Here is a 57,671-nt window from a genome sequence, read left to right on the forward strand (position 1 = left end):
GGGGCCGCGCCTGGTATCAGCGCCAGCAGCAGGCACGCGGTCATGCCGGCCGCGCAGACGGTGAGGATGCGCTCGGGCGAGTACCGCAGCGTGATCGGGACGACGACGAAGCGGCCGACGGTCATCATCAGCCAGTACACGGAGGTGGCCGAGGCCGCGACCGCGGATGAGAAGCCGACGGTCTCCAGGTGGGTGGGCTCCCACCCGCCGACGCCCGCCTCGACGCCCACGTTGAGGACGTAGAGGACGAGGAAGCCGACGAGGATCCGGGAGAGGCCCAGCGAGCTCTTCGGCGTAACCGGCGATTCGCCGGAAACCTGAGGCTCGGTGCGTACACCCCCAGTGCACAGGATCAGCACCGCCGACAGCACGGCACACGCCCCGAAGGCGTACGCGTACCCGTCCGCGCCCGTCCACGCGATCAGCGCCGGGCCGAGCACCGCCCCGATGCCGAAGTGGGCGTTGAGGACGTTGAGCATGGCCGTCGAGCGGTCGCCGAAGCCGACCGCGAACAGCTGGTTGAGGCCGTAGTCGATACCGCCGAAGCCCAGGCCGCCGAGGAAGGCGGCGGCGAGTGCGAGCGGCCAGTTCGGGGCGAGCGCGAAGCCCGCGCCGCCTGCCGCCATCAGTGCGTAACTGGCTGCCAGCAGCGACCGGTTGCTGATCCGGGAGTGGATCGCGTTGAACGCCAGGACGCCGGCGACCCCGCCCGTGAAGTGCAGGCTGAGGCCGAGTCCGGCTTCCGAGGGGGACAGGGCGTACTCCTCGCGCAGGCCAGGCACCGCCGGACCGTAGAGCGCCTGAAGCATGCCGATGAGGACGAATCCGACGCAGGACGCGGCCGCGGCCGGACGACTGAAGAGCCGTCCGGCCGCGGATTGCGTGACAGTGCTAGTCATCGATCTCCACGAAGGTGAACGAGAACTCGGCGGGCCCGGCCTGCAGCAGGTACTGCGGCAGCGGGCCCGGACCGCACGACTGGGAGCCGATGCCGCCCTGGCCGTTGTCGAGGTTGACCCAGACCTTGTCGCCCGGCACCAGATCCGTGCGGTGATCTGCAGCGTCGAGCTGCTCGGTGGTCCAGCGGCGGGCCGTGAACCAGAACTCCGGGTCGCCCTCGATCCGCAAGCCCCCGATCTCCGCCCAGCGGATGTCGGCGCGCGCGCCGTTCTCCTGCGGGCGGACGTACGGGGTCTGCAGGTCGTCGACGGAGGACTGCCAGCGGCCGAGCTTCGATGCGGCCCGTGTGTCCGGGTACGCCTCGCCCGGGCCGCCGCCGAACCACTTCACGTGGTCCGCGGAGGACAGCCCGAAGCGGATGCCGAGCCGGGGCAGCGGCACCTTCCACTCGCCCTCGGGCGTGACCGAGACGGTCAGCCGCAGCCGGGTGCCGTCGGACGTCCAGCGGTACACCGTGCGCAGGCCCAGCTCCCAGGCGGCGGGCGCCACCCGGGTGCGTACGGTCAGCGCGTCGTCGGCCAGGTCCACCGCGTCCAGGCGGTGCCGCATCCGGTGCAGGCCCAGCTTCCGCCACAGCAGCCCGTAGCGGATGTCGTCCTGCCAGCTCGCGCCGTTGTCGTTGTCGGTGGTCGCCCGCCACACGTCCAGGCGGAGACCGGTGACGTCGACCGCCCCGATGGTGAGCAGCTCGCCGGTGCGGGCGTCGAAGGACGCCGGGCCCAGGTTGATCAGCCGGTCACTCGCCGTCGGCCGGTCACCGATCGCCACCGGTGCCGGGGTGCGCTCGGTGACGGGCAGCTGGGCCCAGGCGACCTCGTGGCCCTTCGTGCCCCACGCCGTGTCCTCGGCCAGCAGTGCCCGTACGGTCCACTGGGTCTCCGCGCCCCGGCTGTCGGCGGACGGCTCCGGCAGCTTGACCTCGGCGGACTCGCCCGCGGCAAGTCCCGGTACGGCCAGCGATCCGGCCTCGACCGTCTCGCCGTCGACCTGGTACGACCACTCGAACGAGAGGTGCGACAGGTCGGCGAAGTCGTGCCCGTTGGTGATCCGCACCGTGCCCGCGGGGCCTTCGCCCTCGATTCGGACCGGCTCGATCACCTTCTTGTACTCGACGAGCCCCGGCGACGGCGCCCGGTCCGGGAAGATCAGCCCGTCACAGACGAAGTTGCCGTCGTGCAGTTCCTCGCCGAAGTCGCCGCCGTACGCGTAGCCGAGCTCGCCGTGCCTGATGCCGTGGTCGATCCACTCCCAGACGAAGCCACCCTGGTTGCGCTCGTACTTCTCGAACAGCCGCTGGTAGTCGCTGAGCCCGCCAGGGCCGTTGCCCATCGCGTGCGCGTACTCGCAGAGGATGAAGGGCAGGGTGCGGCGCTTTTCGGTGCCGCCGTCCAGGCCCCGGCCGATCTGCTCGACCTCCGCGTGCGAGGCGTACATCCGCGAGTACATGTCCGTGTCGCGGCAGTTGATGTCGCCCTCGTAGTGAACCAGGCGGCTCGCGTCCCGGTCGTGGATCCACTCCGCCATCGCGGTCAGGCCGCGACCGGTGCCGGCCTCGTTGCCCAGCGACCAGATGACGACCGACGGGTGGTTCTTGTCGCGCTCGACCATGCGCGCGGCGCGGTCGAGGAGGGCCGAGGTCCAGCGGTCGTCGTCGACCGGGTTGTCGCGCCAGGCCTGCTCGACGAAGCCGTGCGTCTCGAGGTCGCACTCGTCGATGACCCACAGGCCCAGCTCGTCGCAGGCGTCGAGGAAGGCCGGGTGGGGCGGGTAGTGGCTGGTGCGGACGGCGTTGATGTTGTGCTGCTTCATCAGGACCAGGTCCCGGCGCATGGTGTCCAGGTCCAGGGTCCGGCCGGTCTCCGGGTGGAACTCGTGCCGGTTCACGCCCCGGAACAGGATCCGCTTGCCGTTGACCTTGATGACGCCGTCCTCGACGACGACCGTGCGGAACCCGATGCGCAGCGGGATGCGCTCACCGGCCGTGGCCAGCACACCGTCGTACAGCCGAGGCGTCTCGGCCGTCCACGGCTCGACGGGCACGGTCAGCGGCTCGCCCGTGGCCACGTCGATGCCGAGCTCCGGGACCGTGACCCTGCCGTCCACCAGGGAGTCCACGCGCAGTGTTCCATCGCCGCTGCGGTGGTCGTACGACGCGTGGACGAAGAAGTCCGCGGCCGCGCCCTCGGGGCGGTGCAGCAGGGTCACGTCCCGGAAGATGCCGGGCATCCACCACTGGTCCTGGTCCTCCAGGTACGACCCGGAGGACCACTGGTGGACGCGCACCGCCAGCACGTTGCCGGTGCGCTTCAGCAGACGGGCGACCGCGAACTCGTGCGGCAGGCGGCTGCCCTTGAACTCGCCGATGTCCTCGCCGTTCAGCCACACCCGCGCACACGACTCCACACCGTCGAAGCGCAGCACGGCGTCGCCGTCCTCCGGCCAGCCGTCGGGCAGGTCGAAGGTGTGGATGTGGTCACCGGTCGGGTTCTCGGTCGGCACGCGCGGCGGGTCGACCGGGAACGGGTACAGGTGGTTGGTGTAGATCGGCGCGCCAAAAGCCCCGTCGCCCTGGAGGACCCAGTGGCCGGGCACGGCGACCTCGTCCCAGCCCGAGGCGTCGTACGTCGGCTCGGCGAACGACTCGTCCTCCGCGCCGGCCGTCGCGGACAGGCGGAAGCGCCACCTGCCGTTCAGCGACAGGGAAGCGGCGTCCGAAGTGGCGTACCAGGCGCGCGGCGGCAGCCCGCCGCGGCCGGGCGACACGTCCTCTACGTAGTCGGTGGAATCGGTGGTGCGGAAGGACATGGTTCTGGGTCTCCGTAGGTTGCTCGGTCAGCCCTTGATGCCGGTCTGTGCGACTCCCTGCACCAGCCAGCGCTGGAGGAACAGGAAGACGAGCACCAGAGGCAGGATGGATACGGCCGTGGCCATGAAGATCAGGTGGAAGTTGACGGTCTGGTTGGTCATGTACGACGACAGGGCCACCTGTACCGTCCACGCCTCCTGGTCCTGGCCGATCACCAGCGGCCACAGGAACGCGTTCCAGCCGCTGATGAAGGTGATGGTCGCGATGGCGGCGAAGAAGTTCAGCGAGTTGGGCACGACGACGCGCCAGTACGCGCCCCAGTAGCTGAGCCCGTCCACACGGGCCGCCTCCTCCAGCTCCTTGGGGAATCCGAGGAAGTACTGGCGGAAGAGGAAGCACGTGAAACCGCTGAACAGCCCCGGGATGATGAGCCCGCGAAAGCTCGACACCCAGCCGAGCGACGAGACCAGCACGAAGCTCGGGACGAAGGTCACGGCGGCCGGGACCATGAGGGTCACCAGCACCACGTAGAAGATCTTGTCGGCGTGCCTGTACGGGATGCGTGCCAGGCCGTACCCGGCGAGGGAACACACGAGCAGGGTGCCGACCGTGTGCAGCACGCCGACGACCGCGGAGTTCCACAAGGACGTGGCGTACGGGACCGTCGGGTCGTCGAACAGCTCGCTGAAGTTGCCCCACTGGATGTCGGTGGGGAAGAACTTCCAGTTCTCGCCGGTGATCTCCGCGTCCGTGGACAGGGCGTTGCGGACGATCAGGTAGAAGGGGACGAGGAAGAGAAAGGCCGCGATGCCGGTGGCGAAGTAGAGCCCGGCGGAACTGACGACGCTGCCGCGCCTCACCTTGCGGGCCTTCGGGATGGGGGAACCGGTGTCCTTGATCGGAGGTGCCGTGGTGGTCATTTCGACTCCTCACCCCTTCCGAAGCCCATGATCTTGCCCTGGAGCAGGGTGACGACGCAGATCAGCAGGGTCAGGATCATCGCGCCCGCGCTGCCGGCGCCGTAGTCCTGGTTCTCGCCGAGGGCCGTGTAGTACAGCTCGACCAGTGGCGGACGGCCCCAGGTGGTCTTGGCGAGAAGGTTGAAGAACTCGTCGAAGGCCTGGTAGGCGGCGACGAGCAGCAGCAGGATCACGGCGGTCGAGGTGGCGCGCAGTTGCGGCAGCGTGACGAACCGGAGAGTCTGCCAGCCCGGCTTGGCGCCGTCGATGGCGGCCGCCTCGTACAGCTCCTGCGGGATGTTCTGCAGGGCCGCCAGGAACAGGATCATGTAGAAACCGGCCTGCAGCCACAGGCGTACGGTCAGGATGACCAGCCAGTACCAGGGTGGGTCGGGGTTGGCCAGCCACGCGATGTTGTCGATGCCGAACCAGCTGAGCACGGTGTTGGCGAGGCCGAAGCGGACCCCGCTGAAGATGGACATCTTCCAGATCAGCGAGGCGGCCACGAAGCTGACCGCTGTCGGCAGGAAGAACACCGACCGGAAGAACGCCTTCATGAAGCGGATCCGGTGCACCATCAGCGCCAGGCCCAGCGACAGCGCCCAGGTGATGGGCACGACGATGGCCGCGAAGACGGTGAAGGTGACGAGGGCGTCGGTGAACTTGTCGTTCGTCAGCATGTACGCGTAGTTGTCGAAGCCGACGAACGTGCTGGGTGTGACCGTGTAGCGCGCCTCGAAGAAGGACAGGTACGCGCTCCAGCCGATCGGGATGTAGACGAAGACCGCCAGCCCGATCAGGAAGGGGCCGGTGAACAGCCAGAAGTTGAGGGTGCGCCCGCGGACACCGCGCCGCCGGGGGACCGCGGGGGTCTCCTCGGCGGCACGGCCCTTGGCGACACCGCGTGTGGTGGTGGTCGACATGTCGTTGAGTCCGCCCGTCGACCTATCCGAACAGCTTCTTGAGCTCGCGGTTCACCGTCTTGTCGGCCTTGTCGAGCGCGGCCTCCGGGTCACCGCCCTTGCGCACGGAGTCGGCGATGACACCCTCGAGGGCGACGATCATGGCCTGCGTCCAGGCCGGGTTGTCGAAGTTGCCGTACTCGTTGAAGAGCTTGACGCCCTCGGCGGCCAGACCCGACTTCAGCTTGTCGGCGGACTCGGCGAGCGAGGTGCGCGGCGGGATGTGGAAGCCGTAGGAGAGCGACCAGTCCTCCTGGTACTCCTTCTGGTCGATCCAGAGCCACTTCACGTACTCCTTGGCCTCGTCGAGGTGCTTCGACTTGGCGTTGACGAACATCGACCAGCCGCCGTTGGTCACCGCGGGCTTGCCACCGTCCGCGGAGGTGGGGAACGGGAAGATGCCCACGTCGTCGCCGAGCGCCTTCTGGATCACCGGCATGGCCCACATGCCGCACCACTGGATGGCGACCAGGCCCTGCGTGATCGCGGACGGGTCCCACCAGTCGGCGGGGGCGTCCAGCAGCAGGTGGCCCTCCTTGAACATGGCGCGCAGTTTCTTCAGGCCCGCGGCGACGTCGTCGGTGTGGTACGCGATCTGGTTCTTGTCGTCGAGGGTGTTGGCGCCGGTCGACCAGATCAGGGGGTTCATGACCGGGGTGACCGAGTTGCCGAGGAAGACGCCCTTGACCTTGTCGGTGGTGAGCTTGTCGGCGGCCTCGACCAGCTCGTCCAGCGTGGTGGGCGGCTCGATGCCCGCCTTCTCCAGCATGGACTTGCGGTAGTAGAAGAACTGCGGGTCGTCGATCATGCGGACGCCCCATATCTTCCCGTCGATGGTGTGCGAGGCGATGTCGGCCTGGTTGAAGTCGTCCTTGACCGGCTCGATGAGGTCGGTGAGGTCCGCCACCTGACCGCTCTTGATGAGCTGGATCTGCGGGTGGAACTCGAACACGTCGGGCGCGTTGTCGGTGAGCAGGGCGGAGAACAGCTTGCTCTCGAAGTTGGTGCCCGTGATCCACTGGGTGGTCACCTTCGCCTTGTCGTAGGCGGCCGCGTACTTCTTGATGGCCTGCTCGGTGCCGGCCTCGCCGTACGCGTGGAAGTACTGCACCAGGTTGACACCCGAACCGGAACCACCACCGCGACCGGTGTTGCTGCCGCACGCGGCCAGCCCGCCGGTGGCGGCCAGGCCCATGGCGGCCCGGAGTACTGATCGGCGGTTCAAGTTGCTGCTCATTGCCGACATGGCTGACGTCCTTGTCTCGAAGGCGGCTCAGATGGCGTTGCGGTGCGGGACGTTAACCTTCGGCTAAGGCTTCGGCAAGGGGTTGAACGAAGTCTGCTCGAAGCGTTGTTTCGGGTTCGGGATACCGAACGGCGGGTGGGGCGGGCCGCCGCACCAGCGGCCCGCCCTACGGCGTCAGCTCTGCCTTGACCAGGCCTGGTTGGCCCCGCCGTTGCAGGTGTAGACGACGACTTTGCTGCCCTCGGCGGTCGCCTGACCGCTGACGTCCAGGCACTTGCCGGAGCTCTCGCTCACGATCTGGCCGTTGGCATTGAGGAGCCACCGCTGTTGAGCGCTGCCCGTGCAGTCGGCGGTGGCAAGGCCTGAGCCGGCCGCCGTCAGGCAGCCGCCCGCGCCCTTCAGCGTGCCGGCGGAGTCGTACGACCAGGACTGCGCCGCATCACCCGTGCAGGTGGCTATGGCGGCTCCCGAGGCGTTCGCCGTGAGGCACTTGCCGGACTGCTTGCCCTGCCAGGCGCCCGTGACCGCGGTGGTCGCGCCGCCGCTCTGGTCGAAGACGTACGTGGTGATGGAGCGGGCGGCGAGTGTGGTGGAGGCCGTCGCGTCGGTCACGGAGGGCAGTGCGGTGGGCGCCCAGTTCTCGGTGGCCGAGGTCCGGGCGCCCTGCGTGGCCTTCAGCGGGGTGTCGCTGTTGAAGTGCAGGTCCAGCGGTGTGTCCGTCGTGTTGTGGTTGTTGACCACCACGACCCACTTGCCCTTCTGGTCGTACGCGCTGACCTCGACGCCGCTCGGCACGCCCGTCACGTTGTGCGCGACGGAGCCCGGCTTCACGAACTTGCTGTACTGGCCGAGGGCGTAGTAACGCTTCGTCATGTACAGCGTCTGGTTGCCGTTCGTCGCGTAGTCGGGGTCGTAGTAGATCAGCCCGTCGTTCCAGCCCTGGTCGTTCTTCGCGTACGGGTCGCTGCCGATCATCTCGGAGAGCGCGACCCACCACTGGAACGCCGAGTCGTGTGCGGTCGCGAAGTCCTTGTAGACGATCCGCGAGATGTTCAGGCCGCCGTCGATGGTGGGGTCGTACTCCTGCGCCCAGCCGGTACCGCCCTTGCCGAAGCAGCAGATCTCGGTGGACCAGGACTCGATGCCCGCCGCCTGGGACGTCTCGTAGACCTTCGCCCGGTTGGCGTCACTGGGGTTGTCGTACGTGTGGTGGGCCAGCTTGTCGACGTACTGGGCCGTGCCCGGCTGCGAGATCCATTGCGGGACCTCTTCGTTGAACTTGACCGTGCTGGTGGACTCGTCGGCGATGATGCCGGTCTTCTGGGCGCGCGCCTGCCGCTCGGCGCCCAGCGCGCGCACGATGTCGTCGCGCTGGTCGACCGGGACCAGCATGCCCTCCTGGCCGCAGGAGTCGAAGCTGTTGGTCGGCTCGTTGAAGGGGCTGATGTAGTCGAACTTCTGGCCGAGCTCGGCGAAGTGGTCGGTCACATCCGCGATGTACTTGGCGAAGTCCTCGGTGTTCTCCGCCTTCAGATAGCCGCCGCAGCTCTTGCCGTTGGTCTTCCATTCGGCCGGCGCGGAGTTCACGAAGGCGATCAGGTCCTGGACGCCGTACCTGGCCGCGTAGTTCAGGAACGTGCGGCCGCCCTTGTCCCTGCTCCAGTCGTACGAACCGTCGTCGTTCCGGAAGTCCTCCGGGGCGCGCGACGGCGTGGTCACCGCCGTGCCGCCACCGCCGATGTTGTAGCGGTAGGAGCTGAGGTCCAGGCCGTCCTCGGAGAACAGGAGCCCCGCGACCCGGGCCTGTACGGCGGGCGAGAAGTGCTGCAGGTCGTTGACCCACCAGGCGCCCGATGCGCCGATGTTGTCGATGGTCTGCGCGGCATGGGGGGAGACTTCAGCGGGGGCGGAGTCCGCGGCTCCCGCGGACGGTGCCGAGGCCAGGGCCCCGGCGGCGGTGAGTGCGGCGGCCAGGGCCACCGCCAGGAGCGGGCGTCTGCTGCCCGGGTGTATGCGGCTCTGGGTTCGGGGGGTGGTGCGCGACATGTGCATCCCTTCCGTCGTCACGAAGGCGGTGCTGTACGGCTCCTTGCGGGGGTGGCGCGACGGGCGGGCCTGCCGCCCGTGGACTTCGACTGGGGCTGGCTCCCGGGCTTCTGGCCCACGGAGGACAGCGCCCCTTCCAGCGCGAAGGTGGCCGCGCCGAGGCACACCGGGTCGGTGGGAATGGGGGAGAGGACGATCTCGGTGACGGCCAGCGGTCGCTTCAACGCGTGCCGGGCGACCGCCTCGCGCACCTCGGCGAGCAGCGGCTCGCCGAGTGCGGACGCGACCCAGCTGCTGAGGACGATCACTTCCGGATTGAGCAGGTTGACCAGGTCGGAGATGCCCGCCCCGAGATAACGGGCGGTGTTCTGCACGGCCTTGACCGCCACCGGGTCCTGCTCGGCGACCGCGCGCGCCAGGGCGTTGATCGTCTCCGTCTGGTCCTCGGGGTGCAGCAGCGGACTTCCCGGGCTCAGCTCCCGCAGATTGAGCATGATGCCGGGCGCCCCGACATATGTCTCCACACAGCCGCTGTTGCCGCAGTGGCACAGCCGGCCGTCCAGCACCAGTGTGGTGTGGCCCCACTCTCCGGCGCTGTTGCTGGTGCCCCGGTGCAGCTCGCCCCCCAGCGCGAGACCGGCGCCCACACCCGTACCGAGGTTGACCACCACCGCGTCGCCGCGCCCGCGTGCGGCGCCGAACCACAGCTCGGCCACGGTGCACGCGTGCAGCGGATTGTCCAGATGCAGGGGATACGCGACGTGGGCGGCCAGCATGTCCAGGAGTGGCACGTCGTGCCAGTCCCAGTTCGGTGCGTAGGCCGAGACGCCGCCCTCGCGGTCCACCTGGCCGGGCACGCTGATGCCGACGCCGAGGACCCTGGCGCCCGCCACACCCGCCTGCGCGACCACCGAGCCGACGGCGGCGGCGACATGGCCGACCACCTGCTCGGGGCGGTTCTCACCGGGGCGCAGGTCCTCGTCCGCGCGCGCCAGCACGTTCAGCGCCAGATCGAACAGCTCGACCCTGACGTACGTCTCGGCGATGTCGACGCCGATCAACGCGCCCCCCGACGCGTTGACGGCGACGAGCCCGCGCGGACGCCCGCCCGCCGAGTCCTCGAACCCGACCTCGGTGAGCATCCCGAGCTCCAGCAGCTCCCCGACGAGCGTGGCCACCGTCGCCAGACTCAGGCCCGTCGCGGCCGCCAACTCCTGCCGCGACGTGGGCGATGCGGCGATGATCTGGCGCAGCACCTCATAGCGGTTCGCCGTGCGTATGTCCCGGGACGTGCGTTTCCCCACCGGACTGTCCCCTCCGTCCCTCTGATCCCTGGCGAGGCGCAAGGCTATGGCCTGCCCGGACTTTCGACAAGGGGTTAGGAAAGGGGCTGGAGAAAGTCGCGTCCGGTGCGCCCGGCAGCGATGCGCTGAACGGCGGCCGGACGGACCGGCGATTCTCCAGGGCTGTCCCGGCGCTTCTCAGATCCGCTCCGGCCGTTCCGCGCGGCCCGCCAGCACCTGGCGTACGAAGGGGTTGCGGAACGTGCCTGCCGGATCCAGCGCCTCCGCGAGCGCGACGAATTCTGACATACGCGGATAGCGCTGCCGCAGGACGGCGGGTGAGGTCGTGAACACCTTGCCCCAGTGCGGCCGCGGCGCGAACGGCGCCAGCCGGTCCTCGACCAGCGTGACCACGGGCAGCACGGACGCGGTGTCCTTCACCCAGGTGAAGTGCAGGGCCACCGTGTCGCGTCCGTACGCCGGGCTCAGCCACTGGTCGTCGGCCGCGACCGTGCGCACCTCGCAGATCTGCAGGACCGGCGCGATCGTCTCCCGGACGGCGTCCAGCGCCTGCAGGGCGGCGAGCGCGTCGGAACGCGCGAGGAGGTACTCCGACTGCAGCTCGGCGCCGCTACTGGGCATGAAGTCGGCGCGGAAGTGCGGCAGCCGCTCGTGCCACGGGCCGGGCACACCGAACTGCTGCGTGCAGTTGGCGGCGGGCATGCCCGGCACGGGGTGCATGGGTTCGGTGGCGGGCGCGGCCCACGGGAAGTCGGGGACCGGCGCGTCGGCGCGCTGCTTCAGCCACACCTGCGTGAAGCGCGACGCACGCCAGTCCGTGAAGAGACTCACGCTGTACGCGGCCGAGGCCACCGCCTCGTAGTCGAGCCCGGCGAGTGGCAGATCCGTGAACACCCGCTGGCTCACGTCGAAGCCGGGCTCCAGGTCGAGCGTCAACGCCGTCACCACGCCCAGCGCGCCGAGCGCGACCACCGCCCCGCCGAAACGGTCCTCGCCCCGGCGGACGGTCACCGTCGAGCCGTCGGCCGTGACGATCTCCACCTCGCGCACCGCCGATGCGAGGCTGCCGTTCGCGTTCCCGGAGCCATGGGTGCCGGTCGCGACCGAGCCCGCAACCGAGATGTGGGGCAGCGAGGCCATGTTGTGCAGCGCCAGACCGTGCTCGTGGACACGCCGGGCCAGCTCCGCGTAGCGCACACCGCCCGCCACGCGGACCGTGCGGGCCGCTGTGTCGACGTCGACGGACGGGGGCAGGGCGGCGAGCGACAGCAGGACGTCCTCGCTGTCCGCTATGCGGTTGAAGGAGTGGCCGCTGCCCAGTACCCGCACCTTCCGGCTGCCGGCCACCAGGGTGCGCAGCTCGTCGAGGGAGCCGGGGTAATGCACCTCGCTCGGCGTGAAGGTGATGTTGCCGGCCCAGTTCTCTGCCATCCCTGGTGTCCCTCCCTGGGGCGTTGCTGCGTGATCAAGGTTGTATGGTCCCCCACCCCGCCCCTTCCCGTAACCAGGGGCCAGCCCCTGGACCCTGCCGGGGGCTTCGCCCCCAGACCCCCAGTCGCCCTGACGGGCTCGTCCTCAATCTCCCCCAGCTAACGCTGGGAGGTGCCCCCAGACGGGCTGAATTTCAGCCCGTCCGGCGATTGAGGACCGGGGGTCCAGGGGGCTGGCCCCCTGGTTACGGGAAGGGGCGGGGTGGGGAACAGATCTCGCTCAGGCATAACGTGGAGACGAGCAACGGGGACTCACGAGCTGAGGAGAGCCATGGGCAGCCGTACCGCCGAAACCCGCACCGCGCTGGTGGAGGACCTGCTGGACCGGTTCCCGCACGTCCCCCGGGAGGCCGTGTTCAAGGAGGACCTCCTCCGCGGCGGCATCGCCTTCGACGAGTCCGCGCTCAGCGACACGGCCAACGAGGCGTCCGGCGACGTCAAGCCGAAGTCGTACTTCATCTTCTCCTTCGACCACGGCACCCTTCCCGAACTCGGGGCCGCAGCCCTGCGTCGCCCGCCCGAGGAGATCGTGCTCACCGGCGGGCCGTACGAGCTGCGCCGCACCGTCGTGTCCGTACGCGTGAACCCGGCCTCGCCGTACCGCGTCGCGGCCGACGAGGACGGCGTGCTCAGTCTCTACCTCGACGGAACGCGGATCGCCGACGTCGGTCTGCCGCCGATGCCGGACTACTACCGGCACACCCTCGAGAACGGCAAGTCCGTGATGGAGGTGGCCCCCACCATCCAGTGGGGCTACCTCGTCTATCTGACGGTCTTCCGCGTCTGCCAGTACTTCGGCGCCAAGGAGGAGTGCCAGTACTGCGACATCAACCACAACTGGCGCCAGCACAAGGCGGCCGGCCGCCCCTACACCGGTGTGAAGCCGGTGGAGGAGGTCCTGGAGGCGCTGGCCATCATCGACAAGTACGACACGGCCAAGGCATCCACCGCGTACACCCTCACCGGAGGCGCCGTCACGTCCCACATCGGCGGGCGTGACGAGGCCGACTTCTACGGGCACTACGCCAAGGCCATCGAGGAGCGCTTCCCCGGCCGCTGGATCGGCAAGGTCGTCGCCCAGGCCCTGCCCAAGGCCGACGTGCAGCGCTTCAAGGACTACGGCGTGCAGATCTACCACCCGAACTACGAGGTGTGGGACCGCCGCCTGTTCGAGCTGTACTGCCCGGGCAAGGAGCGCTACGTCGGCCGCGACGAATGGCACCGCCGCATCCTGGACTCCGCCGAGGTCTTCGGCCCCCGCAACGTCATCCCCAACTTCGTGGCGGGCGTGGAGATGGCCGAGCCGTTCGGCTTCACCACGGTCGACGAGGCCATCGCCTCCACCACCGAGGGCCTGCGCTTCTTCATGTCGCACGGCATCACGCCCCGGTTCACCACCTGGTGCCCCGAGCCGACGACCCCGCTGGGCAAGGCCAACCCGCAGGGTGCCCCGCTCGAGTACCACATCCGCCTGCTGGAGGCGTACGCCGCGACGATGGCGGAGTACGGACTGACCTCCCCGCCCGGCTACGGCCCTGCCGGGCCGGGGCGCGCGGTGTTCTCGGTGAGCTCGTTCATGGACAGCATCTCGGCCTGAGCGGTGCCGGGGGCTGAACGGCGACGGGTTCCGGACGTGCGTGCGGGGGAGTGGCCGCTGCGGTGCAGGCCGTGCACGTACCCCGCGCACGCGATGCCGAGCGCCAACAGCACGAACCAGGGCAGGGCCGGAAGCCCCGCCGCGCGGGACGCGTCCAGTGCGGCGCCCGTCAGCAGGTTGCCGACCGTAGCCGACCACCGGACGGCGGCAGCCCGCGGAGCTTCGCCGCTGCGGCGTTCGGGCGTGCCGCGCCGACTCCGCCCGTCCATCGGTCGGCGGCATCGCCCGGACGTGCCACGCACCCTTGTCGGTGATCGGCGTATCTGCTTGACTCCGCCCGCCAGAACGCCCCTTCACCGGTGGAGGACGCCATGGAGATCACCCGCAGACGCCTGTTGTCCGCCCTGTCGGCCGCCGGTCTCCTGACGGTGATCCCCATGCGGCCTGCGAGCGCCGTGGCCGCCGCCGCGGGCAGCGCACGTCTTCTCGCCAACACCGTGGCGGTCTTCGCCGGGACCGCCGAGTCCAACGCCCGGCCGGAGACGGCCGCCAAACTCGCCGCCATCGACAAGGCCGCGCGAACGAACCTGCAGTCCATGGACGCCGCCGGCGTGGGCGAACTGTTCGCCGGTCTGGTGCTCGGCACCAACGAGGCCAACCTCAACACCGCCTTCCGACGGCTGTACGAGATCGCCCTCGCGACCCGCACACCGGGCGCCGCCTTATCGGACCTGTACGAGAACACCGCCGTGCAGCGGCGCGTCATCGACGGTCTCGTCTGGCTGCACGAGCGCTACTACGGCGACCAGTCCAAGGGCTACTACGGCAACTGGTTCCACTGGGAGATCGGTATCTCCCAGCACATCAGCAAGACCCTGGCGCTCCTCTCCGACCAGGTGCAGGCGTACCGCCCGGACCTCGTACGCACCTACGTCGCCTCGATGGACGCCTACCTCCGCAACGGCATCGACGGCGACGTGAACCTCGACTCGCGCTTCCACACCGGCGCCAACCTCGCCGACATCACCACCAACCGGATCCTGCAGGGCGCGCTCCTCGCCGACGAAGCGCGCATCCGCAAGGCCCTGACCGACCAGCTGACGGTCTTCGCGACCATCGACCCGTACCACCTCAAACACGGTGTCACGGACGGCTATTACGCCGACGGCTCCTTCATCCAGCACTCCTCCGTCGCCTACACCGGCTCCTACGGCAAGGGCCTGCTGGTCCGTGTCGTCCAGACCCTCAAGATCCTCGACGGTACGGGGTTCGCGCACGGCGAGGAGCTGGTGCCCACCGTGTACGGCTGGGTGAAGAACGGCTTCGCGCCGCTGATCTTCGAGGGCTGGATGATGGAGATCGTCAAGGGAAGGACGGTGTCACGGACGGACACCGGCTACACCGACGTCGCTGCGGTCGTCGAGGCCGTCACCGACCTCTCCTCGCTCGCGAGCGGCGCCGACGCCACCGCCCTGAAGAGCTACGTCAAGCACATCCGGTCGACCTCGCGCACCGCCCTCGATCCGGCCGGCTTCGTCTCCCCGGTCAGTATCGTCCGCTACGCCGACATCACCGGCGACGCCACCGTCCCGCCCGGGGACCTCAACCCCGCCGCGCGCAGCGTCGCCCTCAACGCGATGGACAAGACGGTGCACCGCAGACCGGGGTACGCCTTCGCGCTCGCACGCAGCTCCGAACGCATCAGCAGATACGAGTACATGAGCGGCGAGAACCTCATGCCGTGGTTCCAGGGCGACGGCGCGTACTACCTCTACCTCTCCGGACAGGACCAGACCCAGGCATACGGCGTCGACTACTTCACCACGGTCTCGCCATACGGCCTCGCCGGTGTGACCGCGCCGGTCGAGCAGCGGCGCACGATCCCCGAGCTGTACGGGAAGCCGTACTACGACAACCCCGGCCACCCGCTGAACTTCACGTCGTCGTCCGCGTCGCAGAACACGTACGTCTACTTCCCGCGCGGCACCAACCGGCACTCGGGTGGCGCCGTCCTCGGGGCGTACGGAGCGGCCGGGTGGGTGCAGTCCGACGATGTGCCCTACCGCGACAAGGGGGCGGGCCTGCTGCCGGACGACTTCGTGGTCTACCGCAATGCGACGGCGACGAAGTCGTGGTTCCTGCTCGACGACGAGATCGTGGTGCTCGCGGCGGACGTCGGCGACAGCGCCGGGCGGGCCGTGACCACGACGGTCGACGCCCGTACCGCCGCACCCGACGATCAGGTCACTGTCACCGGCTCACTCCGCGACGGCCGGCCCTGGAGGGGCACGGGCACCGGTGACCTTCAGTGGCTGCGCTACGCCAACGCCACGCAGGGGACCGCCGTCGGCTATGTCTTCCTTGACACCCCGCAGGTGAGGGTCGCCCTGGACACGGTGACCCGCAGCCGCCGGGTCGTCCGTACGTCGAACCCGGACACGGCGGTGACACGAGGCGTCTTCGGCATCACCGTCGACCAGCCGTCCGGGGCCGAACCCGCCGCGCTGGCCTACGCGTTGGTGCCGAACGCCGACGAGGCCCGCCTGCGCTCGTACGCTGACGGGCCGCTGAAGGTCCTGGCGAACACCGCCCGCCTGCAGGCCGTCACCCATACCGGCCTCGGCCTGACGGTCGCCAACACCTTCACATCCGGCCGCCACGAGGCCGCCGGGATGCGCATCGACGGGCCTGCCTCGGTGCTGGTGCAGCGCGAGCGCGGCGGGCTGACCGCCGTCGCCGTGTCCGACCCGACCATGGACCGGGACACGGTGACCGTCCTGCTCCGCGGCCGGTCGCTGCGGGAGGTCGCGTCGGACGACGGCGTACGGGTGAGCCCTGTCCCGGGCGGCACCCGGCTGGAGTTCGACACGCGCCAGGCGTACGGCCGGAGCTTCATGGTGACGTTGCGCGGCTAGCCTCTGCCCGGCGTCCGTTGAGAGGGAGTCGCCTCCGGGGGACGGACGGGGACGGACGTCCCCCGGAGGCGCTGTGCAGAGTGGAACGCCGCCACAGCAGGTGATGGGCCGCCGAGCCCCGTCAGGCGTTCGACGTCGACGGGGCTCGGCGCTCCGTGGCTCAGGAGAACAGCAGGCGCCAGGTCAGCGGGCCCGGGTAGCCGTCGGCGTCGCCGCGCAACTCCTTGCGGGACTTCTGGAAGTCCCGCACGTTCAACCGGTCGGCCTCGCCCCACGTCTTGCTCGGCCCCACCTTGTAGTGGTCGCCGAAGCCCCGCTTCACCAGCTGCTTGCCGAGCTGGAGGACGTACTTGTTCGAGGCCCCGTCCCGGAAGTACTTGCGGCCGGGGTACGTGGGGATGGCCGGCTTGGACGGCGTCGAGGGCGCCGAGTCCTCGGGGCCGTCGTCACCGAGATCCAGCTCGGCCTTGGCGTACTTGACGATCCTGGAGAAGTCGATCGCGCCGGGGTCGCCGTGTGAGTTCTCGGGCACGTGCATGTGCCCGCACACGCCCTTGAACGCCTTCCACTCGGCGCCGGTCATCCGCTGGCCGCTGCCGTTCCCGTACGACGACGGGTACGCCGGCCACTGCTTCCGGCCGGAGAGCGGTACACCGTGCTCCTCGTGCATCCACGCGAGGAACCGCGCTATGCCGCGCAGCGCCCAGTCGGGGGCGTCCGGCCAGTAGACGTGGTCCTGGCCTGCGGCCTTCCACTTCGCATGCATCTTGGGGTCGCAGGTGCCGACCAGCTCGACCTGGCACACGTTCAGGGTGTTCGTCTCGACGCCGCCTCGCAGGTTGACCAGCGCTCTGGACGAGGTCTCGATGTCGAAGTGCTGGTACCACTTCAGCTTCTTGGCACCCAGGTCGGGCACCGCCGTCAGATTCGGTGCCGCGGAACCACCGCCGTAGCCGGGCAGCGTGCGGCCTTCGGTGGTGTGCAGAACGACGACATTGACCTCCATCGCGTCACCGCCGAAGTCGTCCTGGTACCAGTTGGCACGGCTCGCGCCGGGGAAACGCTGGGGTCCTGTCTTGGTGCTCAACTACCGCCTCCTGGGCTTCGCGGCCACCCCGCTCGGTCCGACGGGGTGGATCAAGGGGAAGGGAATGGCTCAATCGGGCCGAAGTGCAGCCTCCTTGACCAAAGAGGCGCATGAGCCGCGAGTGGTTCCACCGCGTCTCCGCCCAACGTGCCCCGGGGAGCGGCGGGTTGGCGGGTGGATCGCACGCGCCAGCGTCCGTCGGTATCGAACTGGGTGTGGCTCGGGTGCCGAGGCGCTGGAGTGCTCTCGTAAGGGCAGGAGCCGGCCCGGGCGCGGGACGCCGCCGCGTTGCGTACGGCGCGGACGGTCCAGGACCGGTACGCGGAGTTGCGCCTGGATCTCGCCGACTCGGTGAACGTCGTCCTGGCCGAGCAGTACGAGACGGACACCGCGCTCACCCTCGACAGGCGGGATTTCCGTGCCATCCGCCCGCTGACGGGTCACGCGGCGTTCCGGCTTTTGCCCGACGACCTGTAACGACCGCATTCCGGACGGCTGTTCCGGATGGTCCAGGGGCGGGCCGGTCGGCGGCCGGGCTCGTCCGGCGGCCGTTAGCCGCGGGTGACGGCGATGTGCGGTCCATTGGTGTTCCTGGAGTCCTGGATGTCGATGGCCGAGGGGCGGTGGCGACCGCGAAACGCTGGCCATGCTGTACCCGAAGGGCCTCAGACCTACGACTACGTGCGAGGCTGTGGAGGCGACACGGACGGAAATTCGGTGGCGCGTGAGTGTGCGCGCCTCTATGTTGGGTGTGCTTTCTCGCGGCGGTTGTTGGCCGCCGCTGTCGGCTGAGTGAGGAATGGGGGGTGTGACCGATGGCTGTCTCTGTGATGGGCGCTGCCCGCGACCAGAAGTTCATCCACTCCACCTCCGTGGTCTCCGGCTGACCTCTTTCCTCTCCCACGCCTGTGCGCGTGTGCCGGGGCCACCCTTCGAAGGGTTCCCCTTGAAGAACACCGTTTTCTCAACTCTCGTCCGCTACGGCTGGGATGCCGACTGGGCGGCCGAATTCGCCCCGTACGGCGAGCAGGGCCTGCTGCCCGGCCGTGTCGTGCGCGTGGACCGCGGGCAGTGCGATGTGGCCACGGCCGAGGGCGTCGTCCGGGCCGACACGGCGTTGGTGACGCCGCGCGACCCCATGCGGGTCATCTGTACGGGCGACTGGGCGGCCGTTGACGCGGCAGGCGACCCCCGCTTCGTACAGGCGTATCTGCCGCGCCGTACCGCCTTCGTGCGGTCCACCTCGTCCGAGCGCTCCGAGGGACAGATCCTCGCGGCCAACGTCGACCACGCGATCATCGCCGTGTCGCTCGCGGCCGAGCTCGACCTCGGACGCGTCGAACGGTTCCTGGCCCTGGCCTGGGAGTCCGGCAGGAGCAAGGAAGCGGTGAAGCGGGCGCGTGAACCTCGTGCTTGCCGACGTACGGGCACTGGCCGAAACCGTCGAACGATCTCTGCGGACTCACGACAACAAGGCGCTTGAGGAGTACACCGACCAGGTTTGGGCCCGGGTCTGGAAGTCTGGCACTCCTCCCGCTGGGTGACCGCCCTGCTCGACTGCCTCGACGGCGGGAGTCGTTTCGACGAGCAGCGGCAGCTCGGCGAGCCAGCCGGCATCGTCGCTTCCCGTGCCGGCTCGACGTATCTTGCCGAGGACTATATGGGCTGGCCGGGGCACTGATCGGGAGGTAGCTGACGTGGTGGACTGGATCGTCGCGATCACCTCCGACACCGGAGCCCTGACGCGGTCGGAGGCGCCGCGGGCACTCGAGGCCGCGCTCGAGGACCTGGGCCCGGCCGCCGCAGCGTGGGGTGTCGAGACCGCCGAGAGGGTCTTTGAGGACCTTCGGGTCGCCGAGGCCGACGGTGATCTCGTGCTGACCGAGCACGAGCGCCCGGCGCTGGAGGCGTCCATCCTGGCGATGCTGACCGGGCTGGTCACCGGACGGCCTTTCCGGACACCGGACGAAGCGGTCTCCCAGGTGCGCTGGGGAGCGCGGCAGGGTATGGCGCTGGACGAGCTGCTGCGCGTGATCTGGCGCTCCCACTCGGGTGTGCAGGCCGCGGTGATCGAGGCCATGACCGCCGACGTACCGGCGTCCCGGCTCGCGGGAGAAGTACGGCGCGTGTCGGCGGGACTGCTGGACTTCATTGCTGCCCTCATCGACGCGTTGAGTCAGGTTTTCGAGCGTGAGAGCGCTGCCTGGGGTCGGCACCGGTCGGCGACCATCCGTCGTGTCGTGGACGAGATCGTGGAGACCGGCCGGGTCGACCCGTCGGTCGCCGACATCCTCGGCATCCGGTTCCACCAGCACCATGTGGCGGCCGTGCTGTGGCCGCTGGACGTCACCTCCTACCCCGGCTGGAGCACGGCCTCGGCCCGATGGACCGAGGCCGTGAAGGAGCACCTGGGTGCCGGTTCGGTGCTGATCGTGCCGCGGACCGACGGGTCCACCGACGTCGTGTGGACGGGCTCGGCCGCCCTGGCCCCCGCAACGCTCCATGCCCTGATGCCGATCCCCCTGCCCGAGGGTTTCAGCTGCGCGTTCGGGTTCGACGCGCCCGGCCTCGTCGGCTTCAGGAACACGCTGCGCGCGGCGCGTGGTCTCGCCCGGGCCGCGGCCGGGGCCGGTCGGCCGCGGGTGTGGCTGGCCGACGAGCACGGCGCGCTGGCCCTGATGATGCAGGACCCGGACAGCGCCGCCATCTTTGTGCGCCGCACCCTGGCGGGGCTCGACGGAACCGGCGCCAAGGACGCGACGCTGCGCGAGACCCTGCTGGCGTTCCTGGAACATCAGGGCAGTCGTGCGGCGGCGGCCGAGCATCTGCACGTCGCGGCGACGACGGTGGCCTACCGGGTGCAGCAGGCCGAGTCGCGCCTCGCGCAGCCGGTCGCCGGCCGCCGGAGCACCGTTCTGGCGGCGCTCTCCCTGGCCGTGCACTTTCCCCACCTGCTCGCCTGAAGTCAGTCGCCGGGCCCACGGGCTTGGTACGGACTTTGTCGTCCGGCGACAAAACTGGCGGGGATGTCTGTCGTGCCGACAGGCGAGATCACCCTCGGTTCGAGTTCAGGCTATGGCGACCGTCCGGGATGACGGTCACCTCATCCGATTCTCGAACCGGGAGATCGCTCATGACCGCTGTGGCGAACCCATCCCTCACCGATCGTCTCTCCGCGGCCCGTGACCGCCTGATCGAGGCGCTCGGCGCGGAAGCAGTCCTGTCCGAGGAGGCCGCCCCCGAGTTCCACGACCCGTACGCGACGTCTGCCACCCCGACACCGCGGCCGGTGCTGGTGGTGCAGCCGGCGTCGGTCGAGGAGGTGCAGGCCGTCGTCCGCGTCGCGAGCGAGTGCGGGATACCGGTCTGGGCGTCGTCGCAGGGCCGTAACTTCGGCTACGGCGGTGCCGCCCCGGCCACCGACGGCGTGATCTCCGTCAACCTGCGCCGGATGAACCAGGTCCTGGAGATCGACGAGCAGGGCGGCTACGCCGTCGTCGAGCCCGGCGTCTCGTTCAACGACCTCTACGGCGAGATCAAGGCACGCGGGGCCAAGCTGTGGATCTCGGTGCCGGACCTCGGCTGGGGCAGCATCGTGGGCAACGCCGCCGAACACGGCATGGGGTACACGCAGTTCGGCGACCACGCCGCCGCGATCGCCGGTATGGAGGTGGTCCTCGCCGGCGGTGAGATCGTCCGGACCGGGCTGTGGGCACTGCCGAACAACAGCCTCGGCGCACGTGCCAAGCGCGGCTTCGGCCCCTCTGTCGACTCCCTCTTCCTGCAGTCCAACTTCGGCATCATCACGAAGATGGGCCTGTGGCTGATGCCCCAGCCCGAGGTCTTCACCGCCGGTTCGGTGATCATCGATCACGGTGACCAGATCCCTGAGCTGATCGACGCCCTGGCGCCACTCGTGCAGGACGGCACCATCCAGGGCCTGCCGCTCATCGTCAGCTCTCCCGAACCGGAGGGCGGCCGGTGCGAGCCGATGGACGACACCACCGGGAAGACCAAGCTGCAGAAGCTCTCGGCCACCTTTCCGCCCGGCCGGGTCAACGCCCGGATCTCCTTCTACGGCCATCCTTCGCTGGTGGCCGCCCGCGAGGAGATCGTCCGCGCCGCGGTCACCCACATCCCCGGTCACCGTGTCGAGCTGCGGACCTACCTGGGCGACGTGGACCCCGCCCAGGTGCACCCGCTGGACCTGGTGCCGGCCGGGATCCCCAACATGTTCCTCCTCGACATGCTGCACAAGCACTTCGGGCCGACCGTCGGGCACTTCGACTTCTCGCCGGTCATCCCGTTCACCGGAGAGGCGGCCGCCGAACACGAGGCCATGGTCCAGCTGGTCGCCGCCGAGTACGACCTGGTCGTGGGCTTCGGCTGGATCGCCCAGTCCCGAAGCCTGATCGGCATCAGCATGATCCTTTTTGACACCGCCGACCCGGCCGAGGCGGCAAACGCCCGCGAGGCGGCGGACCGCCTCATCGAGATGGCGGCCGAGCGCGGGTGGAGCGAGTACCGCGGCCACGTCACCGTGCACGAGAAGATCGCCTCGCTCTACTCCGCCGGTGACAACTCCCTGCGGCGCTTCTACTCCGCACTCAAGGACGCCCTCGACCCGGCCGGTGTCCTCTCTCCGGGAAGCCACGGCATCTGGCCCGGCTCCCACTGGACCGACTGACCTCCCCCGCCACCTTTCCGCCCTCGCGAATCCGCGTCACGCGAAGAGAGAGCCGCCATGCGCGACATACGCATCCAGCCCCCGACCGTCGTCCTTCCCCAGGCCGCCCGGCCCGAGCCGCGTCATCCCGCCGACATCGACTGGGAGACGAGCAACAAGTTCCTCAACGGGCCCTTCGCCCCGTGGCACGAGGAGACCGAGGCGTTCGACCTGCCGGTCGTCGGCAAGCTCCCCGACGACCTGGCGGGCGCCCTGTTCCGCATCGCCAACAACCCGCGCTTCACCCCGCTCGACCTCGACCGCTACCACTGGTGGGAGGGCGACGGCGGCGTGGCGGCGACGTACATCCGCGACGGCAAGGCGTCGTTCCGGATGAAGTGGGTCATGACCGACACCATGAAGGTGGAGGTCGAGGCCGGTGAGGCGGTCTACCCCGGCTTCGTCAACGGCAGCGACCCGCGTCCGCTGCCGCCGGGCGTGCCGCCGGCCAAGAACGTCGCCAACACCAACGTCGGTATCTTCGCCGACCACCTGCTGGTGTACTTCGAGGGCGGACTGCCCACCGAGATGCATCCAGGCACCCTCGACACCAAGGGCTCGTTCGACTTCGACGGCGGCATCGACGTGCTGTGCACGGCACACCACAAGGTTGACCCGAAGACCGGCGACCTGCTGTTCTTCGCCGCCGTCGGCCCCAACCTGACCTGGTACCAGGCCGACGCCGCCACGGGCAGGATGGTCGACACCTTCACCTTCTCCATGGGCTGCCCCGCGATGGTGCACGACTACATCGTCAGCGAGCACCACGCCATCTTCCTGGTCTCGCCGACCCAGTTCCGCATCGACCGCATCATGCAAGGCCGCCCCGGCGTGCTGTGGGACCCCGAGGCGGTGCCGGAGGGATCCCGCTTCGCGGTCCTCGACCGTCGGACCCACGAGGTCACCTGGTACGACACCGGCGTCATGCTCGCGCCGACCCACTTCTTCAACGCCTACGAGACCCCGGCAGGCTTCGTCGTCGACCTGCACGTCATCGAGCGCCTCGGCAACCCGGCCACCCACCCCGACGACCCGGTGACCTCCCACGCCTGGTTCCCGCCCGCCATGGCCTGGCGGTTCACCCTCGACCGCGCCACCAGGAAGGCGACCAACGAGATGCTCAGCGGCGTCGCGGGAGAGTTCCCGAAGATCAACGACGCCTGGCTCGGACAGCAGCTGCGCTACGGCTACTTCGCCACCACCCGCGACCTGTCGCCGCTCACCCTGACCGACGGCATGGCCCGCCACGACTTCCGGACCGGACAGACCGTGGTGATCGAGGGCGTCGACGGACTCACCAGCCCGTCCGAGCCCGTCTTCGTGCAGCGGCGCGGCGCCACCGAGGAGAACGACGGCTACCTGCTGTCCCTGTGGTGGAACCCCGCCACCGGGCTGTCGGAACTCCTCGTCCACGACACCGTCGAGTTCGGCCGCGAGCCGCTCGCCCGGGTCAAGCTCCCCGTCCGCGTCCCGTTCGCCTTCCACGGCACCTGGGCCGAGGCCGAACAACTCGACGCCGCCCTCGCCGCGCAGACCACCGACTGACCCAGCAACAGGAGTACCGAACAGCCATGAGCACCATCTGGGACGAGAAGATCTTCAACGGCGCCTTCGTCGCCGGTGGCGCGGGAACCCTCGAGGTCACCGCGCCGGCGACCGGCAAGGTGATCGCCACCGTCGGCCGGGCGGACACCGGCGACCTCGAGAAGGCCGTCGCCTCGGCCGCGCAGGCCCAGCGCGCGTGGGCGGCCCTGCCCTACACCGAGCGTGCCGCGGTGATGACCAAGGCCGCCGCCCTGCTGGCCGCGGATCCCGAGCGGCTCACCCGGTGGCTGGTGCCGGAGTCCGGCTCCGGCCAAGGCAAGGCGGCCTTCGAGGCGGGCCTGGTGATCTCGGAGCTGAGTACCTCCGCCGCGCTCGCCGCGCAGCCCCACGGCCAGATACTCCGGAGCATGAAGCCGCGCCTCTCGCTCGGCCGTTATGTGCCGGTCGGCATCGTGGGCGTGATCAGCCCGTTCAACTTCCCGGCCATCCTGTCGATGCGCTCGGTCGCGCCCGCCCTCGCCCTGGGCAACGCGGTCGTCCTCAAGCCCGACCCGCGCACCTCGATCTCCGGCGGTCTCGCACTGGCCGAACTCTTCGCCGAGGCCGGCCTGCCCGAGGGCCTGCTGCACGTCCTGCCGGGCGGGGCCGACGTGGGCGCCGCGCTGGTCGCCCACCCGCAGGTGCCGTGCATCTCCTTCACCGGCTCCACGACCGCGGGCCGCCGCATCGGCGAGGCCGCGGGCCCGCTGCTGAAGAAGGTCCACCTCGAACTCGGCGGCAACAACGCCCTCCTGGTCCTCCCCGACGCCGACATCGACGCAGCGGCCTCGGCGGGCGCCTGGGGCTCGTTCCTGCACCAGGGCCAGATCTGCATGACCACCGGCCGGCACCTCGTGCCCAACGGCAAGGTCCAGGAGTACGCCGCCAAGCTCGCCGAGAAGGCCCGCGACATCCCCGTCGGCGACCCCACCGACCCGGCCAACGCGCTCGGCCCGATCATCGACGAGAACCAGCTCAAGAAGGTCCACGAGATCGTCGAATCGACCGTCGCCGCGGGCGCAACGTTGCTCGCCGGCGGCACCTACGAGGGCCTGTTCTACCGGCCGACCGTGCTCGCCGACGTCCCGCTCGACAGCCCGGCCTTCAGCCAGGAGATCTTCGGCCCGGTCGCACCGGTGGTCGGCTACGACACCGTCGATGAGGCGATCGACATCATCAACTCCTCCGAGTACGGCCTGTCGGTCGCGATCCTCACGTCGAACCCCTTCCGGGCCTTCGAACTCACCGACCGGATCACCTCGGGCGCCGTCCACATCAACGACCAGACGGTCGACGACGAGGCCGTCGCGCCGTTCGGCGGCGCCAAGGCCTCCGGCTCGGGCGGTCACTTCGGCATGTCGGCGAACCTGGACACCTTCTGCGACCTGCAGTGGGTGACCCTCCAGTCCGAGATCGAGCGCTACCCGTTCTGACCCAGGACGACGGGCGGGGCTCCGGCGCGTCAACCCGAGCCGGAGCCCCGGCCGCGACACGGACCGTGGCCCGCGCCGGGGCCGATGCTGAGTCTGCCGATAATGTGGTGGCGCACGGCCGTGAGCGACCTTAGGCTGTGTCGCGTTGGCGAAGCGCTCAGTGAGCGCTGTTCGTTCCAGTTGAGGTTCTTGGGAGGTGTGACCGATGGCTGTCTCTGTGATGGGCCTTGCCCGCGTTCAGCAGTTCGTTTCGTTCACCTCCGTGGCCTCCGGCTGAGTCTCTTCTTTCGCGCCTGTGATGCGCGGTGCCGGGGCTGCCCTTCGAAGGGTCTCCTTTGAATCTCTCTTCTCTTTCGGCTTCGTCGCACTCTCTTGCCCGCTTCGGCTGGGACGAGGGCTGGGAGGCCGAGTTCTCTCCGTATGACGCACAGGGTCTGGTGCCGGGCCGGGTGGTCCGGGTCGACCGGGGGCTGTGCGATGTGGCCACTTCTGACGGTGTTATCCGTGCGGACACCGAGTTCGTCGTTCCGCGTGACCCGATGAAGGTCGTGTGCACGGGGGACTGGGTCGCCGTCGACCCGGAGGGCTGCAACCCGCGTTACGTGCGGACGTTGTTGCAGCGGCGGACGGCGTTCGTGCGTTCGACCTCCTCGAAGCGTTCCGAGGGTCAGGTGCTGGCCACTAACATCGATCACGTCGTCATCTGTGTGTCGCTCGCGGTCGAACTCGACCTCGCGCGGATCGAGCGGTTCCTGGCGCTTGCCATGTCCTGTTCGGAGGGCGAGGCACTGCTGCATAAGTCGGCACTCTCCTGGGAGTCCGGCGCCCAGCCCCTCGTCGTCCTCACCAAGGCCGACCTCGTGCCGGACCCGGTGACGCTCTCCCATCTCGCCCAGGACGTGGAGAACACCGCGCCGGGTGTGCAGGTGCTGCCGGTCAGCTCCACGACCGGCGACGGCATCGACGTGCTGGCCGCCGTGGTCGCGGGCGGCACGAGTGTGCTGCTCGGGCAGTCCGGTGCGGGCAAGTCCACGCTCGCCAACGCGCTGCTCGGCGACGACGTGATGGAGGTGCAGGCCATCCGCGACGCCGACGGCAAGGGCCGGCACACCACCACCACCCGCAATCTGCTGGTGATGCCGGGCGGCGGTGTCCTCATTGATACGCCCGGGCTGCGCGGCGTGGGTCTGTGGGATGCCGAGGCCGGGGTCGGGCAGGTGTTCTCGGAGATCGAGGAACTCGCCGGGAACTGCCGCTTCCACGACTGCGCGCACACCGCCGAACCCGGCTGCGCGGTACTCGCGGCTCTCGAAGACGGCACGCTGTCCGAACGCCGCCTCGACAGCTACCGCAAGCTCCTGCGCGAGAACCAGCGCATCGCCGCCAGGACGGATGCGCGGCTGCGCGCCGAGATCCGCCGCGACTGGAAACGGAGGGGCGCGGAGGGCCGCGCGGCGATGGAGGCAAAGCGGGGGCACCGGCGCTGAGCGCCCCCCGCTGTAGCAGTAGTTCCTCCCTCCGCTGACGCTGGGAGGTGCCCCAAGGGGGTGGGGGGTGTCCCACCCCCACCCCCTGGCGCCCACGGGGGACGGGCCCACGGGGGACCGGGCTTGAGCGCGGTCCGGGCCCCCGGGGCCCCGAACGCCACGTCCGATTCCCGCGAGCCACGTCGCAGGCGACCCCGCACACTGGATGACGTGATCGATGAAGAAACCAGGTACGAGGCGGTGCGCAGCCGCGACGCCCGCTTCGACGGGGAGTTCTTCTTCGCCGTCGAGACGACCGGCATCTACTGCCGCCCGAGCTGCCCCGCGGTCACGCCGAAGCGGCAGAACGTCCGCTTCTACGCCACCGCGGCCGCCGCCCAGAGCTCCGGGTTCCGCGCCTGCCGGCGCTGCCGCCCGGACGCGGTACCCGGCTCCGCCGAGTGGAACGTGCGTGCCGATGTGGTCGGCCGCGCCATGCGGCTGATCGCCGACGGGGTCGTCGACCGCGAGGGCGTCGGCGGCCTCGCCGAGCGCCTCGGCTACAGCGCCCGCCAGGTGCAGCGGCAGCTCACCGCCGAGGTCGGCGCCGGCCCCGTCGCGCTCGCCCGCGCGCAGCGGGCGCACACGGCGCGGGTCCTGCTCCAGACAACCGGTCTGCCGGTCACCGAGATCGCCTTCGCGGCGGGCTTCGCCAGCGTCCGGCAGTTCAACGACACGATCCGCGGCGTGTACGCCGCCACGCCGACCGAGCTGCGTGCCGGGGGCCGCCGACGCGGCAAAGCCGTACCGCGGGACGCCACGCCCTCGGCCGGCGTCCCGCTACGGCTCGCCCACCGCGGCCCGTACCAGGCGGTAGCCGTGTTCGACACACTCGCACGCGAGGCAGTCCCCGGAGTGGAGGAGGTCGCCGGGGACCGCGGTACGCGGGTCTACCGGCGCACCCTGCGGCTGCCGTACGGCACGGGCATCGTGGCCGTCGAGGAGAAGACCGCGGGCCCCGCCCACCCTGCCGATCCCGTCATTCCCGCCAACCCTGTCGACGCCTCCACCCCTGGTCCCGCCGGCGCCGTCTGCGGCGGCTGGCTCCAGGCACGCCTGCACCTCACCGACCTCCGCGACCTGACCACCGCCGTGCAGCGGCTGCGGCGGCTCTTCGATCTGGACGCCGATCCGTACGCCGTCGACGAGCGGCTCGGCGCCGATCCCCGGCTCGGCCCTCTGGTCGCAGTTCGGCCGGGGCTGCGCTCGCCCGGTGCCGCGGATCCCGCGGAGTTCGCCGTGCGTGCGCTGGTCGGGCGGAAGGAGGCCGAACGGCTCGTGCAGCAGTACGGCAAGGCCCTGGACACGCCCTCCGGCACGCTCACCCATGTGTTCCCCGAACCCGGCGCACTCGCCGAAGCGGAAGGCGGCACCCTCGGTGCGCTGGCCTCCGCCCTCGCCGACGGCACCGTGCGCCTCGACGCGGGCGCCGACCGGGACGACGCCGCGGCGGCGCTGCTCGCCCTGCCCGGCATGGACCCCCGCACCGTCGCTCTCATCCGGATGCGCGCCCTCGGCGACCCGGACGTGGCCCTGCCCGACGAGCCGGTGCCCGACGCATGGCGTCCCTGGCGCACGTATGCCTGTCAACACATCTGGCGCGAAAGGGAGTTGGCCCAATCCGGTAGCTGACGCAAATGCAGCAGCTGACCCAGGGCCCGTGACGTGGGCGGCTCCCCGGTCAGTCACCCACCGGCTCCTCCAGCCCCCAGCTGTGGATCTTCTTCGGATGGATGCGGATGAGTTCCTCACTGAAGTGCGGCCCCAGGTCGTGCGGTCCCGTCAGCAGTTCCGCCTCGCCCCGGATGTCCACGCCCCGCACCCGCCACGGCCTGACACTCACGATGTCGTCGACGACCAGGGCCACCTTCGGGTTCGCCTGAAGGTTCCGCCATTTCTTGGTCGTACCCATGGCGTACCCGCCGATCAGAATCGTCCCGTCGTCCTGGGGGAAGAACCCGACCGGGTTCGCCTGCGGCTGCCCCTCGGGGTCGACCGTGGCCATGCGGCCCAGCCGCTGGGACCTGAGGTAGGCGCGCTCGGCCTCGCTGAATTCGGTCATGGCCTCAGCCAAACACGCGTACCCCGGCCCCCGCATCGGCGCGCAGCCCTAGGGCCAAGGACGTAAGGCAGACAGCCCCCCGCTCAGGCAGGCAGCCCCCACCGCGGTGCCGCCGCGATCGGCTGAACCGGCTCGATCCGCAGCTCGGGGCGGTCGCCCTCGGCCGTGATCAGCGCCGACTCGCCCTTCTGCAGGGCGATGCGGATCGTGCCGTCGGCCACCTCCTCGTACCGCAGTCCTCGGCCTCGCCCGTCCCGTACCTCGATGTCGCCCGCGATGCCGTGCCGGACCACGCACGGCGCGCCCGCCTCGCTGGTGAGCCGCACCCAGCGGGTGGCCCCGCCCTCCCGTACCGCGCTGAGCAGGAAGGCGCCCTGCGTCCGGAAGTCGTGCACGACCAGATCGGCCCAGGCGGCCGGCAGTGCGGGAAAGACCCGGATGATGCCGCCCCAGGACTGGCAGATCATGTCGTGCAGGGACTGTGCGGCCGACAGCGGTGTCTCGATGACCGGGCCCGACTCCTTGTACATCGTGTTGGCCTGGACGAAGCGGGTCATCAGCTGCCCGAGATACGTCAGTGCGTCCTCGCCCTTGCCGAGCAGCGCGGACATCGATGCGGCCCCCGTGAACGTGTAGCCCTGCAGGGCGCCTTCGAAGCCGACCCAGTGGGCGAGGGACTTCTCGATCAGCGCCTTCTCGTCGGGCGTGCGGCCGGTCACCTCGTAGAGCGGGTACACCGCGAGCAGATGCGAGTAGTGGCGGTGGGACTTCGCGAAGGGGATGTCCGCGCCGATCATGTAGCCGTTGGCGTCCACCGGATACGGCGTCAGCTTGGCGAGCACCTCCTGCCAGCGCGGCGCCAACTCGTCGTCCGCACCGAGCAGTTCAGTCGTGTCGAGTAGGGTGCGGCAGCCCCAGCGCAGCAGCATCAGGTCGTAGTTGCAGTCCCGGCTGTTGCCGCCGTACTCGGGTGAGAAGGTCGCCGGAAGGTGCAGCTTGCCGTCCGCGCCCGGCTCGAGGAAGTGCAGGTAGTAGTTGACGGCCTTGCGGAGGAGGGGGAAGAGGACGTCGCGGAGGATCGACTCGTCCATGGTGTGGCGGTAGCTGAGCCATACGTTGTGCAGCGCCCAGGTGAGGTTGCCGACCTCGGGCGTGGGCGGGTCCTGGCCGGGGATGCCGACGCCGTAGCCCTCGGCGTTGCTCGTCGCGCCACCGTTGACCAGATGGATGTCCGTGGTGCGGGGAATGCCGAGCGAGTCCGTGCGGTAGGCCGGGGCCATCTCCGCCGTGAGGTTGTCGCGGTACTCGCTCAGCGCCCGTGTGACGGCGTCGAGTTCGAGGTGGTTGGAGCCGTGGATCGGCCAGTACTCCAGCTGCACATTGAGGTTCCACCAGGTGGCGGGCCAGGGTGTGGGCTCCAGCCAGGGGCCGCACGTCGCCATCACGGGGGCGTCGCGCCGGGCGGCGGAGGCCAGCTTGTAGAGCTGTATCCAGTAGAAGCGCTGGATGCGGGCGTCGGGGAGGGACAGGAAGCTCTTGCGGTAGTAGGCGTTCCACCAGGCTCGGTGGGGCGCGGCGAGCAGGTCGTACGGGAGTTCTGACGCGTTGCGGACGGCGCGCAGCGCGCGATCGCGGGCCGAGGTACCGGGGAAGGAGTGGGCCACGTGCACATACAGCGTCCGGGCCTCGCCCCTGGTGCGCTCCCGCCACGCCGTGACGTGCTGACCGCCCGCGAGCAGCGGCTGTACGGCGGCCGATATGCCGTCGTACTCACCGGTCTCGGCGGGCGGGTTGCTCTCGTACCCGGCCGGGAGCGGCCGGAACGCGGCGCGCGGGCTGATCGCCTGGGCCGGGTGGAAGGCCCAGCGGAAGCCGCGCTCGCCCTCGCTCGGGACCACCTTGACGGCGAGCACGGAGCGCGAGTCGTGCACGAGCGCGCGGAGTTCCAGGGTGCCCTTGTCGGTGGTGAGGGTGCCGGTGAGTTCGGCGTCGCGCAGGCCGAGCCGCCAGTCCAGGCCGGTGACGGTACCCACCGTCTCCAGCGTGAAGTACCCGATCGGCAGCCGGGCGAGCCCGAAGAGCGAGCCGAACTGCGGGCGGTGGTCCTGTACCTCGGAGTGCTGGATGTTGAAGCGGATCGCCTTCGTCTCGGCGCCCGGTTCCGCGTAGATCCCGGAGCCGAGGAAGCCGTTGCCCAGAAACGGGCCCTCGTACCAGGTCTTCGGCATCTGCTGCCAGACCAGGTCGGCGTCGTCGAGCACCGTGCGCCAGGCATCGGCGGGGGCGGTGGGTTCGGTGCCGGCCGGGGCATCGGGGGCCGTCGCGGCCGTGGCCTGGCCCGGCACTCCTCCCGCGAGCAGCGTCCCGCCGAGCGCGGTTCCGGTGGCGAGCACGGATCTTCTGGACGGGCTGGGCGTCCCTGGCTCACTGGGCTTCCTGGGGTTCCTGGGGTTCCGCGACGGGCTGGGCATCCTGGGCTGGCTGGGCATCGCGCCTCCTGGCGGCTCGTTCAGCACTCGGCGGTTCAGCACTTGGCGGTTCAGCACTTGGCGGTTCGTACGCATGACGGCTCGGCACTTGGCGGCGCATACGCATGACTTCGATTGATTCATCGGAGCTCTCCCTCGGCGCAAGGTAGGGATGACCTGAAGAGCCGTCAATACGCTGGGAGAGATCCGATGTGTCTGGTGTGTACGTGGAGGGAGGAGACCTCACTGGACGGCGCCCCGACGTGCGGGCAGCCCCTGCGCGTCAGCCCCAGATGACCGCCCCGAGCCAGGCCGCCAGGATCAGCAGGCACGCGAAGAGCTCCGCCAGCACGCTCCAGCCGCCGGACCGCATCGCCGTGCGCGTGGCGGACAGAGCGTCGCCGTGCCGGCCCAGCCGCAGCCGCTCCGACAGATAGATCCCGGACACGAAGCCGGGAATCGCCCCGATCACCGGCACCACGACGAACCCGACGAGCGCTCCCACCCCCGCCCACACCGCGATCCGGCGCGTGCCGCCGCGCCGGATCAGCCGGCCCGGCGGCAGTTGCCAGCGGACGGCCTGGGACACCAGCAGCACCACGGTCGTACCCGCGAGCACGGCCCACGCGAGGCCCGTGGGGTCCAGCAACGCCCACCACAGCACCGCGGCCCATACCAGCCACGATCCCGGCACCCCGGGCACCAGCACTCCGCACAGGCCGAGCAGCATCACCACGCCGACCAGCAGGAGCTCCCACACTCCCATCTGCCCAGCGTGCCCGAGACCGGAGGGGCCCGCAGGTCAGATGCGTCGTGTCGCGCCCCGACGCCCCACGCGGCCGCGTCCAGTCGGCCGCTGTCGGTCAGTGCCGGTCACTGCCGGTCAGCCTCGGTCAGTACGCGTCGGTGCCGGTCGGCCTCTCGGCATCCGTCAGTATCCGCCGATGCCGGTCGGCCTCTCGTCCTCCCTCAGTGTCCGTCGGTGTCGGTCAGGGCCAGTCAGTCCCGGGGCACCCGCGCATGCCGCGCCACCCACCCCCGCTCGTACGCATGCCAGCCCAGTTGCAGACGGGTCGTCACGCCCGCGAGTTCCATCAGCCGCTTCACCCGGCGCTGCACCGTGCGCAGGCCCAGGTCCAGCTGCTTGGCGACGCTCGCGTCCGTCAGTCCGGCCAGCAGCAGCGAGAGGATCTCCAGGTCGGTGCCGTCGGGCGCGTCCGGCTCCTCCTCGGTGGCCTCGCCGTCCTCGCCCAGGCGCAGCGGCAGCGCCTCGCGCCACACCGCCTCGAACAGGCCGGTCAGCGACTCCAGCAGCCCGCTCGCGTGGACCACGACCGCGGCGGGCTCCGCGGCCCGTGAGGTGAGGGGCACCATGGCGGTCGCCCGGTCCGCGACGACCAGCTTCGTCGGTACCCGGTCCACTACCCGTACCTGCTCGTTGCGGCCCAGCGCCGCCGACAGTTCCGTGAGCCCGGTGGGCAGGGACAGCACCTCGCGCTCGATCACCACCCGGAAGGCGACACCCCGGTTCGCGGCCTGTTCCTCCGCGTCGTTGTCGACGCCGGAGACCGCGATGGGTTTGCCGGTCACCAGCGCGCAGACCTCGTCGGTCGCGCCGAGCTGCAGCTGGAGGAAGCGCTGCGAGACCGCGGCCGCGCCGGTGACCACCTCCACCAGATCGTGCACGGCCGGCTCGGCGGCCTGGGAGCGGTACTCCTCGGCGAGCAGCGCGGCCGCCAGCTCCGCCTTCTCGAGTTCGTGCCGCTGCTGCGTGAGGAGCGCGCCGAGCGCGACGCCGGGCGGCGCCGCGACCCAGCGTCCCGGCCGGGCCGACGACTGCGCGGCCAGACCGTGGCGCTCCAGACGGCGCAGCGCACGCTCCGTGTCGTACTCGCCCAGCGTCAGCCGCCGTGCGAGATCGGGCACTTCGGCGGCTCCCACCGATACGAGCGCCCGATACGCCGATTCGTGCGTCTCGTCCAGACCTATCGCAGCCAGCATGCGGCGACGTCCCTCCCCAGGTGTCGGTTCCCGGCGGGGCGCTGTGGCGGGAAACAGCCACGGCGCAAACCCGCCCTCGGACATCATCGCCGCACCACCTGTCTCTCTGCCAAGGTGGCGCCACCGCAGTACCAATTGCCGCCTTCTGTGGCGGCTTTGGCCTGCCTGACCTGGGCGGATTCAAGAAGATTTGGGAGTGCGATGCGCGCGACACCGCGTACGGCGGTAACGGCGGCGATCACCGCCGTGCTGGCCGTCACGGCGGTCGCACCGTCAGGGGCACAACCCCGCGACGGCGCGGCCGACGGCACGAGGCCTCTGGTCGGCAGCCCCGCCGCCGCACAGGGCGACGGGACCCGGCAGTCCACGGTCACCCTGGTCACCGGCGACCGGGTCGTCGTCCGCACCGACAAGGACGGCCGCAGCACCGCCACGGTCCTGCCGCGCGAGGACGGCACCCAGCCCCTCGTGCAGACCCGGCAGTCGGGCAAGGACCTGTACGTCTACCCCGAGAGCGCCATCCCCGCGATCGCCTCCGGGAAGGCCGACGAGCAGCTCTTCAACGTCACGGGCCTGGTGCGCCAGGGCTACGACGACGCGCACTCCGACCAGTTGCCGCTCATCGCGACGTACGACACGTCCGTCGACGTCGCCGAGAGCGCACCCGCCGCCCCGCGCGGCTCCGAGCGCAAGCGGGTCCTGGACGCGGTCGACGGCGTCGCGCTGAAGGCCGACAAGAAGAAGGCCGCCGACTTCTGGGCCGATGTCACCAACTCCCGCTCCCGCGCCGCCGGCGATCTGAAGAAGCTGTGGCTGGACGCCAAGGTGGAGGCCACCCTCGACCGCTCCACCAGGCAGGTCAACGCCCCCGAGGCCTGGGCCGCCGGGTACGACGGCACCGGCACCACCGTCGCCGTCCTCGACACCGGAGCCGACGCCGACCATCCCGACCTCAAGGACCGTATCGCCGAGTCCAAGAACTTCACCGACGCCGACACCGCCGACGACCGCGACGGCCACGGCACCCACACCATCTCCACGGTGGGCGGCTCCGGCGCGGCGAGCGACGGCAAGAAGAAGGGCGTCGCGCCCGGCACGCGGCTCCTCGCCGGGAAGGTCCTCAACGACTACGGCTACGGCGAGACCTCGTGGATCATCGCCGGTATGCAGTGGGCCGTCGACCAGAAGGCCGACGTCGTCTCGATGAGCCTAGGCAGCCAGGAGCCCACCGACTGCACGGACCCGATGAGCATCGCGGCCGAGGAACTCGCCAGCACCTCGGACACGCTGTTCGTGGTGGCCGCCGGCAACTCCGGCCCCGCCCTCAACAGGGTCTCGTCGCCCGGCTGCACCCCGGGCGTGCTGACCGTCGGCGCCGTCGACCGCGACGACTCCACGGCGTCTTTCTCCAGCCCCGGCCCTGCGCCGTACACACACACGCTCAAGCCCGAGATCGCCGCGCCCGGCGTCGGCATATCCGCTGCGGCGGCCGGCGGACGCGGCGTCTACGCCTACCAGTCGATGTCCGGTACGTCGATGGCGACCCCGCATGTCGCGGGCGCCGCCGCCATCCTGAAGCAGCGCCACCCTGACTGGAGCCCGCAGCAGCTCAAGGCCGCGCTGGTCTCCTCCGCCGACAGCGGCATCTCCGGCGACGTACGGGAGACGGGCGGCGGGCGCCTCGACGTCAAGGCCGCCATCGGCCAGACGGTCCTCGGCTCCCCGGCCGTCCAGGGCGGCACCTTCGACTGGCCGCAGACCAGCAGCGACCGCACCACCGTCGACGTCCCCTACACCAACACCTCGGACAAGCCCGTCAGCCTGGACCTCTCCGTGGCCGGCGTCACCGGCAACGACGGTACGAAGGTCCACGCCACCGTCGCCAAGCTCGGACAGCGCTCCGTCACCGTCCCGGCCGGCGAGACCGTCAAGGTCCCGCTGACGCTGGACCCGTCCGCGCACCTCGAGCGCAGCCAGTACGGGGACGTCACAGGCCGCGTGATCGCCGAGGCCGACGGCGTCACGGTCTCCACGCCCTTCTCGCTCTACGTCCAGCCGGAGACCGTCACCCTCCGCGTGAAGCTGGTCGACCGGCTCGGCGAGCCCGCGTCCGGCTTGTCGTCCCTCGACGTGATCGGCACGGACGACGCCTCCGGCGAGCGCCGCTTCAACGAGGGCGCTGCCGACCAGACGTACGAACTGCGTCCCGGCAGCTACTTCCTCTCCGCCTTCGTCGCGACCCCGGACAACGGCGGCGACCTCGTGAACTCCCTTGCGTACCTTGCCCGCCCGGAGTTCGAGCTCACCAAGGACACCACCCTCGTCCTCGACGCCCGCGAGGCACATCGGCTGACCGTGGAGACCGACCGGCCCACCGAGGACCGCAACGCCACCCTCGCCTTCGCCCGTTCCTGGGACGACACCTGGCTGCACGGGGGCTCCATGAGCGGCAACCGGCAGGTCAAGGGCTACTACGCCTCCGTAGAAGGCCGCGCCCACGAAGGCGACTTCGAGTTCGGCAGCTACTGGCGCCGCTACGCCCCGCAGATCGATTCCTTCGCCATCGAGGGCGGCCCGCAGCTGCACCCGGTGACCGCGAGCACCGGTTCCGACAACCTCGACGGCAGCGGCTCGGCCGAGGTCGTCGCCGCGGGCAGCGGCACGGCGGCGGAGCTCGCCGCCGCGAACGTCAAGGGCAAGATCGCGCTGATCAAGGTGGCGGACGACGAGACGTACCTCTACCAGCAGGCGCAGCTCGCCAAGAACGCCGGTGCCGTCGCCGTCGTCGCCCACCACGCGTCCGCCGACCGCTGGTACCCGTCCGTCGGCTGGACCAACGGCCCCCTGCCGGTCCTCGCGCTTCCGGCGGACGAGGCCGGTGAGCTGCTCGACCGGCTCGCCTCCGGCCCGGTCACCGTGAAGTGGCAGGCGACGGCGGCCAGTCCGTACGTCTACAACCTCGCCTTCCCCGAGGACGCGCCCCTCGCCTCCGACCGCACCTACAAGGTGCGCGACACCAAGCTCGGCCGCAACGAGACGACGTACCACGCGATGGGCGTCGCCGCGGACTACCTCGACGCGGTCACCGCGTACCGGCCGAACGCCGACGTCTACCTGACCGGACTCTTCGACCTGGTCGCCGTGCCTGGCGAGCGCACCGAGTACTACACGGCCGGGGACACCTCGTTCTCCCAGTGGGTGTCCAGCAGCTTCCCGTACGGCGAGTCCATGCTGAGCGCGCAGCACACCTACGAGGCGGGGGAGCGGCGCACCGAGAGCTGGTACGGCGGGGGCGTCGTGCCCACCGCGCCGCTCGACGACGCGGGCGAGCAGGAGCTGGCCGCCGAGCGCCAGGGCGATCTGATCGGCATCGCGCCGGCGTTCTGGGGCGACAGCGAGCACGCGGGCCTGCAGGGCAGCTTCGGCGACATCGGGTCGATCCAGCTGCGGATCGACGGCGAAGAGCAGGAGAGCAGCCCCGTCCCGTGGGGCGTCTGGAAGGTCCCCGCCGAGGACGCCGCGTACGAACTGACCCTCACCACCATGAAGTTCGGTATCCCGGGTCGTGTCTGGAAGCGCTCCACCATGACGCAGACCACCTGGGAGTTCCGCTCGAAGCTCGACGAGAGCGTCTACTCGCAGGGCCTGCCGATCCTCTTCCCGCAGTACCGGCTGCCCGAGGACGGCATGAAGACGCTGGCATCCGAGGACGACCAGAAGATCACCCTGGGCGTCACGGGCCACGCGGGCTACACCCCCGGAGCCCTCAAGTCGGCGCAGCTGTCGTACTCCTACGACGGCGGCCAGACCTGGACCGAGGCCAAGACCGCCGAAGAGGACGGCACCTGGACCGCGACCGTGCATCACGCGGGCGCGTCGGGGAAGCCGGTCACTCTGAAGGCCGAACTGACGGACGCCAGCGGCAATTCCGTCACCCAGATCGTGACCCGGGCCTACGACGTGCGCTAGCCCAGGTCACACCGGCGCCGCCGGGCGGCTCTCCCGTGGGGGGTGGGGCCGTCCGGCGGCTTTGTTCCACCGGGGCGGTGCGGGATTTTCCGGATGCCCCGTTTTCGGGCGCCCCGTCCTGTGGACAATAGGGGCATGAGCCATCAGGGGGAGAGGCACACCGGTCATGAGGACGACTGGTGGGGGCAGTTGTACGACGACTCCACCGAGGACACGGGCCCGACGGCCGCGGCCGACACCCTGGAGGACCGCTTCGCCTCCGCGGCGGGCACGGTGGGGTCCGGCCCGTCCCGGGCGTCTGCCGCGCCGGGCGCGATGCCCGACCGGCGTGAACCGGCCGACGAGGTCCGGCCACCGGCCGACAGCGCCGGGTGGCCGGACGCGGGACCCGGGGCCAGGTGGCCGGTCGGTGGTACCGGGGGAGGGGCGGGGCGGTCCGTCGGTGGTACCGGGGGAGGGGCCGAGCAACCGGTCAGCGGTACCGGGCGGTGGCGGGCTCCTTGGGAGGCGCCGTCCGGGGACGGGGGGCCCAGGACGTTTCCGGCCGGGTCGAACTCGGCGTCGGCGGGCGCGGCGTCGGCTGGCGGCGCGGCCGCCGTACCGGGCGCCAGAGTGCCCGACGAGCGCGCCGAGCCGGGACCCGCCCAGCCATCGTCCCCGCACGCGGGTTCCCCCTGGTTACCGCACCAGCCTTCACCCCGCGAAGCCTCGGCGGTACCGCGCGATGCCTCCGCGCCGCCCGGCCAGGCCTCGGCGGCATCCACCGAAGCCCCAGTGACGCCCACCGAAGCCCCAGTGACGCCCACCGAAGCCCCTGTGCCGCCTGGCGAAGCTCCAACGCCGCCCGGCGAAGCCTCAGCGGCGTCTGGGGAAGCCCTCACGCCGCCCCCCGAAGCCTTTGCGGCGGGCCGCCGTGATGCTTCCGCGGCGGGCCGCGACGTCTCCCTGGCAGACCACGATGTCTCCGCGTCAGGCCGCCGCGACGCCTCCGCAGCGCCCCACGAAGCCGCCTCCGCCCCCGGTCCCGGATCATCCGCCGTCGCCCCCGCCGAGCCGCCCCCCACCGTCCTCCACGTGGGCGACGGCCCGCCCACCTACGAGGCCGAGCCCACCGCCCTTCCGCCCGCTGACCCTGACGATCTCGACGACCTCGTCGCCGACACCGTCCTGGACGGCGCCCGGTACGGCTCATGCACACTGCGCGCCGCCTCCGTGCGCGGCGACTCCGCGCGCTTCCGGGGCGAGCCGCGCCGCGACTCGCTGCTGACCGCCCGTTTCGGCACGGGCGACAGCGCACTCGTGCTGGTCGCCATGGCCACCGGCGCCCGCGCGACGCCGGGCGCGCACCGCGCGGCGGCCGATGCCTGCCACTGGATCGGGCGGGCCGTCGGACGCAGCCACGTCCGCCTCGCCGAGGACATCCGGGCCGCCCGCCGCGGCGACCTCAAGTCGGGACTGCACCGGCTCACCGACCGCAGCCTCGGCAAACTCCGCGCCAGCGCGGCCGAACTGGGCGTCCAGCCCGAGGAGTACGCGGCGACCCTGCGCTGCCTCCTGCTCCCGGCCGATCCGGAGTGCCGTACCCGCGTCTTCTTCGGCGTCGGCGCCGGGGGCCTGTTCCGGCTGCGCGACGGCGAGTGGCAGGACATCGAGCCGCGCGTCGCGGAGGCGGAGACGACGGGCGCCGCGGTCGTCGGCTACGGCTCGCTGCCCCCGCAGACGCCCGCCGACGCACCGCACGAGACCCCGGACGGCGACCGGCTCACCATGGACCTTGGCATCACCACCCCGCCCACCCCCTACGACACACCGCCCGAGCCGCGCCGCGAACCGTTCCGGTTCCGCGCCTCCGTAGCCCGACCGGGTGACACGCTGCTGCTGTGCACCGACGGCCTCGCCGAGCCCCTGCGCGGCGAGCCCGGACTCGTGGAACACCTCAGGGCGCGCTGGGCGGACGGCGACCCGCCAGGGCTGGCGGCGTTCCTCGCCGACACCCAGGTCAGGGTGAAGGGCTACGCCGATGACCGTACGGCCGCCGCCGTGTGGGAGGCGTAACACCGCACCCTGTGGATTCATGGAAGGGGTGGGCAGTCCGTCCGTGAAGCCACTCCTCAAGGTGCGTGCAGCATGGCCAAGCAGAACGTCGCCGAACAGTTCGTCGACATCCTCGTCCGCGCCGGCGTCAAGCGCCTGTACGGCGTCGTCGGCGACAGCCTCAACCCCATCGTGGACGGGATCCGCCGCAACTCCGCCATCGACTGGGTCCACGTCCGGCACGAGGAGACCGCGGCCTTCGCGGCCGGCGCGGAAGCCCAGATCACCGGCAAGCTCACGGCCTGCGCGGGCTCCTGCGGCCCCGGCAACCTCCACCTCATCAACGGCCTGTACGACGCCCACCGCTCCATGGCCCCCGTACTGGCCCTCGCCTCGCACATCCCCTCCAGCGAGATCGGCCTCGGCTACTTCCAGGAGACCCACCCCGACCAGCTGTTCCGCGAGTGCAGCCACTACAGCGAGCTGATCTCCAGCCCCAAGCAGATGCCCCGGCTGCTGCAGACCGCCATCCAGAACGCCATCGGCCGCTCCGGAGTCAGCGTCGTCTCGCTCCCGGGCGACATCGCCGACCAGCCCGCGCCGGACAAGGCCGTCGAGCACGCGATCGTCACATCGCGCCCCTCGGTGCGCCCCGGCGACGCGGAGATCGACAAGCTCGCCGAGATGATCGACGAGGCCGAACGGGTCACGCTCTTCTGCGGCAGCGGAACGCGGGGCGCGCACTCCGAGGTCATGGAGTTCGCCGAGAAGATCAAGTCCCCCGTCGGGCACGCGCTGCGCGGCAAGGAATGGATCCAGTACGACAACCCGTACGACGTCGGCATGAGCGGCCTGCTCGGCTACGGCGCCGCCTACGAGGCCACCCACGAGTGCGACCTGCTGATCCTGCTCGGAACCGACTTCCCGTACAACGCCTTCCTGCCCGACGACGTCAAGATCGCGCAGGTCGACGTCCGGCCGGAGCATCTCGGCCGCCGCTCCAAGCTGGACCTGGCCGTGTGGGGCGACGTCAAGGAGACGCTGCGCTGTCTGACGCCGCGGGTGGCGCTCAAGACGAACCGCCGGTTCCTCGACAAGATGCTGAAGAAGCACGCCGACGCCCTCGAAGGGGTGGTGAAGGCATACACCCGCAAGGTCGAGAAGCACGTGCCGATCCATCCGGAGTACGTGGCGTCCGTCCTGGACGAACTCGCCGCTGACGACGCGGTGTTCACCGTCGACACGGGCATGTGCAACGTCTGGGCGGCCCGCTATCTCACCCCGAACGGCAGGCGCCGCATCATCGGCTCCTTCTCGCACGGCTCCATGGCCAACGCGCTGCCGCAGGCGATCGGCGCCCAGTTCACCGACCCCAGCCGCCAGGTCGTCTCGATGTCGGGCGACGGCGGATTCTCCATGCTGATGGGCGACCTCCTCACCCTCGTCCAGCACGACCTGCCCGTGAAGATCGTCCTGTTCAACAACTCCTCGCTGAGCATGGTCGAGCTGGAGATGCTCGTCGCCGGGCTGCCGTCGTACGGGACGGCGAACCACAACCCCGACTTCGCGGCCGTGGCGCGCGCCTGCGGGGTGTACGGCACGCGCGTGGAGAAGCCCAAGCAGCTCGCGGGCGCGCTGAAGGACGCCTTCAACCACAAGGGGCCCGCGCTCGTCGACATCGTCACCGACCCCAACGCGCTCTCCATCCCGCCCAGGATCAGTGCCGAGATGGTGACCGGCTTCGCGCTCTCCGCCTCCAAGATCGTGCTGGACGGCGGCGTGGGCCGCATGGTGCAGATGGCCCGCTCCAACCTGCGTAACGTGCCCCGGCCCTGATACGACCGCCGGGCTGTTTCGCTGGCGGGCGGCGCCAATCGCCGCGTTCGGCCCAGTCGTTGACGGATGGACATGCGTGTCCCTCTGCCCGTGGGGCATGCATCCCCGTGTACGCGTTCGATCAGGAGGGAACCGAAACAACTGCGTTCGTACAGGCGGGGGTTATGGCGAAGCAGGTACGAGAGGGCGGTCCCAACGCGGCAGGGGCTTCCCCGACGAGCACAGCGGAGATGTCGACCGACGGGGAAACGGGGGATACGACGACGCGACCGAACAGGCAGACACTGCTCCGGCGCACCATCGGACGGTCCGACCTGCGAGCGGTACCCGAGGCGCGGCACGCACTGAGGGAGCTGCTGCGGCAATGGGGAAGCCCGGGAAGATCGGAGACCGCGGAACTGCTCACCACCGAACTCGTCACCAACGCGCTGGTGCACACCGACCATGACGCGGTGCTCACCGCCACCGTCGGCCGCCGCCTCCGGGTGGAGGTCAGGGACTTCGTGGGCCGCATACCCCAGCTGCGGGTACCGGAGACCGGTGACGGTACGCATGGCAGAGGACTGCTGCTTGTTCAGTCTCTCGCGGACGCGTGGGGTGTGCACAGGCACGGCGTGGGGAAGGCGGTGTGGTTCGAGCTGGACGGCGGCGGTGCTGTGTGATGCCGCAACACCGCCGTCCGGGGTCATGTGAATCGCCGCTCGTTCAGCCGAATTGCTGCTCGAGGTCCTTGAGTTTGCGCTCGAGGGAGTCGAGCCGCGGCAGGGTCATGGTGTCGTCCTCGGCGGTGAGGTCGACGGTGACCGGTTCAGCGCCATTCCTGACGGGCTGCAGGGAGGGACGCGAGGGGGCGGGCAAAGGCCGCTGCTCCGGCGGGGGTATGGCAGGTTCCGCGCCGACCTGTGCCGACGGCGCGCCCTGGGTCCCGGCCCCCAGCTCGACATGGCGTCCCGACTGCAGCTCCACCTGGCGTCCGGCGCGCACGGACCAGCCCAGGGGACCCCGGCTGAGCGCCCGGAACCTCGCCCGGTCCAGCTTCTCCTGATCGCGCCGCCGCGCCCGCTCCTGCTGCTTCTGCCGCCGGTCCTCGCGCACCTCGTCGACGGCCTCGTCCAGGGTGCGTACGCCTTCCAGCAGCATCAACGACCATGCGGCGAAGGTCTCACGGGGAGCCCGCAGCCATCGGACGACGCGGATCTGCGGCAGGGGGCGCGGCACCAGGCCCTGCTCGCGCAGCGCCGCCCGGCGGGTCTGCTTCAGGGCGCGGTCGAACAGGACCGCCGCCGAGAGCGACATGCCGGCGAAGAACTGCGGGGCGCCCGCGTGTTCCAGGCCGCGCGGGGCGTGCACCCAGTTGAACCAGGCGGCCGCGCCCGCGAACGTCCACACGAGCAGCCGCGAACCGAGTGCGGCGTCGCCGTGGCTGGCCTCGCGCACCGCGAGAACGGAGCAGAACATCGCCGCACCGTCGAGACCGAACGGGACCAGGTACTCCCAGCCGCCGGTCAGATTGAGGTTCTGCCTGCCGAAACCGACCAGGCCGTGGAAGGAGAGGGCGGCGGCGACTGCGGCACAGCAGAACAGCAACAGGTAGGAGGCGGTGCCGTAGATGGCCTCCTTGCGCCTTCGGCGCTCCTCGCTGCGTTCCCACGAGTCGTCGGCGGACGCGTTCTCCCCGGCGCGCTTGTTGCGCGCGAGCACCGCCACCGCCGCCAGCATGCCCAGGAGCAGTACGGCGCCCGGAAGCAGCCAGTCGAGCGATATGTCGGTCAGTCTCATCTGGGGTCCCTTGCATCGCGTTACGGCATTTCGCGCGCCATAGTGGCTCAATCCCGATGACCCTCAGAGGGTTTCGGGGCAAGAGAACGCCATTGGTGGGAGAGGGACCGCGGAGAGCCGCCTTCTACTCGAACTCCCGCTTGCTGTACGGCGGTTGTGTTCGATTCAGGTGTGCCGGAAAGAGTGGTTCGCGGGGACCGGGTTGCGGTAAGAGGTGGACCTGTGCGGGGAGAGTCAGCCGGTCGCGGCGCTCAGCTTCGTGATGCGGTCCGCGTCGCAGGTGCGCGGGCACGTGACGCAGGTGTCCTCGGGGCGCAGCGTGTAGAAGAGACAGCAGCTGGCGCGGTCCCGGGTGGGCAGTGCCTCGCCGTTCGGGCCCGTCAGCTCCCGGAACGCGGCCGAGCCTGCGTACGGCTGGGTGGCACCCGGCAGCAGCTGCTCCAGCTCGGTCATGGCGCGCTGCTCCTCGCCGAGCAGATGCGCGATGTACCAGAGGCCTTCGACGACCTCGTCCGTCGCCATGCCCCACAGCGCGCGGCTCCGGCGGCGCATACGCGGCCCGAAGCCCGCCAGTACCGGTTCCAGATGCTCGGCGACCGCCGCACGCACCTCGGCGCGCAGGGCCTCCTCGTCCGGGACGACGCGGGCGCCGGGCAGCGCGGCGGCCGGGTCGCCCGGCAGGCATGCGAAGTCGCCGGGCCGGACGGCCATCCGGCCGCGGGCGCGCTGGAAGGCGACGTGCTCGACGGGATAGCGGGGCACGCGCCGGTGCAGGAACCACGGCACGGTGATGAGCAGGCAGGCGGGCCAGGCGTAACGGTGCAGTCCGAAGCTGGCGACGACGTCCGGGCGTGCCTGCTGTCCGTAGTCCCGCAGTACCTGGGCGTTGTCCCAGGCGAGGAAGGCGTCGAGGGCCGCGCCGCCCTCCGCGAGCCGGGTGGCGGCCACCCAGCCGCCGTCCCGCGGGGTCGGGTCGTCCGGCCCCAGTTCCCTGATCTCCAGCCCCGGAAAGACCTCGGTCAGCCGGGCATACGCGTCGGCGACGGCCGAACGGGCCGGGCGCACGGCGCCGTGGCGAGAGGTGCTTTCGGCCTGTGCGGGCGGGGCGACAAGGGACATGCGGGGCACCACCACATCACGATCGTTAACAGGTAAGCCTTACCTTACCCGATGTGATCCAGGTTTGAACCAGGGCCTGCTCGCCCTATCGTGCGTGGGGTCACCGTTTCTTCCGCCTCGGGTGACCGGCAGCATCAGCAGGATCAGAGCAGGATCAGCGGGACAGGGCAGGAGGACCTCGTGGAGCAGGCCGGCGCGCATGACAAGCAGGGCCCCACGGGGCTGTCCGACGACTCCGCCGAGCCCGCGTCCGAACCGTTCGTGGCGCGTCCCGGCGAGCCCGAGTCCGAACCGTTCCTGGCGCGTCCCCGGCCGGCTGCGCCGACGGCGCCCGCAGCCGGTACAGGTGTGCCGAGGCCTCGACCGGGCACGCCGTCGCTATACCTGCCCCCCGCACAGCAGCAGCGGCCCCCTGCACAGCCGGGGCCGTCCGGGGGCGGCGACACGGCCCGCGGCGAGCACACCCACAGCGAACCGCCGCTGCCCCTGCCCCGCACAGCCCCGGACGGCTTGCCGGAGGCAGGTGCACTTGCGCCGCGGCGGCCGGTTCAGCGGTCGTCCGTACGGGGGCAGGTTCTCGATGCCTTGCGTACCGCCCTCGTGGAGGGCGAGCTCGCCCCGGGCGGGGTCTACTCGGCGCCGGTTCTCGGCGAGCGCTTCGGGGTCTCCGCGACGCCGGTGCGCGAGGCGATGCAGCAGCTCGCCCTCGAGGGCGCCGTGGAGGTCGTACCGAACCGGGGGTTCCGTGTCGTCCGGCGCACCGCCGAGGAGCTGGCCGAACTCGCGGAGATCCGGGCCCTGATCGAGGTGCCGGTGATGCTGCGGCTCGCCCGGACCGTGCCCGCGGCCCGCTGGGCCGAGCTGCGTCCGCTGGCCGAGGCGACGGTCGCGGCGGCGGTCGGCGGCGACTTCGCGAGCTACGCGGAGTCGGACCGCGCCTTCCACCGGGCCGTCCTCGCGCTGTCCGGCAACCGCCAACTGGTGCAGATCGCCGACGACCTGCACCGCCGCGCCCAGTGGCCGTCGGCCGACGGCCAGGCGCCACGTAGCCGCGCCGGCCTCGTCGCCGACGCGGCGGAGCACACGGCCCTGCTGGACGCGCTGATCGCCCAGGATCTGGCCGTGGTCCAGTCGCTGGTACGGGAGCATTTCGCGGGCGCCGCCTGAGGGTGTTGCCCGGGGTCACGGCGGGGCCGTCCCTGGGCCATGTGCCCGGGGCCGCGCCGTCGGTCCCAGCGCACCGGCGCCTGCTGCGCGCGTTGCCGCGGGCTTGCGCGGCCGGTCCCGGTGACCGACGTCTCGAAACCAGGGGCCAGCCCCTGGACTCCCGGTGCTAGAACGCCGGACGGGCTGAATTGCGGGCCGCCCACCGCGGGCTTGCGCGGCCGGTCCCGGTAACCGGCGTCTCCAAACCAGGGGCCAGCCCCTGGATCCCCGGTCCTCAAACGCCGGACGGGCTGAATTGCGGGCCGCCGCCCGGACACAGATGGCACCACGCCCCGCCGCAGGCCAGGCGCGCCTCACACCGCCGCAGCCGGCGGCGTAAGCCCGTTCGCCAGCCAGGTCGGCACCCCGCCGAGCAGCCGGAAGAGGCGCCCCGCCTCCGCGCGGAGGCGGGACGCCTCCGGTTCCGTCTCCGCGTCCGCCAGGGACGCCAGCGCGGGAGCCGTGCCGACCAGGTAGCCGAGCTCCTCGCGGATGCGGAGGGACTCGGCGAAGCCGTGGCGGGCCTCGGCCAGTTCGCCCTCGCGGAGGGCCAGTCCGGCCAGATGGCGCCAGGTGAAGGAGAGCAGCAGCGTGTCGCCGTGCGCGGTGGCCCCGGCATGGGCGCGGCGGTAGGCGGCGCGGGCGGCCTGCGGCGAACCCGCGAGGTTCTCGGCGATCAGCCCGCGCCGGAAGTCGAGGAGCGCCCGCGCCGGCGCGCCCGGGGCGATGAGCGCCGCGGCACGCCCCAGCGCGGCCCGCGCCTCGTCGGCCCGGTCCCGTACTCCGAGCAGTGTCGCGGCGTACGCGAGGTGCCCGCGCTCGCACGCGGCCGCCCCCCGCTCGTCGTCGTCACGGGCCAGCGCCTCCGCCGTACGCAGTGCGTCCTCGGCCTCGGCCCACCCCTGCTCGGTGTACAGGCACTGCTCCACCAGGAGCGCGACCCGCTGCAGCGCGGCTTCGGCGTCGTCGCCGGCGCGCGGTTCGAGCAGGGCGGCCGCATCGGTCCAGCAGGCGCGTGAGCGCAGCCGCCATACCGCGGTCTGGAGTGGATCGTCCCCTGCAGTCGTTCCGATACCAGACATGGCGGTATGCGCCACGTTGCCCTCCCCGAGCACACCATTGAGCTGTTGAGTCGTGGCGGAATCTCAGCACGAATCCGAGCGCCCGGCCAAGGGGGTGGGTGAAGGATTTCACAAAGTACGGGAGCCGGTCGTGGACCGACGGGGACTGATTCAGGCGGTGTACCCGTCAACTCGTCAGGCGCCCCGGATGACCCTGCCGCGCCCGCCGACCCGGCAATCGGCGGTGTCACGCACCGTGCGCGTCGGCGCGGGCGCCTCAGCTCATGCGCAGGGCGAGGAAGAAGTCCAACTTGTCCTCGAGGCGCGAGAGGTCACGGCTCGTCAACTGCTCGATTCGCCCTATCCGATAACGCAACGTGTTGACGTGCAGGTGCAGACGGGTGGCGCAACGGGTCCAGGAGCCGTCGCAGTCGAGGAACGCCTCCAGCGTGGGGATGAGCTCCGCCCGGTGGCGCCGGTCGTAGTCGCGCAGCGGGTCGAGCAGGCGGGCCGTGAACGCGCGGCGCACGTCGTCCGGCACGAACGGCAGCAGCAGGACGTGGGACGCCAGCTCCTGGTGACCGGCGGCGCACACCCGGCCCGGCCGGGCGGCCGCGACACGGCGGGCGTGCCGGGCCTCCTCCAGGGCGCCGCGCAGGCCCTCCGCCGAGTGGACGGCGGCACTGACGCCGAGCGTGAGCCGCCCGTCGTCGGCGAGGCCCGCAGACAGCGGGTCCCGTACGGCCTCCAGCAGGCCCTCCGCGGACAGCCCCGACTCCTCCCCCATTGCCTTGAGGGCATGGGAGGTACCCCCATCGTCGTGCCCAGCGGACACCGACGGCAGCGGCACCAGCGCGATCGCCTCCGTACCCGTGTGGGCGACGGCGATACGGTCGGACGGCTCGGGCCCGGCCGACTGGGGATCGACGAGGATCTCCTCCAGCAGCGCCTGGGCTACAGGTCCGCCCTCGATGTCACCGTCACCGCCCTCCCACTCGACGCCCGCCACGACCACCTGCCAGTGCGGCGCCACGCCGAGCCCGGGCAGCAGCACGGGCGCGGCCACCCGCAGCCGCGCCGCGATCTCGGCCGGAGCCGCCCCGGCCTGCACCAGCTCCAGGACCTCCTGGGCGAGCCGGCGCCGCACCGTGCGCGCCGCGTCCCGCCGGTCCCGTTCGACCGCGATCAGCTGGGTGACGCCGTGCAGCAGGTCGAGGCGCTCCTCGGGCCAGTCCCCGGCGTCGGCCTCGACGGCGAGCAGCCAGTCGGACAGCACGGTCTCGCGTACGTCGCGCGAGCCCGCCGCGCCCGGGCCCGTAGCCGTGGTCGGACGGTGCCCCGAGCTGCGGACGGGGAACAGCGAGTACGTCGTGGTGCCCACCGTCACCCGGTAGGGGCCGCGCCGCCCGGTGCGGACCGCCGCCAGATGCTCGGCCGCGAGCCTCGCGCGCACGTCCGGCGCCGAAGCGGGTCCCCCGTTGGTCGAGCCCGCGATGGCCCGCCCGGTGGGCGAGAGCACCCAGGCGCGCAGGTCCAGGTCGGAGCGGAGCAGGTCGAGCACCGCGTCGGGGCCGCCGCCGCCAGGGCCCGGCGTCATCAGACGGCGGTGCCGGTCCACCACGGCCGCCAGGTCGCCCGCGCGCTCGCCGGACACCTGACGTACGACATGCTCGGTGATCGTGGCGAAGGCCACGGACTCGTTGACCGAGAACAGCGGCAGGCGGTGGCGCGCGCAGGCCTCGACGAGGTCGTCCGGGACGGCGCCGAGCTCGGCCTCACCGGCCGCCAGCGCCGCGACGCCCGCGCCGGTGAGGATCCGTACGAACGGCTCGGAGTCCGCGGCGCCGCGCCACCAGGCCAGGCCGGTGAGCACCAGCTCACCGCCGGAGAGATAGCGGCTGGGGTCCCGCAGGTCCGTCGTCATCACACCGCGTACGGTGCGGTCCAGCTCGCTCTCGCCGCCTAGCAGCCGCAGCCCCAGCGCGTCGGTGTCCAGCAGTGCGCGCAGGCGCATGGTTCTCGTCGCCGCCGATCTCTCTCGATGGTGCGTGTGGTTCGGTGTCGATGGGGTGGTCACGGTCGGTGCCGGTGGGGTCGTCGTGGTCGGTGCCGGGGCTCTTCGTTTCCGGGCGAAGACGACGGCGTTACCGGCGATCGCCGTTCATACGAATCTACAAGAGTAGTGCTCTGGTCAGCCAACTCCTTCATGGTTTCCGTGACTGACCCCGGCGGAGTACAGCGCTGTGTACTGACCTTGATCCGCGTGAACATCCCATGAACGAGCTGAATTCGAAGAAGAGAGCCACCATGGACTTCCTTCGCCCCGCAGGCTGGGAGGAGGCGCTCGCCGCGAAGGCCGAGCACCCCACGGCCGTGCCGATCGCGGGTGGCACCGATGTGATGGTCGAGATCAACTTCGACCACCGGCGGCCCGAGTACCTGCTGGACCTGAACCGCATCGGCGAGCTGGGCGAGTGGGAGGTCGGCGAGGACACCGTCCGCCTCGGCGCCTCCGTCCCGTACACGCGGATCATGGAGCATCTGCGGGCCGAGCTGCCGGGCCTGGCCCTGGCCTCGCATACCGTGGCGTCCCCGCAGATCCGCAACCGCGGCGGCGTCGGCGGCAACCTCGGCACCGCCTCGCCCGCCGGCGACGCGCACCCGGCGCTGCTCGCCGCCGGAGCCGAGGTGGAGGTCGAGTCGGTACGCGGCTCCCGGCGCATCCCGATCGACGCGTTCTACACCGGCGTGAAGCGCAACGCGCTCGCCCCCGACGAGCTCATCCGGGCGATCCACATCAAGAAGGCCGACGGGCCGCAGCAGTTCTCGAAGGTCGGCACACGCAACGCCATGGTCATCGCCGTGTGCGCCTTCGGCCTCGCGCTGCACCCCGAGACCAGGACCGTCCGTACGGGCATCGGCTCCGCGGCGCCCACGCCGATCCGCGCCAAGGCCGCCGAGGAGTTCCTGAACGCGGCGCTCGACGAGGGCGGCTTCTGGGACAACGGGAAGATCATCACCCCGTCGGTCGCCAAGCAGTTCGCGGTCCTGTGCGCGGCCGCCTGCAACCCGATCGACGACGTCCGCGGCACGGCGAGCTACCGCCGTCACGCGGTCGGCGTCATGGCCCGCCGCACCCTGACCTGGACCTGGGAGTCGTACCGCGGCACCGCCCGCACCACCGAGGGAGCTGCGTAATGCGAGTGACGTTTCGCGTGAACGGCCGCCGGCAAGAGGCCGACGGCGTGTGGGAGGGCGAGAGCCTGCTGTACGTGCTGCGTGAGCGCCTCGGCCTGCCGGGCTCCAAGAACGCGTGCGAGCAGGGCGAATGCGGTTCGTGCACGGTCCGCCTGGACGGGGTGCCGGTGTGTGCGTGCCTGGTCGCTGCCGGACAGGTGGAGGGCCGGGACGTGGTGACGGTCGAGGGGCTGGCCGACTACGCCAAGCAGCGCTCGGCGGGCGGTGGTTGCGCCACGGGTGCCTGCGGCACATCCGGCCCTGGTACGTCGCTGGACGCGGCCCGGCAGTGGGAAGCCCGGCCGACGGACTCCGCGACCGGCGAAGGTACGGCCACCTCCTCGCGTGCGACGCTCTCGCCGATCCAGCAGGCGTTCATCGATGCCGGGGCCGTGCAGTGCGGCTTCTGCACGCCCGGACTGCTGGTCGCCGCCGACGAGATGCTGGAGCGCAACCCGAACCCGTCCGACGCGGACATCCGCGAGGCGCTGTCGGGCAACCTCTGCCGCTGTACCGGCTACGAGAAGATCCTGGACGCGGTCCGCCTCGCGGCCGCCCGGCAGTCCGAGGGAGTCTGACCATGGGAACCACGGGCACGCCCACCAACATCACGCAGGGCTCCCGGACCAGCGGCGGCATCGGCGAGTCCACGCTCCGCCCCGACGGCACCTTGAAGGTCACCGGGGAGTTCGCCTACTCGTCCGATATGTGGCACGAGGACATGTTGTGGGGCCACATCCTGCGCTCCCCGGTCGCGCACGCGGAGATCGTGTCGATCGACACGAGCGAGGCGTTCGCCCAGCCAGGTGTGTACGCCGTCATGACGTACGACGACCTGCCCACGGACGTGCGCACCTACGGCCTGGAGATCCAGGACACCCCCGTACTCGCCAACGGCCGCGTACGCCACCACGGCGAGCCGGTCGCGATCGTCGCCGCCGACCACCCGGAGACCGCGCGCCGCGCCGCCGCCAAGATCAAGGTCGAGTATCGCGAGCTGCCGATCGTGACGGACGAGGCGACCGCGACCGCGCCGGAAGCACCGGTCCTCCATCCGGGGCGTACCGATGACCACGCCCCCCACGCCCCGCACCCGAACATCGTCCACCGCCAGCCGATCGTGCGCGGCGACGTGGAGGAGGCCCGGGGGCGTGCCGACGTGATCGTGGAGGGCGAGTACGTCTTCGGCATGCAGGACCAGGCGTTCCTGGGGCCCGAGTCGGGCCTGGCCGTGCCCGCCGAGGACGGCGGCGTCGATCTCTACATCGCCACCCAGTGGCTGCACGCCGACCTCCGCCAGATCGCGCCCGTGCTGGGCCTGCCGGAGGACAAGGTCCGTATGACGCTGGCGGGCGTCGGCGGCGCGTTCGGCGGCCGCGAGGATCTGTCGATGCAGATCCACGCGTGCCTGCTGGCGCTGCGCACGGGCAAGCCGGTGAAGATCGTCTACAACCGCTTCGAGTCCTTCTTCGGGCACGTCCACCGCCACCCCGCGAAGCTGTACTACGAGCACGGGGCCACCCGCGACGGCAAGCTGACCCACGTGAAGTGCCGCATCGTTCTGGACGGCGGGGCGTACGCGTCCTCCTCGCCGGCGGTCGTGGGCAACGCCGCCTCGCTCGGTGCCGGCCCGTACGTCATCGACGACGTCGACATCGAGGTCATCGCCCTCTACACCAACAACCCGCCCTGCGGCGCCATGCGCGGGTTCGGCGCGGTCCAGGCGTGCTTCGCGTACGAGGCCCAGATGGACAAGCTGGCCGCGAAGCTCGGCATGGATCCGGTGGAGTTCCGGCAGCTGAACGCCATGGAACAGGGGTCTGTCATGCCGACCGGGCAGCGCGTCGACTCACCGGCCCCGGTTGCCGAACTCCTCCGCCGGGTCAAGGCGATGCCTCTCCCGCCGGAGCGCCAGTGGGAGACCACCGAAGGCGCCGACGTGCGCCAGCTGCCCGGTGGCCTGTCCAACACGACGCACGGCGAGGGCGTCGTACGGGGTGTGGGCTACGCGGTCGGCATCAAGAACGTCGGCTTCTCCGAGGGCTTCGACGACTACTCCACCGCGCGGGTGCGTATGGAGGTGGTGGGCGGGGAGCCGGTCGCGGTCGTCCACACCGCCATGGCGGAGGTCGGGCAGGGGGGTGTCACCGTCCACGCGCAGATCGCCCGCACAGAGTTGGGTGTCACTCAGGTGACCATCCAGCCGGCGGACACGCAGGTGGGCAGCGCGGGTTCGACGTCCGCGTCCCGTCAGACATACGTCACGGGCGGCGCCGTCAAATACGCCTGCGAGCTCGTCCGCGAGAAGGTCCTGGAGATCGGGCGCCGCAAGTTCGGGTCGTACCACCCGGCCTGGGCCACCGCCGAACTGCTGCTGGAGGGCGGCAAGGTCGTCACCGACGGAGGCGAGGCGCTCGCCGATCTGGCGGACGTCCTGGAGGACGAGGCGGTCGAGGTCGAGGAGGTGTGGCGGCACCGGCCGACCGAGCCGTTCGATCTGCGCACGGGGCAGGGCAACGGGCATGTCCAGTACTCGTTCGCCGCGCACCGGGCCGTCGTCGAGGTCGATACGGAGCTGGGGCTGGTCAAGGTCATCGAACTGGCCTGCGCCCAGGACGTCGGCAAGGCTCTGAACCCGCTGTCCGTCGTCGGCCAGATCCAGGGCGGCACCACACAGGGGCTGGGTATGGCGGTGATGGAGGAGATCCTCGTCGACCCGAGGACGGCGAAGGTCAGGAATCCGTCCTTCACGGATTACCTGATCCCCACGATCCTCGATACGCCGACGATCCCCGTCGACGTGCTGGAACTCGCCGACGAGCATGCCCCGTACGGGCTGCGGGGTGTCGGGGAGGCGCCGACGCTGTCTTCGACGCCGGCGGTGTTGGCGGCGATCCGGGCGGCGACGGGCCTGGAACTGGACCGGACCCCGGTCCGCCCGGAGCACCTGACGGGGATGGCGTAGGCACGCCGCCCGCAACGGCGAACGGAACGCCTGCCCACCAACGGGAACCGGAACAGGAGACCCACATGCTGGACGTCGCCGAGGAGTTGACCCGGTGGGTTGCGCAGGGGCGCGGCTTCGCCGTTGCCACCGTCGTGGCCGTCGGCGGCAGCGCCCCCCGTCCGCCGGGGGCCGCGCTCGCCGTCGCGACCGACGGCACAGCGATCGGCTCGGTCTCCGGCGGCTGCGTGGAGGGCGCGGTGTACGAGCTGTGCCAACAGGCCCTGGACGACGGCGAGACAGTCATCCAGCGCTTCGGGTACAGCGACGACGACGCCTTCGCCGTCGGCCTGACCTGCGGCGGCGTCATCGACATCCTCGTCACCCCGGTACGCGCGGACTCTCCCGCCAGGGAGGTGTTCGCGGCCGCGCTCTCCGCCGCAGCCGGAGGAGAGGCCGCGGCGCTCGCGCGGATCGTCTCCGGACCCGCCGAACTCCTCGGCCGCGCCCTGCTCGTCCGCGACGACGGCTCGTACGAGGGCGGCCTCGGCGGGCACCCCGAACTGGACCGCACCGCCGCCGACGAGGCCCATGCCTTCCTCGACACGGGCCGTACCGGCACGCTGGAAATAGGAGAGCAGGGCTCTCGGTGCGGAGCACCGATCACTCTGCTCGTCGAGTCGTCCGTTCCACCGCCCCGGATGATCGTGTTCGGCGCCATCGACTTCGCGTCCGCGCTGGTCCGAACGGCCAAGTTCCTGGGCTACCACGTGACCGTATGCGACGCCCGGCCGGTCTTCGCCACCCCGGCCCGCTTCCCCGAGGCCGACGAGGTCGTCGTCGAATGGCCGCACAAGTACCTGGAGTCGACGCAGGTCGACGGCCGTACGGTCCTGTGCGTACTGACCCATGACGCGAAGTTCGACGTGCCGCTGCTGCAACTGGCACTGCGGCTCCCGGTCGCGTACGTCGGGGCGATGGGCTCGCGGCGTACGCACCTCGACCGCAACGAACGTCTGCGCGAGGTCGGCGTCACCGAGGTCGAACTCGCCCGTTTGCGCTCGCCCATCGGACTGGATCTCGGCGCGCGTACGCCGGAGGAGACCGCCCTGTCCATCGCCTCCGAGATCGTGGCCAACCGGCGTGGTGGCAGCGGGGTTTCGCTGACCGGGGCGCACACGCCGATTCACCACGACGGGCCGGAGCCGGCGGCTGGGGGCACCTCCCAGGCCCTTGAGGCACTGGGGGAGGATCGGATCGGTCGCCTGAGCCGTCGGTAGGGTTCGTTCGCGGAGGACAGCGGACCCCTTCTCCCGCACCTGTGTTGGTACGCCTCGTGAACCTCAGTTGATGCACCAGTATTGACGCGTGCATGCCCTTCACCGGAACCTCGTGTGGGAGCGCTCCCGCAAGTCCCTCGTGAACGTTGCGAAACAGGAGTCAACCCCAACATGAGACCCATCAGACGTACGAGATACGTCCCGGCCGCACTTGCCGCCCTGTCGGCCGTCCTGGCCGCCGTGCTGACCGGACCGGTCGCCGCCGCACCGGCCGCAGCGGCCGAACCGGCGTCCGCAGCCGCACCGGCCCCCACGGCGGCCGAACCGGCAGCCGAATCCCGGGGCCCCCGCCTCTACGTGCCGGAAGCCAACCCCGACGCCTACCTCCAGGCCCTTGACCTCGCCCGCGACGGCCGCCACCGCGAGGCGGCGGGCATCGTGGCGATGGCCAACACCCCGCAGGCGGTCTGGTACGGAGACCAGAGTCCGGCCGAGGTGGAGAAGCTCGCCCGCGACGTCGTGCGCGACGCCGACCGCGACGACGCGACCCCCGTGTTCGCGCTCTACAACGTCCCCGGACGCGACTGCTCCAACTACTCGGCGGGCGGCGCCTCGAACACCGCCGAGTACAAGGCGTGGATCGACGCTGTCGCACGGGGCATCGGCGGCCACCGGGCCATCGTGGTCCTCGAGCCGGACTCGCTGGCCCTCGTGCCCGCCGACTGCGGTCAGGACGACGCACAGGGCACCCTGACCGCGGCCCGGTACACCGAGGTCAACTACGCCGTGGACAAGCTCGAACCGCTGTCCGGCACCCGGGTGTACCTGGACACCGGCCATCCGGGCTGGCACTCGGTGAACTCCATCGTGCCGCGCCTGGTCAGGGGCGGGGTCGCCCGCGCCACCGGCTTCTTCACCAACGCCTCCAACTACAACACCGACGACGCCAACTCCTGGTACGGCAAGCTGATCTCGTCCTGCCTCGCCCATGTCGAAGCGGGCGGGGACAGTGCCGCGTGCCCCAACCAGTCGTGGTCGCGCGCGGACGCGCAGGCGTGGCTCGACGAGAACGTGGACACGCCCGCATCCCGGATGAAGCACTTCGTCACGGACTCCAGCCGCAACGGCCAGGGGCCCTGGACCCCGCCCGCCGGCAAGTACACGGACCCGCAGGACTGGTGCAACCCGCCCGACCGGGGCCTCGGCGCCCGCCCGACCCTGCGCACCGGCGACCCCCTCCAGGACGCCCGGCTGTGGATCAAGATCCCGGGCGAGTCGGACGGCCTGTGCCTGCGCGGTACGGCAGGTCCGGAGGACCCGGAGCGCGGGATGGTCGCCCCGCGCGCGGGGGACTGGTTCCGCGAACAGGCCCTGGAGCTGGTGCGGTTCGCGAATCCGCCGTTGCTGCCGGAGGAGTGATCCCCGCTGATCAGGGGCGCCGCAGCAGGCCGTCCGCTGCCCGGCCGAACAGCAGGCGCCCCGACGCGGCCAGTGGTGGGTCGAGGAACGGCGGCAGCCAGCGCACGCGGAGCTCCTCGAGCCAGACGACCCGGGAACCCGATCCTCTCGGGTGGACCTCGATCTCGGCCCAGCCCATGACGAACGTGCCGCGCTTGTCCAGGCGGCAGCGGGCGGGCCGGCCGGGGTGATCGGCGTCCGGAGGCTGCCAGACCGTCACTTGCATCGGGTCGTCGAACGCGGCCGGTCCGATGCCGGTGCGGGCCACGAAGAGGGTGCCCTCGTGGGTCGGCGGGCGTGTGGTGACGGTGACACGGGTCAGCGGGACCACGTCCGCATGGCGTTTCCAGTCGGTGAGGCGGTGCCATGCCTCGGCGGGGGAGTGGGTCGAAAGCCGTTCGATGCGGATGAGGGCCATTGCGTGATCGTAGGCGTGGGGTCGTGCGACGCCGGGCAGCCGGCGGGCCGCCCGGTGCGCTCGTCGGCGGCCCGGCTTTCGGCCGCACCGCGGTCTGGTGAACCGCCTCGCCCGTGCGCAGGTGTGTCCCCCGGCCGGTTCCCGTCTCCGTAAGACGCCGGACATGTCGCGGTCTCCGGATCGAGAGGTGTGGGCCGTCTCGTGGTCACCCGCCGTTGTAAGGCTGCGCGGGTGCCGCTCGTACCCGCCTCCGTCGACTTCCGCCGTTGCCGGTTGCTGGGACTGATCGGTTCTGCCGCCCTCGCAGCCGGTGGTACGACGGCCGGGGCGCTGCCGATCCGTGATGTGCTGTCCCCGTCGGCGGCGGGCGCGGCGCTGGGGCTGGTCGGCGTGTACTTCGGCGTCGTCCTGCTGATCGCCGCATGGGCGCTGCTGGGGCGGGAGATACGCGGTCCCGAGCCGCCGACTCCCCGCTCTCTGCTGCTGGTGCTCGCCCTGTGGGCCGCCCCGCTGGTGGTGGCGCCTCCCCTGTTCAGCCGCGACGTGTACAGCTATCTCGCGCAGGGCGCGATGGTGGACGCGCACATCGACGTGTACGCGTACGGGCCCGCCCGGCTCGGCGGGCCGCTGGTGTCCGAGGTGGCGCCGATCTGGCGGCACACCGGGGCCCCTTACGGGCCGGTCTTCCTGTCCCTGGCCGAGGTCACGGCCGATCTCACCCGGACCGAGGTGTCCGCCGGTGTGCTGGGCATGCGGTTCGTCGCGCTGCTGGGGGTGGCGCTGATGGCGGCCGCGCTGCCCAGGCTGGCCCGGCACTGCGGTACCGACCCGGCCGCCGCGCTGTGGCTCGGGGCGCTCAACCCGCTGGTGCTGCTGCATCTCGTGGCAGGGGCGCACAACGACGCGGTCATGCTGGGGCTGCTCGGTGTCGGGCTGGTGGCCGCGAGCGGGCGGTGGCACCTCCTGGGCGCCGTCCTCGTGACGCTCGCCGCCCTGGTCAAGGCGCCGGCGGCGCTGGGCCTGCTGGCCGTCGTCGCCCTGCGGGCGCGTGGCCGCACCGGGCGGCACCGGGTACTGCGGGCCGCGCTGACGACCGCGGCGGCCGCGCTCACGACGACGGTCGTCGCGACGGCCGTCGCCGGTACGGGATACGGCTGGATCGGGGCGCTGAAGACCCCCGTGTCACCGCAGAACTGGGCCCTCACCAGCGTGCTCGGCCGCGTCACCGGTGATCTCCTGCACCACGCCGGCAGCGACCTCGCCCCCTTGGCCGCACCGGCCTGGCACGGGATCGGCATCGCCGCAACGCTGGTCGCCGTGCTCGTCATATGGCTGCGCCGCCCGCGGCCCGCCCCCGTCTACGCCGTCGGGCTCAGCCTGGCCGCGATCGCCGTCCTCGGACCGGCGATCCGGCCCTGGTACGTCCTGTGGGGGCTGTTCCTCATCGCGGCTGCGGCGCCCAGCAGTTCCGTACGGCGACGGGTGGCCGCCGTCAGCGGAGTGCTGGCGCTGGCGGCCCTGCCGAGCGGCGGCCCCGTCGACACCCAGCAGTTGGCGCTGGCCGTGTCCGGGGGCGCGCTCGCGGTGGTCGTCCTCTGGCAGGTCCACCAGTCCACGCGGCAACCGGCCGGGCTGCCCGGGCCCCGCGAACCGGAACCGTCCGTATGAGCACGCGCAGACAGGACGACACCCTCGACATGCAGGCCGGACAGGACAGCCTCGAGATGCAGGCGGGCAAGCAGACCGGTGCGTCGCGGGCGCGCGGACGGGACGCCTTCAGGCCCCGGGCGCCGCGCGCGGAGAGCGGGCGCCGGCTGCTCGTGCTGGTGCTCGCCACCGCCGTCGGCATCTTCCTCGCCACCGTGCCCCTGCACCGCGACTGGTTCGACCTGCGCGTCTACTACGGCGCCGTCGGCGAGTGGGTCCACCACGGCGGCGGTATCTACGACTACCGGGTCCCGGGCACCACGTACGGCTTCACGTATCCGCCGTTCGCCGCGGTCACCATGCTGCCCATGGCGCTGCTCGGGCTGCGTACCGCCATCGCGGTCGGGCTGCTGCTCAACATCGCCGCGGCCCTGGCCGTGCTGTACGTACTGGCGGCGCCGGTCCTGCGACGGCACGGCGGACACGGGTGGTTCGGCTTCGCGGTCCTGGG

41 protein-coding genes and 2 pseudogenes (2 of these 43 running past the window's edge) are annotated in these 57,671 nt (G+C 71.0%); 24 read left to right on the top strand and 19 right to left on the bottom strand.

Features of this window, described 5'->3' with window-relative positions:
• From ACSMXV_RS32430 to ACSMXV_RS32465, 8 genes are all read right to left on the bottom strand, one after another.
• Positions 1–899 carry the 5' portion of an MFS transporter gene (locus ACSMXV_RS32430; RefSeq protein WP_473174694.1) on the bottom strand. It extends 271 nt beyond the left edge of the window, so 899 of the gene's 1,170 nt are visible here — the first part of the coding sequence; it begins with the start codon at positions 897–899; the stop codon falls past the left edge of the window.
• Positions 892–3,765 carry a glycoside hydrolase family 2 TIM barrel-domain containing protein gene (locus ACSMXV_RS32435; RefSeq protein ID WP_473174695.1) on the bottom strand — a complete coding sequence of 958 codons (2,874 nt, stop codon included), beginning with the start codon at positions 3,763–3,765 and terminating at the stop codon, positions 892–894. The genes ACSMXV_RS32430 and ACSMXV_RS32435 overlap by 8 nt, the downstream gene beginning before the upstream one ends.
• 27 nt (positions 3,766–3,792) lie before the next feature.
• Positions 3,793–4,686: a carbohydrate ABC transporter permease gene (locus ACSMXV_RS32440; RefSeq protein WP_473174696.1), complete on the bottom strand. Its 894-nt coding sequence runs from the start codon at positions 4,684–4,686 to the stop codon at positions 3,793–3,795.
• Complete coding sequence (locus ACSMXV_RS32445; RefSeq protein WP_473174697.1) at positions 4,683–5,648, bottom strand: carbohydrate ABC transporter permease; 966 nt, start codon at positions 5,646–5,648, stop codon at positions 4,683–4,685. The genes ACSMXV_RS32440 and ACSMXV_RS32445 overlap by 4 nt, the downstream gene beginning before the upstream one ends.
• A 22-nt stretch (positions 5,649–5,670) precedes the next feature.
• Entirely contained in the window at positions 5,671–6,933 is a 1,263-nt protein-coding gene (locus ACSMXV_RS32450; protein ID WP_473174698.1) for an ABC transporter substrate-binding protein, read from the bottom strand.
• Between the two features lie 174 nt (positions 6,934–7,107).
• Entirely contained in the window at positions 7,108–8,979 is a 1,872-nt protein-coding gene (locus ACSMXV_RS32455; protein ID WP_473174699.1) for a glycoside hydrolase, read from the bottom strand.
• A gap of 17 nt (positions 8,980–8,996) precedes the next feature.
• On the bottom strand, positions 8,997–10,283 hold the full coding sequence (locus ACSMXV_RS32460; protein WP_473174700.1) for an ROK family transcriptional regulator: 1,287 nt from the start codon (positions 10,281–10,283) through the stop codon (positions 8,997–8,999).
• 177 nt (positions 10,284–10,460) lie between these two features.
• Entirely contained in the window at positions 10,461–11,714 is a 1,254-nt protein-coding gene (locus ACSMXV_RS32465) for an FAD-binding protein (protein ID WP_473174701.1), read from the bottom strand.
• A 330-nt stretch (positions 11,715–12,044) separates the two neighbouring features.
• Here ACSMXV_RS32465 and ACSMXV_RS32470 point away from each other — a divergent pair, with 330 nt between their 5' ends.
• Positions 12,045–13,370, top strand: coding sequence for a radical SAM protein (locus ACSMXV_RS32470; protein ID WP_473174702.1), 1,326 nt, complete (start codon positions 12,045–12,047; stop codon positions 13,368–13,370).
• Here the strand turns inward: ACSMXV_RS32470 and ACSMXV_RS32475 are convergent.
• Complete coding sequence (locus ACSMXV_RS32475; protein WP_473174703.1) at positions 13,301–13,639, bottom strand: hypothetical protein; 339 nt, start codon at positions 13,637–13,639, stop codon at positions 13,301–13,303. The two genes, ACSMXV_RS32470 and ACSMXV_RS32475, sit on opposite strands and share 70 nt — an antisense overlap.
• A 102-nt stretch (positions 13,640–13,741) precedes the next feature.
• On the opposite strand from ACSMXV_RS32475, the gene ACSMXV_RS32480 reads away from it, so the two are divergent.
• Positions 13,742–16,285: a polysaccharide lyase family 8 super-sandwich domain-containing protein gene (locus tag ACSMXV_RS32480; protein ID WP_473174704.1), complete on the top strand. Its 2,544-nt coding sequence runs from the start codon at positions 13,742–13,744 to the stop codon at positions 16,283–16,285.
• 160 nt (positions 16,286–16,445) lie between these two features.
• On the opposite strand, the gene ACSMXV_RS32485 is transcribed toward ACSMXV_RS32480, so the two are convergent.
• On the bottom strand, positions 16,446–17,372 hold the full coding sequence (locus ACSMXV_RS32485) for a peptidoglycan-binding protein (protein ID WP_473174705.1): 927 nt from the start codon (positions 17,370–17,372) through the stop codon (positions 16,446–16,448).
• Between the two features lie 288 nt (positions 17,373–17,660).
• Here ACSMXV_RS32485 and ACSMXV_RS32490 point away from each other — a divergent pair.
• The 9 genes and pseudogenes from ACSMXV_RS32490 to ACSMXV_RS32530 all read left to right on the top strand — a co-directional run.
• Positions 17,661–17,849 (top strand): annotated as a pseudogene (locus ACSMXV_RS32490) (PIN domain-containing protein); the annotation flags it as partial.
• A 469-nt stretch (positions 17,850–18,318) separates the two neighbouring features.
• A pseudogene (gene rsgA / locus ACSMXV_RS32495) lies at positions 18,319–18,744 on the top strand (GTPase RsgA); the annotation flags it as partial.
• A gap of 129 nt (positions 18,745–18,873) precedes the next feature.
• Positions 18,874–19,053, top strand: a complete 180-nt coding sequence (locus tag ACSMXV_RS32500) for a hypothetical protein (RefSeq protein ID WP_473174706.1) — start codon at positions 18,874–18,876, stop codon at positions 19,051–19,053.
• Positions 19,054–19,069: 16 nt separating this feature from the next.
• Positions 19,070–20,335: a helix-turn-helix domain-containing protein gene (locus tag ACSMXV_RS32505; RefSeq protein ID WP_473174707.1), complete on the top strand. Its 1,266-nt coding sequence runs from the start codon at positions 19,070–19,072 to the stop codon at positions 20,333–20,335.
• Between the two features lie 170 nt (positions 20,336–20,505).
• Complete coding sequence (locus tag ACSMXV_RS32510; protein ID WP_473174708.1) at positions 20,506–22,059, top strand: FAD-binding oxidoreductase; 1,554 nt, start codon at positions 20,506–20,508, stop codon at positions 22,057–22,059.
• Between the two features lie 57 nt (positions 22,060–22,116).
• Positions 22,117–23,643, top strand: a complete 1,527-nt coding sequence (locus tag ACSMXV_RS32515; protein ID WP_473174709.1) for a carotenoid oxygenase family protein — start codon at positions 22,117–22,119, stop codon at positions 23,641–23,643.
• Positions 23,644–23,669: 26 nt separating this feature from the next.
• Positions 23,670–25,115 carry an aldehyde dehydrogenase family protein gene (locus ACSMXV_RS32520; protein WP_473174710.1) on the top strand — a complete coding sequence of 482 codons (1,446 nt, stop codon included), beginning with the start codon at positions 23,670–23,672 and terminating at the stop codon, positions 25,113–25,115.
• Between the two features lie 335 nt (positions 25,116–25,450).
• On the top strand, positions 25,451–26,602 hold the full coding sequence (gene rsgA, locus ACSMXV_RS32525) for a ribosome small subunit-dependent GTPase A (protein WP_473174711.1): 1,152 nt from the start codon (positions 25,451–25,453) through the stop codon (positions 26,600–26,602).
• 213 nt (positions 26,603–26,815) lie between these two features.
• Positions 26,816–28,273: a DNA-3-methyladenine glycosylase 2 family protein gene (locus ACSMXV_RS32530; protein ID WP_473179125.1), complete on the top strand. Its 1,458-nt coding sequence runs from the start codon at positions 26,816–26,818 to the stop codon at positions 28,271–28,273.
• Positions 28,274–28,322: 49 nt separating this feature from the next.
• Here the strand turns inward: ACSMXV_RS32530 and ACSMXV_RS32535 are convergent, their stop codons facing one another.
• The gene (locus ACSMXV_RS32535) at positions 28,323–28,703 is read right to left on the bottom strand and encodes a PPOX class F420-dependent oxidoreductase (RefSeq protein ID WP_473174712.1); all 381 of its coding nucleotides are present in this window, start codon (positions 28,701–28,703) and stop codon (positions 28,323–28,325) included.
• An 83-nt stretch (positions 28,704–28,786) separates the two neighbouring features.
• Complete coding sequence (locus ACSMXV_RS32540) at positions 28,787–31,174, bottom strand: glycosyl hydrolase family 95 catalytic domain-containing protein (RefSeq protein WP_473179126.1); 2,388 nt, start codon at positions 31,172–31,174, stop codon at positions 28,787–28,789.
• On the opposite strand from ACSMXV_RS32540, the gene ACSMXV_RS32545 reads away from it, so the two are divergent.
• Positions 31,086–31,310, top strand: a complete 225-nt coding sequence (locus ACSMXV_RS32545) for a hypothetical protein (protein WP_473179244.1) — start codon at positions 31,086–31,088, stop codon at positions 31,308–31,310. The genes ACSMXV_RS32540 and ACSMXV_RS32545 overlap by 89 nt on opposite strands.
• Positions 31,311–31,454: 144 nt before the next feature.
• Here ACSMXV_RS32545 and ACSMXV_RS32550 read toward each other — a convergent pair whose 3' ends face one another.
• Positions 31,455–31,937 (bottom strand): DUF456 domain-containing protein, encoded by a 483-nt coding sequence (locus tag ACSMXV_RS32550; RefSeq protein WP_473174713.1) that lies wholly within the window; start codon positions 31,935–31,937, stop codon positions 31,455–31,457.
• A 233-nt stretch (positions 31,938–32,170) separates the two neighbouring features.
• Positions 32,171–33,172: a helix-turn-helix domain-containing protein gene (locus ACSMXV_RS32555; protein ID WP_473174714.1), complete on the bottom strand. Its 1,002-nt coding sequence runs from the start codon at positions 33,170–33,172 to the stop codon at positions 32,171–32,173.
• A 201-nt stretch (positions 33,173–33,373) separates the two neighbouring features.
• Between ACSMXV_RS32555 and ACSMXV_RS32560 the strand changes: the two genes are divergently transcribed.
• From ACSMXV_RS32560 to ACSMXV_RS32575, 4 genes are all read left to right on the top strand, one after another.
• Positions 33,374–37,141, top strand: coding sequence for a S8 family serine peptidase (locus tag ACSMXV_RS32560; protein ID WP_473174715.1), 3,768 nt, complete (start codon positions 33,374–33,376; stop codon positions 37,139–37,141).
• A 1,074-nt stretch (positions 37,142–38,215) separates the two neighbouring features.
• The gene (locus ACSMXV_RS32565) at positions 38,216–39,196 is read left to right on the top strand and encodes a protein phosphatase 2C domain-containing protein (RefSeq protein ID WP_473174716.1); all 981 of its coding nucleotides are present in this window, start codon (positions 38,216–38,218) and stop codon (positions 39,194–39,196) included.
• 72 nt (positions 39,197–39,268) lie between these two features.
• On the top strand, positions 39,269–41,011 hold the full coding sequence (locus ACSMXV_RS32570) for a pyruvate dehydrogenase (protein WP_473174717.1): 1,743 nt from the start codon (positions 39,269–39,271) through the stop codon (positions 41,009–41,011).
• Positions 41,012–41,241: 230 nt separating this feature from the next.
• Positions 41,242–41,673: an ATP-binding protein gene (locus tag ACSMXV_RS32575; RefSeq protein WP_473174718.1), complete on the top strand. Its 432-nt coding sequence runs from the start codon at positions 41,242–41,244 to the stop codon at positions 41,671–41,673.
• A gap of 43 nt (positions 41,674–41,716) precedes the next feature.
• Here ACSMXV_RS32575 and ACSMXV_RS32580 read toward each other — a convergent pair whose 3' ends face one another.
• Together ACSMXV_RS32580 and ACSMXV_RS32585 are read right to left on the bottom strand one after the other, a co-directional pair.
• Positions 41,717–42,790 (bottom strand): DUF2637 domain-containing protein, encoded by a 1,074-nt coding sequence (locus ACSMXV_RS32580; RefSeq protein ID WP_473174719.1) that lies wholly within the window; start codon positions 42,788–42,790, stop codon positions 41,717–41,719.
• A 234-nt stretch (positions 42,791–43,024) separates the two neighbouring features.
• Entirely contained in the window at positions 43,025–43,909 is an 885-nt protein-coding gene (locus ACSMXV_RS32585) for a (2Fe-2S)-binding protein (RefSeq protein ID WP_473174720.1), read from the bottom strand.
• A gap of 384 nt (positions 43,910–44,293) precedes the next feature.
• On the opposite strand from ACSMXV_RS32585, the gene ACSMXV_RS32590 reads away from it, so the two are divergent.
• A complete protein-coding gene (locus ACSMXV_RS32590) occupies positions 44,294–45,076 on the top strand; it encodes a GntR family transcriptional regulator (protein ID WP_473179127.1) in 783 nt (260 codons plus the stop codon).
• 353 nt (positions 45,077–45,429) lie between these two features.
• Here the strand turns inward: ACSMXV_RS32590 and ACSMXV_RS32595 are convergent, their stop codons facing one another.
• Complete coding sequence (locus tag ACSMXV_RS32595) at positions 45,430–46,212, bottom strand: hypothetical protein (protein ID WP_473174721.1); 783 nt, start codon at positions 46,210–46,212, stop codon at positions 45,430–45,432.
• Positions 46,213–46,453: 241 nt separating this feature from the next.
• Positions 46,454–48,190 (bottom strand): PucR family transcriptional regulator, encoded by a 1,737-nt coding sequence (locus ACSMXV_RS32600; RefSeq protein ID WP_473174722.1) that lies wholly within the window; start codon positions 48,188–48,190, stop codon positions 46,454–46,456.
• 293 nt (positions 48,191–48,483) lie between these two features.
• Here ACSMXV_RS32600 and ACSMXV_RS32605 point away from each other — a divergent pair, with 293 nt between their 5' ends.
• The 5 genes from ACSMXV_RS32605 to ACSMXV_RS32625 all read left to right on the top strand — a co-directional run bounded on the left by ACSMXV_RS32605 (position 48,484) and on the right by ACSMXV_RS32625 (position 55,056).
• Positions 48,484–49,374, top strand: a complete 891-nt coding sequence (locus ACSMXV_RS32605; RefSeq protein WP_473174723.1) for an FAD binding domain-containing protein — start codon at positions 48,484–48,486, stop codon at positions 49,372–49,374.
• On the top strand, positions 49,374–49,991 hold the full coding sequence (locus ACSMXV_RS32610) for a (2Fe-2S)-binding protein (RefSeq protein WP_473174724.1): 618 nt from the start codon (positions 49,374–49,376) through the stop codon (positions 49,989–49,991). The genes ACSMXV_RS32605 and ACSMXV_RS32610 overlap by 1 nt, the downstream gene beginning before the upstream one ends.
• Positions 49,992–49,993: 2 nt before the next feature.
• Entirely contained in the window at positions 49,994–52,378 is a 2,385-nt protein-coding gene (gene pucD, locus ACSMXV_RS32615) for a xanthine dehydrogenase subunit D (RefSeq protein ID WP_473174725.1), read from the top strand.
• A 65-nt stretch (positions 52,379–52,443) separates the two neighbouring features.
• On the top strand, positions 52,444–53,637 hold the full coding sequence (locus ACSMXV_RS32620) for an XdhC family protein (RefSeq protein ID WP_473174726.1): 1,194 nt from the start codon (positions 52,444–52,446) through the stop codon (positions 53,635–53,637).
• A gap of 171 nt (positions 53,638–53,808) precedes the next feature.
• On the top strand, positions 53,809–55,056 hold the full coding sequence (locus ACSMXV_RS32625) for a glycoside hydrolase family 6 protein (protein WP_473174727.1): 1,248 nt from the start codon (positions 53,809–53,811) through the stop codon (positions 55,054–55,056).
• A 10-nt stretch (positions 55,057–55,066) separates the two neighbouring features.
• Here the strand turns inward: ACSMXV_RS32625 and ACSMXV_RS32630 are convergent, their stop codons facing one another.
• Entirely contained in the window at positions 55,067–55,513 is a 447-nt protein-coding gene (locus ACSMXV_RS32630) for an SRPBCC family protein (protein ID WP_473174728.1), read from the bottom strand.
• Between the two features lie 231 nt (positions 55,514–55,744).
• Here ACSMXV_RS32630 and mptB point away from each other — a divergent pair, with 231 nt between their 5' ends.
• Together mptB and ACSMXV_RS32640 are read left to right on the top strand one after the other, a co-directional pair.
• Positions 55,745–57,181: a polyprenol phosphomannose-dependent alpha 1,6 mannosyltransferase MptB gene (mptB, locus tag ACSMXV_RS32635; protein ID WP_473174729.1), complete on the top strand. Its 1,437-nt coding sequence runs from the start codon at positions 55,745–55,747 to the stop codon at positions 57,179–57,181.
• 56 nt (positions 57,182–57,237) lie between these two features.
• Positions 57,238–57,671: the beginning of a glycosyltransferase 87 family protein gene (locus tag ACSMXV_RS32640; protein ID WP_473179128.1), read on the top strand. It continues 889 nt past the right edge of the window; the window shows 434 of its 1,323 coding nt (coding positions 1–434); its start codon is at positions 57,238–57,240; the stop codon falls past the right edge of the window.

The organism is Streptomyces sp. DSM 42067 (assembly GCF_055792885.1).

What these genes read in the sequence shown, in the direction of transcription:
- ACSMXV_RS32540 (WP_473179126.1), bottom strand. Translation starts at nt 31,174, where the DNA reads ATGCCCAGCCCGTCGCGGAACCCCAGGAACCCCAGGAAGCCCAGTGAG.
- ACSMXV_RS32510 (WP_473174708.1), top strand. Translation starts at nt 20,506, where the DNA reads ATGACCGCTGTGGCGAACCCATCCCTCACCGATCGTCTCTCCGCGGCC.
- ACSMXV_RS32580 (WP_473174719.1), bottom strand. Translation starts at nt 42,790, where the DNA reads ATGAGACTGACCGACATATCGCTCGACTGGCTGCTTCCGGGCGCCGTA.
- ACSMXV_RS32550 (WP_473174713.1), bottom strand. Translation starts at nt 31,937, where the DNA reads ATGGGAGTGTGGGAGCTCCTGCTGGTCGGCGTGGTGATGCTGCTCGGC.
- ACSMXV_RS32480 (WP_473174704.1), top strand. Translation starts at nt 13,742, where the DNA reads ATGGAGATCACCCGCAGACGCCTGTTGTCCGCCCTGTCGGCCGCCGGT.
- pucD (WP_473174725.1), top strand. Translation starts at nt 49,994, where the DNA reads ATGGGAACCACGGGCACGCCCACCAACATCACGCAGGGCTCCCGGACC.
- ACSMXV_RS32455 (WP_473174699.1), bottom strand. Translation starts at nt 8,979, where the DNA reads ATGTCGCGCACCACCCCCCGAACCCAGAGCCGCATACACCCGGGCAGC.
- ACSMXV_RS32475 (WP_473174703.1), bottom strand. Translation starts at nt 13,639, where the DNA reads ATGGACGGGCGGAGTCGGCGCGGCACGCCCGAACGCCGCAGCGGCGAA.
- ACSMXV_RS32445 (WP_473174697.1), bottom strand. Translation starts at nt 5,648, where the DNA reads ATGTCGACCACCACCACACGCGGTGTCGCCAAGGGCCGTGCCGCCGAG.
- ACSMXV_RS32630 (WP_473174728.1), bottom strand. Translation starts at nt 55,513, where the DNA reads ATGGCCCTCATCCGCATCGAACGGCTTTCGACCCACTCCCCCGCCGAG.
- ACSMXV_RS32555 (WP_473174714.1), bottom strand. Translation starts at nt 33,172, where the DNA reads ATGCTGGCTGCGATAGGTCTGGACGAGACGCACGAATCGGCGTATCGG.
- ACSMXV_RS32450 (WP_473174698.1), bottom strand. Translation starts at nt 6,933, where the DNA reads ATGTCGGCAATGAGCAGCAACTTGAACCGCCGATCAGTACTCCGGGCC.
- ACSMXV_RS32520 (WP_473174710.1), top strand. Translation starts at nt 23,670, where the DNA reads ATGAGCACCATCTGGGACGAGAAGATCTTCAACGGCGCCTTCGTCGCC.
- ACSMXV_RS32570 (WP_473174717.1), top strand. Translation starts at nt 39,269, where the DNA reads ATGGCCAAGCAGAACGTCGCCGAACAGTTCGTCGACATCCTCGTCCGC.
- ACSMXV_RS32575 (WP_473174718.1), top strand. Translation starts at nt 41,242, where the DNA reads ATGTCGACCGACGGGGAAACGGGGGATACGACGACGCGACCGAACAGG.
- ACSMXV_RS32605 (WP_473174723.1), top strand. Translation starts at nt 48,484, where the DNA reads ATGGACTTCCTTCGCCCCGCAGGCTGGGAGGAGGCGCTCGCCGCGAAG.
- ACSMXV_RS32620 (WP_473174726.1), top strand. Translation starts at nt 52,444, where the DNA reads ATGCTGGACGTCGCCGAGGAGTTGACCCGGTGGGTTGCGCAGGGGCGC.
- ACSMXV_RS32435 (WP_473174695.1), bottom strand. Translation starts at nt 3,765, where the DNA reads ATGTCCTTCCGCACCACCGATTCCACCGACTACGTAGAGGACGTGTCG.
- ACSMXV_RS32585 (WP_473174720.1), bottom strand. Translation starts at nt 43,909, where the DNA reads ATGTCCCTTGTCGCCCCGCCCGCACAGGCCGAAAGCACCTCTCGCCAC.
- ACSMXV_RS32610 (WP_473174724.1), top strand. Translation starts at nt 49,374, where the DNA reads ATGCGAGTGACGTTTCGCGTGAACGGCCGCCGGCAAGAGGCCGACGGC.
- ACSMXV_RS32535 (WP_473174712.1), bottom strand. Translation starts at nt 28,703, where the DNA reads ATGACCGAATTCAGCGAGGCCGAGCGCGCCTACCTCAGGTCCCAGCGG.
- ACSMXV_RS32440 (WP_473174696.1), bottom strand. Translation starts at nt 4,686, where the DNA reads ATGACCACCACGGCACCTCCGATCAAGGACACCGGTTCCCCCATCCCG.
- ACSMXV_RS32600 (WP_473174722.1), bottom strand. Translation starts at nt 48,190, where the DNA reads ATGCGCCTGCGCGCACTGCTGGACACCGACGCGCTGGGGCTGCGGCTG.
- ACSMXV_RS32465 (WP_473174701.1), bottom strand. Translation starts at nt 11,714, where the DNA reads ATGGCAGAGAACTGGGCCGGCAACATCACCTTCACGCCGAGCGAGGTG.
- ACSMXV_RS32560 (WP_473174715.1), top strand. Translation starts at nt 33,374, where the DNA reads ATGCGCGCGACACCGCGTACGGCGGTAACGGCGGCGATCACCGCCGTG.
- ACSMXV_RS32470 (WP_473174702.1), top strand. Translation starts at nt 12,045, where the DNA reads ATGGGCAGCCGTACCGCCGAAACCCGCACCGCGCTGGTGGAGGACCTG.
- ACSMXV_RS32625 (WP_473174727.1), top strand. Translation starts at nt 53,809, where the DNA reads ATGAGACCCATCAGACGTACGAGATACGTCCCGGCCGCACTTGCCGCC.
- ACSMXV_RS32515 (WP_473174709.1), top strand. Translation starts at nt 22,117, where the DNA reads ATGCGCGACATACGCATCCAGCCCCCGACCGTCGTCCTTCCCCAGGCC.